General features: G+C 65.0%; 49 protein-coding genes (2 of these 49 cut by a window edge). 16 read left to right on the top strand and 33 right to left on the bottom strand.

Annotated features, from left to right (window positions below):
* The 4 genes from AB4Y35_RS35440 to AB4Y35_RS35425 form a co-directional block, all read right to left on the bottom strand.
* Positions 1–1,030, bottom strand: the 5' end (the start) of a protein-coding gene (locus tag AB4Y35_RS35440) for a molybdopterin oxidoreductase family protein (protein WP_368708071.1). The gene continues 1,910 nt to the left of window position 1, outside the view; 1,030 of the gene's 2,940 nt are visible here — the first part of the coding sequence; its start codon is at positions 1,028–1,030; its stop codon lies beyond the left edge, outside the window.
* Positions 1,031–1,238: 208 nt separating this feature from the next.
* Positions 1,239–1,628 carry an NUDIX hydrolase gene (locus tag AB4Y35_RS35435; protein WP_368708070.1) on the bottom strand — a complete coding sequence of 130 codons (390 nt, stop codon included), beginning with the start codon at positions 1,626–1,628 and terminating at the stop codon, positions 1,239–1,241.
* 120 nt (positions 1,629–1,748) lie between these two features.
* Complete coding sequence (locus tag AB4Y35_RS35430) at positions 1,749–2,612, bottom strand: LysR substrate-binding domain-containing protein (protein WP_368708069.1); 864 nt, start codon at positions 2,610–2,612, stop codon at positions 1,749–1,751.
* Between the two features lie 71 nt (positions 2,613–2,683).
* The gene (locus AB4Y35_RS35425; protein WP_368708068.1) at positions 2,684–5,164 is read right to left on the bottom strand and encodes an FAD-dependent oxidoreductase; all 2,481 of its coding nucleotides are present in this window, start codon (positions 5,162–5,164) and stop codon (positions 2,684–2,686) included.
* A 291-nt stretch (positions 5,165–5,455) separates the two neighbouring features.
* Between AB4Y35_RS35425 and AB4Y35_RS35420 the strand changes: the two genes are divergently transcribed.
* The 10 genes from AB4Y35_RS35420 to AB4Y35_RS35375 all read left to right on the top strand — a co-directional run bounded on the left by AB4Y35_RS35420 (position 5,456) and on the right by AB4Y35_RS35375 (position 17,537).
* Positions 5,456–6,277 carry a DeoR/GlpR family DNA-binding transcription regulator gene (locus tag AB4Y35_RS35420; RefSeq protein WP_368708067.1) on the top strand — a complete coding sequence of 274 codons (822 nt, stop codon included), beginning with the start codon at positions 5,456–5,458 and terminating at the stop codon, positions 6,275–6,277.
* Positions 6,278–6,513: 236 nt separating this feature from the next.
* The gene (locus tag AB4Y35_RS35415) at positions 6,514–7,674 is read left to right on the top strand and encodes a 2-aminoethylphosphonate--pyruvate transaminase (RefSeq protein WP_368708066.1); all 1,161 of its coding nucleotides are present in this window, start codon (positions 6,514–6,516) and stop codon (positions 7,672–7,674) included.
* Positions 7,675–7,685: 11 nt separating this feature from the next.
* Positions 7,686–8,957, top strand: a complete 1,272-nt coding sequence (phnA, locus tag AB4Y35_RS35410) for a phosphonoacetate hydrolase (RefSeq protein WP_368708065.1) — start codon at positions 7,686–7,688, stop codon at positions 8,955–8,957.
* Positions 8,958–9,045: 88 nt separating this feature from the next.
* Entirely contained in the window at positions 9,046–10,494 is a 1,449-nt protein-coding gene (gene phnY / locus AB4Y35_RS35405; RefSeq protein ID WP_368708064.1) for a phosphonoacetaldehyde dehydrogenase, read from the top strand.
* An 89-nt stretch (positions 10,495–10,583) separates the two neighbouring features.
* Entirely contained in the window at positions 10,584–11,615 is a 1,032-nt protein-coding gene (locus AB4Y35_RS35400; protein ID WP_368708063.1) for a 2-aminoethylphosphonate ABC transporter substrate-binding protein, read from the top strand.
* The gene (locus AB4Y35_RS35395) at positions 11,615–12,769 is read left to right on the top strand and encodes an ABC transporter ATP-binding protein (RefSeq protein WP_368708062.1); all 1,155 of its coding nucleotides are present in this window, start codon (positions 11,615–11,617) and stop codon (positions 12,767–12,769) included. The genes AB4Y35_RS35400 and AB4Y35_RS35395 overlap by 1 nt, the downstream gene beginning before the upstream one ends.
* Positions 12,762–13,658 (top strand): 2-aminoethylphosphonate ABC transporter permease subunit, encoded by an 897-nt coding sequence (locus tag AB4Y35_RS35390; protein WP_368708061.1) that lies wholly within the window; start codon positions 12,762–12,764, stop codon positions 13,656–13,658. The genes AB4Y35_RS35395 and AB4Y35_RS35390 overlap by 8 nt, the downstream gene beginning before the upstream one ends.
* The gene (locus AB4Y35_RS35385) at positions 13,642–14,439 is read left to right on the top strand and encodes an ABC transporter permease subunit (RefSeq protein WP_368708060.1); all 798 of its coding nucleotides are present in this window, start codon (positions 13,642–13,644) and stop codon (positions 14,437–14,439) included. The genes AB4Y35_RS35390 and AB4Y35_RS35385 overlap by 17 nt, the downstream gene beginning before the upstream one ends.
* Positions 14,439–15,869, top strand: a complete 1,431-nt coding sequence (locus tag AB4Y35_RS35380; protein ID WP_368708059.1) for an aspartate aminotransferase family protein — start codon at positions 14,439–14,441, stop codon at positions 15,867–15,869. Before AB4Y35_RS35385 ends, AB4Y35_RS35380 begins: the two co-directional genes overlap by 1 nt.
* Positions 15,870–15,896: 27 nt before the next feature.
* Positions 15,897–17,537, top strand: a complete 1,641-nt coding sequence (locus AB4Y35_RS35375) for a Na/Pi cotransporter family protein (protein WP_368708058.1) — start codon at positions 15,897–15,899, stop codon at positions 17,535–17,537.
* Between the two features lie 25 nt (positions 17,538–17,562).
* On the opposite strand, the gene AB4Y35_RS35370 is transcribed toward AB4Y35_RS35375, so the two are convergent.
* The 11 genes from AB4Y35_RS35370 to AB4Y35_RS35320 all read right to left on the bottom strand — a co-directional run bounded on the left by AB4Y35_RS35370 (position 17,563) and on the right by AB4Y35_RS35320 (position 28,908).
* A complete protein-coding gene (locus AB4Y35_RS35370) occupies positions 17,563–18,459 on the bottom strand; it encodes a LysR substrate-binding domain-containing protein (RefSeq protein WP_368708057.1) in 897 nt (298 codons plus the stop codon).
* Between the two features lie 32 nt (positions 18,460–18,491).
* A complete protein-coding gene (locus AB4Y35_RS35365; RefSeq protein ID WP_368708056.1) occupies positions 18,492–19,217 on the bottom strand; it encodes an amino acid ABC transporter ATP-binding protein in 726 nt (241 codons plus the stop codon).
* Between the two features lie 39 nt (positions 19,218–19,256).
* Positions 19,257–19,913 (bottom strand): amino acid ABC transporter permease, encoded by a 657-nt coding sequence (locus tag AB4Y35_RS35360; RefSeq protein ID WP_368708055.1) that lies wholly within the window; start codon positions 19,911–19,913, stop codon positions 19,257–19,259.
* Complete coding sequence (locus AB4Y35_RS35355) at positions 19,913–20,671, bottom strand: amino acid ABC transporter permease (protein WP_368708054.1); 759 nt, start codon at positions 20,669–20,671, stop codon at positions 19,913–19,915. The genes AB4Y35_RS35360 and AB4Y35_RS35355 overlap by 1 nt, the downstream gene beginning before the upstream one ends.
* A 42-nt stretch (positions 20,672–20,713) precedes the next feature.
* Positions 20,714–21,538, bottom strand: coding sequence for a transporter substrate-binding domain-containing protein (locus tag AB4Y35_RS35350; RefSeq protein ID WP_368708053.1), 825 nt, complete (start codon positions 21,536–21,538; stop codon positions 20,714–20,716).
* 55 nt (positions 21,539–21,593) lie between these two features.
* The gene (locus AB4Y35_RS35345; RefSeq protein ID WP_368708052.1) at positions 21,594–22,667 is read right to left on the bottom strand and encodes an ABC transporter ATP-binding protein; all 1,074 of its coding nucleotides are present in this window, start codon (positions 22,665–22,667) and stop codon (positions 21,594–21,596) included.
* A 41-nt stretch (positions 22,668–22,708) separates the two neighbouring features.
* The gene (locus AB4Y35_RS35340) at positions 22,709–23,551 is read right to left on the bottom strand and encodes an ABC transporter permease (RefSeq protein ID WP_368708051.1); all 843 of its coding nucleotides are present in this window, start codon (positions 23,549–23,551) and stop codon (positions 22,709–22,711) included.
* Positions 23,548–24,474, bottom strand: a complete 927-nt coding sequence (locus tag AB4Y35_RS35335) for an ABC transporter permease (RefSeq protein WP_368708050.1) — start codon at positions 24,472–24,474, stop codon at positions 23,548–23,550. Before AB4Y35_RS35335 ends, AB4Y35_RS35340 begins: the two co-directional genes overlap by 4 nt.
* A gap of 5 nt (positions 24,475–24,479) precedes the next feature.
* A complete protein-coding gene (locus AB4Y35_RS35330) occupies positions 24,480–25,577 on the bottom strand; it encodes a PotD/PotF family extracellular solute-binding protein (RefSeq protein ID WP_133184933.1) in 1,098 nt (365 codons plus the stop codon).
* Between the two features lie 146 nt (positions 25,578–25,723).
* Positions 25,724–27,217 carry an aldehyde dehydrogenase family protein gene (locus AB4Y35_RS35325; protein ID WP_368708049.1) on the bottom strand — a complete coding sequence of 498 codons (1,494 nt, stop codon included), beginning with the start codon at positions 27,215–27,217 and terminating at the stop codon, positions 25,724–25,726.
* On the bottom strand, positions 27,214–28,908 hold the full coding sequence (locus AB4Y35_RS35320; RefSeq protein WP_368708048.1) for a 5-guanidino-2-oxopentanoate decarboxylase: 1,695 nt from the start codon (positions 28,906–28,908) through the stop codon (positions 27,214–27,216). The genes AB4Y35_RS35325 and AB4Y35_RS35320 overlap by 4 nt, the downstream gene beginning before the upstream one ends.
* Before the next feature lie 326 nt (positions 28,909–29,234).
* Here AB4Y35_RS35320 and speB point away from each other — a divergent pair, with 326 nt between their 5' ends.
* Complete coding sequence (gene speB / locus AB4Y35_RS35315; protein WP_368708047.1) at positions 29,235–30,188, top strand: agmatinase; 954 nt, start codon at positions 29,235–29,237, stop codon at positions 30,186–30,188.
* A 50-nt stretch (positions 30,189–30,238) separates the two neighbouring features.
* Here speB and AB4Y35_RS35310 read toward each other — a convergent pair whose 3' ends face one another.
* From AB4Y35_RS35310 to AB4Y35_RS35255, 12 genes are all read right to left on the bottom strand, one after another.
* Complete coding sequence (locus tag AB4Y35_RS35310) at positions 30,239–30,694, bottom strand: RpiB/LacA/LacB family sugar-phosphate isomerase (protein ID WP_368708046.1); 456 nt, start codon at positions 30,692–30,694, stop codon at positions 30,239–30,241.
* Positions 30,695–30,737: 43 nt separating this feature from the next.
* Complete coding sequence (locus tag AB4Y35_RS35305; protein ID WP_368708045.1) at positions 30,738–31,499, bottom strand: triose-phosphate isomerase; 762 nt, start codon at positions 31,497–31,499, stop codon at positions 30,738–30,740.
* A gap of 110 nt (positions 31,500–31,609) precedes the next feature.
* On the bottom strand, positions 31,610–32,563 hold the full coding sequence (locus AB4Y35_RS35300; RefSeq protein WP_368708044.1) for a D-ribose ABC transporter substrate-binding protein: 954 nt from the start codon (positions 32,561–32,563) through the stop codon (positions 31,610–31,612).
* 69 nt (positions 32,564–32,632) lie between these two features.
* Positions 32,633–33,727, bottom strand: a complete 1,095-nt coding sequence (locus tag AB4Y35_RS35295; protein ID WP_368708043.1) for an ABC transporter permease — start codon at positions 33,725–33,727, stop codon at positions 32,633–32,635.
* 27 nt (positions 33,728–33,754) lie between these two features.
* Positions 33,755–35,311: a sugar ABC transporter ATP-binding protein gene (locus tag AB4Y35_RS35290; protein WP_368708042.1), complete on the bottom strand. Its 1,557-nt coding sequence runs from the start codon at positions 35,309–35,311 to the stop codon at positions 33,755–33,757.
* Positions 35,308–35,964 carry a DUF2291 family protein gene (locus tag AB4Y35_RS35285; protein WP_368708041.1) on the bottom strand — a complete coding sequence of 219 codons (657 nt, stop codon included), beginning with the start codon at positions 35,962–35,964 and terminating at the stop codon, positions 35,308–35,310. Before AB4Y35_RS35285 ends, AB4Y35_RS35290 begins: the two co-directional genes overlap by 4 nt.
* A gap of 51 nt (positions 35,965–36,015) precedes the next feature.
* A complete protein-coding gene (gene dhaL / locus AB4Y35_RS35280; protein WP_368708040.1) occupies positions 36,016–36,669 on the bottom strand; it encodes a dihydroxyacetone kinase subunit DhaL in 654 nt (217 codons plus the stop codon).
* A complete protein-coding gene (locus tag AB4Y35_RS35275) occupies positions 36,666–37,688 on the bottom strand; it encodes a dihydroxyacetone kinase subunit DhaK (RefSeq protein ID WP_368708039.1) in 1,023 nt (340 codons plus the stop codon). Before AB4Y35_RS35275 ends, dhaL begins: the two co-directional genes overlap by 4 nt.
* Before the next feature lie 12 nt (positions 37,689–37,700).
* Positions 37,701–38,633, bottom strand: a complete 933-nt coding sequence (locus AB4Y35_RS35270) for a sugar phosphate isomerase/epimerase family protein (RefSeq protein WP_368708038.1) — start codon at positions 38,631–38,633, stop codon at positions 37,701–37,703.
* Positions 38,634–38,680: 47 nt separating this feature from the next.
* Positions 38,681–40,189, bottom strand: coding sequence for a glycerol-3-phosphate dehydrogenase (locus AB4Y35_RS35265; RefSeq protein WP_368708037.1), 1,509 nt, complete (start codon positions 40,187–40,189; stop codon positions 38,681–38,683).
* Between the two features lie 20 nt (positions 40,190–40,209).
* Positions 40,210–41,820, bottom strand: a complete 1,611-nt coding sequence (locus tag AB4Y35_RS35260) for an FGGY-family carbohydrate kinase (RefSeq protein ID WP_368708036.1) — start codon at positions 41,818–41,820, stop codon at positions 40,210–40,212.
* Positions 41,821–41,831: 11 nt separating this feature from the next.
* Positions 41,832–42,809 (bottom strand): sugar-binding transcriptional regulator, encoded by a 978-nt coding sequence (locus AB4Y35_RS35255; protein ID WP_368708035.1) that lies wholly within the window; start codon positions 42,807–42,809, stop codon positions 41,832–41,834.
* 179 nt (positions 42,810–42,988) lie between these two features.
* Here AB4Y35_RS35255 and AB4Y35_RS35250 point away from each other — a divergent pair, with 179 nt between their 5' ends.
* Together AB4Y35_RS35250 and AB4Y35_RS35245 are read left to right on the top strand one after the other, a co-directional pair.
* Positions 42,989–44,506, top strand: coding sequence for an FGGY-family carbohydrate kinase (locus AB4Y35_RS35250; protein ID WP_368708034.1), 1,518 nt, complete (start codon positions 42,989–42,991; stop codon positions 44,504–44,506).
* Between the two features lie 15 nt (positions 44,507–44,521).
* A complete protein-coding gene (locus AB4Y35_RS35245; RefSeq protein ID WP_368708033.1) occupies positions 44,522–46,261 on the top strand; it encodes a glycerol-3-phosphate dehydrogenase/oxidase in 1,740 nt (579 codons plus the stop codon).
* A gap of 38 nt (positions 46,262–46,299) precedes the next feature.
* Here the strand turns inward: AB4Y35_RS35245 and AB4Y35_RS35240 are convergent, their stop codons facing one another.
* On the bottom strand, positions 46,300–47,244 hold the full coding sequence (locus AB4Y35_RS35240; RefSeq protein WP_368708032.1) for a LysR family transcriptional regulator: 945 nt from the start codon (positions 47,242–47,244) through the stop codon (positions 46,300–46,302).
* Between the two features lie 108 nt (positions 47,245–47,352).
* On the opposite strand from AB4Y35_RS35240, the gene AB4Y35_RS35235 reads away from it, so the two are divergent.
* From AB4Y35_RS35235 to AB4Y35_RS35225, 3 genes are read left to right on the top strand one after another with little or no spacing between them, the layout of a single operon-like run.
* Positions 47,353–48,720 carry a D-serine ammonia-lyase gene (locus AB4Y35_RS35235; RefSeq protein ID WP_368708031.1) on the top strand — a complete coding sequence of 456 codons (1,368 nt, stop codon included), beginning with the start codon at positions 47,353–47,355 and terminating at the stop codon, positions 48,718–48,720.
* A 42-nt stretch (positions 48,721–48,762) separates the two neighbouring features.
* Complete coding sequence (locus AB4Y35_RS35230; protein ID WP_368708030.1) at positions 48,763–50,082, top strand: MFS transporter; 1,320 nt, start codon at positions 48,763–48,765, stop codon at positions 50,080–50,082.
* A 34-nt stretch (positions 50,083–50,116) separates the two neighbouring features.
* Positions 50,117–51,631 (top strand): M81 family metallopeptidase, encoded by a 1,515-nt coding sequence (locus tag AB4Y35_RS35225; protein WP_368708029.1) that lies wholly within the window; start codon positions 50,117–50,119, stop codon positions 51,629–51,631.
* Positions 51,632–51,718: 87 nt separating this feature from the next.
* On the opposite strand, the gene AB4Y35_RS35220 is transcribed toward AB4Y35_RS35225, so the two are convergent.
* The 5 genes from AB4Y35_RS35220 to AB4Y35_RS35200 form a co-directional block, all read right to left on the bottom strand.
* Positions 51,719–52,963 carry an amidohydrolase family protein gene (locus AB4Y35_RS35220; RefSeq protein WP_368708028.1) on the bottom strand — a complete coding sequence of 415 codons (1,245 nt, stop codon included), beginning with the start codon at positions 52,961–52,963 and terminating at the stop codon, positions 51,719–51,721.
* Complete coding sequence (locus AB4Y35_RS35215) at positions 52,960–54,378, bottom strand: MFS transporter (protein ID WP_368708027.1); 1,419 nt, start codon at positions 54,376–54,378, stop codon at positions 52,960–52,962. Before AB4Y35_RS35215 ends, AB4Y35_RS35220 begins: the two co-directional genes overlap by 4 nt.
* A gap of 163 nt (positions 54,379–54,541) precedes the next feature.
* Positions 54,542–55,507 (bottom strand): alpha/beta hydrolase, encoded by a 966-nt coding sequence (locus tag AB4Y35_RS35210; protein ID WP_368708026.1) that lies wholly within the window; start codon positions 55,505–55,507, stop codon positions 54,542–54,544.
* Between the two features lie 11 nt (positions 55,508–55,518).
* Complete coding sequence (locus AB4Y35_RS35205) at positions 55,519–57,102, bottom strand: BCCT family transporter (protein WP_368708025.1); 1,584 nt, start codon at positions 57,100–57,102, stop codon at positions 55,519–55,521.
* Positions 57,103–57,380: 278 nt separating this feature from the next.
* A protein-coding gene (locus AB4Y35_RS35200) for an NAD(P)/FAD-dependent oxidoreductase (RefSeq protein WP_368708024.1) crosses the window boundary here: on the bottom strand, positions 57,381–57,671 show its 3' end. It continues 978 nt past the right edge of the window; 291 of the gene's 1,269 nt are visible here — the last part of the coding sequence; the start codon falls outside the window, past its right edge; the stop codon is at positions 57,381–57,383.

Here is a 57,671-nt window from a genome sequence, read left to right as displayed (position 1 = left end):
CCGCCCACTCCGGCGTGCAGTCGGCAACCTGCTTACGCAGCAACTCGAACGACGGCGCGACGGGCGTGCCGTCTGCGAGCGTATAGCGCCCTTCCAGCGCGGGACGCACGCCGGGCGCATGATGCGGCACTTCGCGCTGGCTCGCGGCGTCCCACCAGAGGTGATTCTGCGGAAACAGCGGATTGCGCACTTCGACCGTCGGGTCCTGCACGAACAGGCCATATGTATCGCAGTCGGCGCGCATATCGAGCAGTTCACCCGCATTCGTATAGCGCTCGACGAATTCGCGGTCATACGCGTTACTTTCGATCAGCTCACGCATGAGCGCCATGAACAGCGCGCCATCCGTGCCGGGACGGATCGGCACCCACTCATCGGCGATTGCCGCGTAGCCCGTGCGGATCGGATTGATGGCGATGAAGCGGCCGCCCGCGCGCTTGAACTTCGAAATCGCAATCTTCAGCGGATTCGAGTGATGGTCCTCCGCGGTACCGATCATGAAGAACAGCCTCGCGCGGTCGAGGTCCGGTCCGCCGAACTCCCAGAACGAGCCGCCCATCGTATAGATCATGCCGGCCGCCATGTTCGCCGAGCAGAAGCCGCCGTGCGCCGCATAGTTTGGGGTGCCGAACTGTTTGGCGAACAAACCTGTGAGCGCCTGCATCTGGTCGCGGCCCGTGAAGAGCGCGAATTGCCTCGGGTCGGTCGCGCGCAGATGCGCGAGGCGCTTTTCCAGCATGTCGAACGCCACTTCCCAGGAGATGGGCTCGAACTGGGCGGTGCCGCGCAGGGCGTCCGGTTTGCGCAGCAGCGGCTGCGTGAGGCGCGCCGGCGAATACTGCTTCATGATGCCCGACGAGCCTTTGGCGCAGATCACACCCTGATTAAGCGGATGCTCGGGATTGCCGTCGATATAACGAACCTCGCCGTCGCGAAGATGCACGCGTATGCCACAGCGGCACGCGCACATGTAGCACGTCGTGGTCTTGACCTCGAGCTTTTCATTCTGCGTGCGGGGCTGATGTTCCATCGCTCCTCCAGATACGCTTGCGGTGCAGCTGCACAAACTTTGTGCCGATAGTGAATATCGTATAAATGAGCGGCCAATAGAAAAACTCGCAATTTGCGATCTCATTCATCAGCGCGCCCGATAGTTGCGGGCGGCGCGCGTGGAGTGACGTCTGGATTCGAAGCTGGACGGGGCTGCGGGGAACGAGGCCGCGCGGCGGCAGAGCGCGTTACGCGCGCACGAGCGTGGGTTGCTCCACTTCATGACCGAACAGGAGACTGACGATTTCGCGTGTCGGCACGCTGGTAATCAGTGTCGATACCTTCTGGGGACGAAACCAGCGGCACCTTAGGATCTCGTTGCTCGGCGCCGGTCTCGCGTCGTCGTGCAGCACGGAGAAAAAGACGTGGTGCCGCTTGTTGAGCCCGCCGAACTGGAACAGGTATCCCAGCTCGCAGCCCTCGAGCGTCGTTTCTTCGTTGAGTTCGCGCAGGGCAGCGTCCGCTGGCGACTCTGCGCGCCGGATCGTGCCGCCCGGCAGCGACCATCGCGATCGTCCCCGTTCGACGAGGAGAATCCGTCCGCGCTGCCAGCACACGACAGTGGCTCGTTCTTTCATGCTTCGCGTTTCATGACAGATGCCTTCTGCTTCGTATGAGTCGATCGTTGTCCGCCCATCTGCGCCCGTTCGATCGCCTGGCGGACCCGCGGTAGGGGGTAGCAACGATCGAGCCCGAAGTCAGGGCGATACAGGGTCGGTACTAAAAAGTGCATCGAGGAGGTTCGACGCCGGGCGGTCCGCGAGCCGCGCCAGCGACTCGACCATGCGGACCTGGCAGTCGGCGAGCGCAATCGCGCGCACGCCCGGCGAGCCGCCGAACTCCGTGCGCGCGATGACACCCACGCCAACGCCCTGCGTAATCGCGGTTTGCAACGCTTCGCGACCTTCCACGTACAGCACGGGACGCACTTGCAGGCCCTTGCGGACCAGTTCCGCTTCGAGCAGTTGCTGCGTGACGGATTGCGTTTCGCGGAAGATCATCGGTTCGAGCGCGAGCGCTTCATAGCTGAGCACAGCCTGCGTGGCCAGCGCGCTGCTGGCAGGAACGACAGCGACGAGCGGCGCCTCGCACAGCACCCGCGTTTCCAGGCCGGCATGTACGACCCGTGCGGCAGAGATCGCGGCATCGACGACGCCCGCCAGCACGCGCTGCATGCACTCGGTCGCGTTGGCCACCGAGAGTTTCACCACGATCCCCGGATGGCGCATCCGGAACGCGCCGATCAGCCTCATCGCCAGGTCCGGTGCGTCGGCGACGAGGGAAAGCTCGCCCGACTCGAGCTCGCCCGCGGCTTCGAGCAAGCGGCGGGCGTCGCGCTCGCAGGCCACCATCTGGCGTGTCACCGCGTAGAGACGCCGGCCGAGGTCCGTCGGTTCGACACCCCGCGCGGTGCGCTCGAAAAGCTGTACGCCATAGTCCTGTTCGAGGCGCCGCACGTGATCGGAAATCGCCGGCTGGGTAAGCGCAAGCGCGCGGGCCGCCTTCGAAAAGCCGCCCTGCTCCGCCACCGCATGAAATGCCCGCAATTGCGCGTAATGCATGTTGCCACCCTGGGAGGACGATGCCGTTGACCCGCTCGCGAGCAGCCCTTCAGTTACCCGCAATGACTCAGTCAACTCTTCATGCGCAACGAGCGCGGATCGTATGGCGCTTGCAGATGCAGCGTCGCGGGAATCGGCTCTCCCGCCACGTCGATCGTGTAACGCCCCTGGGCGAGCCACGCGGCATCGACAGGCCCATCCGGGCGCGAGAGATAGCCCATGGCAACCGGGCAGCCGAGCGTGTGGCCGAAGGCGGCCGACGTTACCGAGCCAACCGGTTTGCCGTCGCGCAGAATGCCTTCGCCGCCCCATAGCATGCGATCGCTTGCGCCGTCGGCGCTGAACACGGCGAGCCGACGCTGCAATGGCTGGTCGCGCAGACGCAGAAGTGCGTCGCGCCCGCGAAAGGCGATGTCCTTGTCGAGCTTGCACGCAAATGCGAGCCCGGCTTCGAAGGGGTTGTGCTCGGGCGAGAGTTCGCGGCCCCACGCGCGGTAGCCCTTCTCGAGGCGCAATGACTCGATCGCGTAGTAGCCCGCATTCACGAGCCCGAACGCTTCACCCGCCGCGTGAAGCGTCTCGTAGACGCCCACGGCAAATTCAACGGGCACATAGAGCTCCCAGCCCAGTTCGCCGACGTAGGACACGCGCGTTGCGCGCACGGTCGCGTAGCCGATGTCGACCTCGCGGCTTTGGCCAAACGGGAAGGCCGTGGGACTCCAGTCTGCTTTCGAGACACTTTGCAGCAGCGCCCGCGAGTGCGGCCCCATCACGGCGAGCACCGCGTACTGGCTGGTGACGTCGACGAGCACGCAGTGCCGATCGTGGCCAATCGCCTTCTCGAGGTAGTCGAAGTCGCGCGTTGCCTGCGCGGAGCCAGTGACGACGAGATACTGGTCTTGCGCCAGGCGCGTGAGCGTGACGTCCGACTCGTAGGCGCCGCGATCGTTGAGGATGCCGGAATAGATCGTGGTGCCGACCGGCACGGCGACGTCATTGGCGACGATGCCCTGCAGGACGGCTTCCGCGTCACGCCCCTTGACGAGCAGCTTGGCAAACGACGTCATGTCGAACAGCGCAACGCGCTCGCGGCAGGCGCGGTGCTCCGCGCCGCTCCACGCCAGCCAGTTCTGCTGGCCGAACGCGTACTCGATGCGTGCCTCGGCGGGCTTGGGCGCGAAGAAGTTCGCGCGCTCCCAGCCCATCTTGCTGCCGAAGCAGGCGCCATCGGCGGCGAGCAGCGCATGGAGCGGCGAGCGACGGAACGGCCGCGCCGTGTCGAGTTCCCGATTTGGCCAGGGCATCGCATAGTGCAACCCCAGTGTTTCCTTCACGCGGTCGTGCAGCCAGGTGTCGTTGCCGTTGAAGCGCGCAAAGCGGCGGATGTCCACGGGCCACAGATCCATGGTCGGCTCGCCGGCCACGATCCACTCGGCGAGCGCCATGCCGGCCCCGCCTGCCGAGGCGATGCCCATCGAGTTGAAGCCTGCGCCCACGAAGAAGCCGCGCAGCTCGGGCGCCTCGCCGAGAATGAAGTTGTTGTCCGGCGTGAACGATTCCGGCCCGTTATAGAACTGGCGAACCTGCGCGGTTTCGAGCGCCGGCACGCGCTGCAAGGCATTTTCCATCAGCACTTCGAACTGATCCCAGTCGTCGGGTAGCAGCTGGAACTCGAAGTTCTCCGGAATCCCGTTCATGCCCCACGGCTTTGCATTGGGCTCGAAGCCGCCCATCACGAGGCCGCCCACTTCCTCCTTGAAGTAGATAAAGCCGTCGGGATCGCGCATGACGGGCAAATCGGGATGCACGCCCGCGATGCGCTCGGTCACGATGTAGTAGTGCTCCGCCGAATGCAGGGGCACCGTGACGCCAGCCAGCCGGCCGATCGCCTTCGCCCACTGCCCCGCGCAGTTCACGACGAGGTCGGCGTGCAACGTGCCTTCGTCGCCGTCCTTGTTGCGCCACGTCACCCCGGTCACGGCCCGCCGCGCGCGCGTGGCAGCCGTGTGCACAGCCGTGATTCGCGTGTTCTCGATTACGCGGGCGCCGCGCATGCGTGCGCCGCGCGCGAGCGATTGCGTCAGGTCCGTCGGATTCGCCTTGCCGTCACCCGGCAGCCAGACGGCGCCAAGCAGGTCGTCGGTGCGCATCACCGGCCACAACTCGCCCGCCTCGCGCGGCCCGATGACGTCGCAAGTCACGCCATAGGCGCGCGCCGACGCCGCCGTGCGTTTCAACTGGGTCATCCGCTCCGGCGTGCGCGCCACCGAGAGCGACCCACACGGCTTCCAGCCCGTGGCAAGTCCCGTTTCGGCCTCGAGTTCGGCATAAAGGGTCGTGGAGTAGCGAATGAGCTTCGTCATGCTGTGCTGCGCGCGCAACTGGCCGACGAGGCCCGCCGCGTGCCACGTCGTACCGCACGAGAGCACGCCCTGTTCGAGCAGGACGATGTCGCTCCAGCCGAGTTTCGCGACATGGTAAGCCACTGAGCAGCCGACGATACCGCCGCCGACGATCACGACGCGCGCATGCGCAGGGACAGGGGTAGGCATAGGGTGGGCCTCGATGCGAAGTGAAATGCGTTGCGAGGACAGCAACCGTGCCAAATAATGCAACACGACGCCACAAAAAACAACTCCATTTGCCACGAGCCCTGGGCGCTTGCCGTGGGGTCTTTGCCTCGTCTGGGTGGCGTGGCACCGCGCGACCGTCAAGAAACAACGGTGATTTGCCACGTCTTCGAGAGGAACGAACGGCTCGGCAATTTGTGGTATTTTGTGGCTTACCCTTGTGCGTCCAGTTCACGGGCACCGCCGCGCTTTCCTTTCCTGAAAGGCAACACCATGCCAGATGACCGCGCCGCCCCACCCCTTGCTCCACCCGCGCCGCTGAACCGCCGTCTCGCCGTCGGACGCACCGACTACATTCTGCAAAGCCTCGATGCGAGCGGCTCAGTGAGTGTCGCCGACATGAGCATGACGCTAGGCGTCTCGCGCGAAACGATCCGCCGCGACCTGAAGGCGCTCGCAGAACAGGGCCGCCTGAGTCTCGTCCATGGCGGCGCGGCGAAGCGCGCTGTTGACGAACCGTCACTTGCCACGCGCGAAGCGGCGAACGCTGCGGGCAAGGCAGCCATCGGCGCCGCGGCGGCGCGGCTCGTCGCCGACGGCATGGTCGTGCTGCTCGATTCGGGCTCCACCACGCTGGGCCTCGCCGCTGCGCTCACGAACCACAGCGACCTCACGGTCATCACCAACAGCCTGCCGATCGGCCTGCTACTGTGCCGCGCGCCGGGCGTGAAGGTGATCGTGCTCGGCGGCGACATCGAGCCGAACGATGAAGCGGCATTCGGCATCGAGACGATGACCGCGCTCGCCCACTATCGCGTCGATCTCGTTTTTCTCGGCGTGAGCGGTATCTCGCCGGAAGGCGAATTCACCGACTACTCGCGGCTCGCCGCCGAGCAGCGGCATCTGATGATGAACGCCGGCAAAGCGGTCTACGTGCTCGCCGACCACACCAAGTTCGAGCACGGCACGCCCGTGCGAATCACGCCCGTGCCGCACATTGCAGGCGTCGTCGTCGATGCGCCGCCGCCTCCGCGTATCGCTCGTGCGTTCGAACTGCAGCAGTGGCGCGTGATCGTCGCGAGCGGCGAGCGCTGAGCCGCATACACGGGCGTTTGCCCATCCATCTCCATGTCGCTCCCCTGCGCGCACGCAGGGCCGGGCCGCGCTGCGACCTGCCGCGGCGCATCTGACTCAGTCACTACCGATGCATCAGCGTATCCCCTGGTGTTGTGGCAAATAGTGGCGTATTGACTGTTTTTGTTGCACGTCCTAAAGTGACTTCAACACGCAGTCAGACAGTCAGTCAGAACAGACCTTCACGGAGACACCCCATGACGGCATCTTCCACGGCTTCCTCCCCTGCAGCTTCAGAAACCGGCGATCCGCTGCTGCTCACACCCGGCCCACTCACCACCTCGCGCACCGTCAAAGCGGCAATGGTTCACGACTGGGGCTCGCGCGATGCGAACTTCATCGCGATCAACCGCTCAGTGCTCACGCGACTCGTCAGGATAGCGAACGGTTCGGACGACTGGACGACGGTGCCCATGCAAGGCTCGGGCACCTTCGCCGTCGAGGCCATGCTCACGACCTTCGTGCCCGCCGATGGCGAAGTGCTCGTGCTGATCAATGGCGCCTACGGCAAGCGGGCGAAGCGCATTCTCGACATCGCCGGGCGCAGGACGGTGGTGCACGAAACCGCCGAAGACACGCCGCCGGACCTCGCCGCGGTCGAGGCGCTGCTGGCGAGCAACCCTTCCATCACGCACGTGTTCACGGTTCACTGCGAGACGACCTCGGGGATTCTCAACCCCATCGCGCAGATCGGCGCACTGGCGGTCAGATACGGCAAGGGCTATCTCGTCGATTCGATGAGTGCCTTCGGCGCGCTGCCCATCGACGTGCAGGCCATGCACATCGACGCGGTCGCCGCATCGTCCAACAAGTGCATCGAAGGTGTACCGGGCCTGGGCTTCGTGATCTGCCGGGTCGAAGCGCTCAAGCGCAGCCAGGGTAACGCCACCACGCTCGTGCTCGACCTGCACGACCAGTGGCTCAACATGGAGAAGACGAGCCAGTACCGGTTCACGCCGCCCACGCACGTGATCGTAGCCTTCCACCAGGCGCTCGATGAGTTCGATGCCGAAGGTGGCGTAGCCGGTCGCGGGGGACGCTATCGCAACAACTGCCGGATCCTGCTCGACGGCATGCGCGCGCTCGGCTTCCGGCCGCTGCTCGCGGACGCGCTGCAGGCGCCGATCATCGTCACCTTCCACATGCCCGAGGACCCGCGCTTCGTCTTTGCCCGGTTTTACGAGAGTTTGAAGGCGCGCGGCTTCGTGATCTATCCGGGCAAGCTGACCGTGGCCGACTCGTTCCGTATCGGCTGTATTGGCCGGATCGGCGAAAAGGAAATCCGCGCCGCACTCGCCGCAATCGGCGAGGTCCTCGAGGAAATGGGCATGGTCGGCCAGATCGAAAAGACAGCCTGAATGGAGATGCAATGAGCACGCTGAATGACACCGCAGTGGCCGTGAACGGCCGCGAATACCGCTTTCCCGCCGCGCCCGTCGTGGTGATCTGCCTCGACGGCTCCGAGCCGGCGTATATCGAGGAGGCCATCAAGGCAGGCCGCGCGCCGCATCTGGCGAAGCTGCTGCGCACCGGCACGAGCCGCATTGCGCAGTGCGTGATCCCCAGCTTCACCAACCCGAACAATCTCTCGATCCTCACGGGCCGCCCGCCGAAAGTGCATGGTATTGCGGGCAACTACTTCTACGACCGTGCGAGCGGCGAAGAAGTCATGATGAACGACGCGCGGTTCCTGCGCGCACCCACGATCTTCGCGGCGTTCCACGACGCCGGCGCGAAAGTGGCGGTCGTCACCGCGAAGGACAAACTGCGCACGCTGCTCGGCAAGGGGCTCGACTTCGCAAGCGGCCGCGCCATCGCTTTCTCCGCCGAAAAGGCCGATCAGGCGACACGCGAGCAGAACGGTCTCGGCGACCTGCTTGCGTTCGTCGGCAAGCCGCTGCCCGACGTCTACTCGGCCGATCTCTCCGAGTTCGTGTTCGCCGCCGGCGTGAAGCTTCTCGATACGTTCCGCCCCGACCTGATGTATCTCTCGACGACCGATTATGTGCAGCACAAGGCCGCGCCCGGAGCGCCGAAAGCGAACGACTTCTACGCGATGTTCGACCGCTATGTGGGCGAACTCGACGCCGCAGGCTGCGTGCTCGCGATCACGGCGGACCACGGCATGAACGACAAACACCGCGCGAATGGCGAGCCCGACGTGCTCTACCTCCAGGACCTGTTCGACGAGTGGACCGGCAAGGGCCGTGCGCGCGTGATCCTGCCGATCACCGATCCCTACGTCGCGCACCATGGCGCGCTCGGCTCGTTCGCCACCGTCTACCTGCCCGAGGGCACCGACGCGGCCGGCGCCGCGTCGCTGCTCGACAAGCTGCGCAACACCGCGGGCGTGGAACTCGCGCTGACGAGCGAGGCGGCATGCGAGCGCTTCGAGCTGCCGCCCGACCGGATCGGCGACCTCGTCGTGGTCGGCACGCGCGCCAAGGTGTTCGGCACCAGCGCCGCGCGCCACGACTTCTCCGGCCTGACTGAACCGTTGCGCTCGCATGGCGGGATCTCGGAGCAGGACGTGCCGCTCATCGTCAACCGCCAGACCGACTGGCCGCAGGGCCGCGCGCTGCGCAACTTCGACATTTTCGATGTCGCGCTGAACCACGTCGCACAAGCCGCCGCCGCTTGACACGCGTATCAACACGAAGGCCCCCCGCACGCCGCCGCTCGCATTCGCGAGGGGGCGTGCCCAACCGGATTCTAGAACGAGGTATGCGATGAACGTCATGACCAAACCCGCATTCAGGCAGGAGTCCATGCGCATCGCCGGCCGGCAGGTCTCGACCGACGAAGTGATCGAAGTCTTCAACCCCTATACGAACGAAGTGGTCGGCACCGTGCCCGCGGGCCGCCCCGAACACGTCCAGGAAGCGTTCGCCAAGGCCCACGCCGCACGTCCGCACCTCACGCGCTTCGAGCGCCAGCGCATCCTCCAGACCACCGCCGAAGCGCTGCGCGACCGCAAGGAGGACTTCGCGCGCCTCATCACCGCGGAGTCGGGTCTGTGCTGGAAAGATTCGCTCTACGAAGCAAGCCGCGCCTATGACGTCTGGTCGTTTGCCGCGCAGCTCACGATCAAGGACGACGGCGAAGTCTATTCGTGCGACATCAGCCCGAACGGCAAGAACCGCAAGATCTTCACGACGCGTCTGCCGCTGCTCGGCGTAATTTCCGCCATTACGCCGTTCAACCATCCGCTGAACATGGTGAGCCACAAGCTCGCGCCGGCCATCGCGACCAACAACCGGGTGGTGCTCAAGCCCACCGAACTCACGCCGCTCACCGCGCTCGCCCTCGCCGACGTGCTCTACGAAGCGGGCCTGCCGCCCGAGATGCTGAGCGTCGTGACCGGCAATCCGCGCACGATGGGCGACAGCATGATCACGGACCCGCACTGCGACCTGGTCACGTTCACCGGCTCGGTACGTGTGGGCAAGTACATCGCGCAGCACGCGGGCTACCGCCGCACCGTGCTGGAACTGGGCGGCAACGACCCGCTCATCGTCATGGAAGACGCCGACCTCGACCGAGCCGCGCTGCTCGCGGTGACGGGCGCGACCAAGAATTCCGGCCAGCGCTGCACGGCGGTCAAACGCATTCTCGTGGTGGAAAGCGTGGCGGATGCCTTCGTCGAACGTGTGCTCGTGCACGCGAAGAAGCTCAAGTGCGGCGACCCGATGGACCCGAGCGTCGACGTGGGCACGGTCATCAACGAAGCGGCCGCGCAACTGTTCGAGCGCCGCGTGGCCGACGCCGAAGCGCACGGCGCACGCGTGCTCTACGGCGCCCCCCGCCAGGGCGCGCTGTTCGCCCCCACCGTCGTCGATCACGTGCCCTACGACTGCGAACTCGTGCGCGAGGAGACCTTCGGCCCGGTCATCCCGATCATTCGCGTTCCCAACCAGATCGAAGACATCATCCGCATCTCGAACTCGACCGCCTACGGCCTCTCCTCGGGCGTCTGCACGAACCGGCTCGACTACACGACGAAGTTCGTCAACGAACTGGAGGTCGGCACCGTGAACGTCTGGGAAGTGCCGGGTTACCGCACCGAGATGTCGCCGTTCGGCGGCATCAAGGACTCCGGCAACGGCTACAAGGAAGGCATGGTCGAGGCGATGAAGAGCTACACCAACGTCAGGACCTGGTCCATGCCCTGGGAGTAACGGCAGCAACCGGCAGGATTGCGACGCAAGCCGCCAGCGCGCGGCCCTACGAGGTTTTTTTCAGCATCCGAACTCAAGGAAGGTTGAATATGAAAACTCAACTGATCGCCGCGGTGACCTGTGCCTTCGCCTTCGCAGCGGGCTCCGTGCATGCACAATCCGGCGTCGTGACCATCTATAGCGCGGACGGTCTGCACGACGGCACGCCGAGCTGGTTCGGCAACCAGTTCGAAGCCTTCACGAAGGCAACGGGCATCAAGGTGCAATATATCGAGGCCGGGTCGAGCGGCGTGGTGGATCGCCTCGGCAAGGAGAAGTCGAATATTCAGGCCGACGTGCTCGTGACGTTGCCGCCGTTCATGCAAAAGGCCGCGGCCGACGGCCTGCTGCAGCCCTACTCGCCGGCTGGCGCCGACAAGATCGCCGCGCGCGACAAGGACGCCAAGGGGCTGTATGTCGCCATGGTCGACAACTACCCCACGTTCATCTACAACTCCGCGGTGCTCAAGAGCGCGCCCAAGGCCTACACGGATCTGCTCGCGCCGCAGTTCAAGCAGAAGGTGCAGTATTCGACGCCGGGCCAGGCCGGTGACGGCACCGCGCTGATGCTGCAGACCTTCCACGCGTTCGACGGCAAGGATGGCGGCTTCGCGTATCTGCGCAAGCTCCAGGTGAACAACCTTGGGCCGTCCGCCTCCACGGGCAAGCTCACGGCGCTCGTGAACAAGGGCGAACTCTACGTCGCCAACGGCGATCTGCAGATGAACCTCTCGCAGATGCGCGACAACCCGAACATTGCGGTCTTCTTTCCCGCAGGCCCGAGCGGGCGCCGCGCCACCTTCTCGCTGCCCTACTACATCGGTCTCGTCGCCGGCGCGCCGCATACGGACAACGGCAAGAAGCTGATCGACTTCCTGCTGAGCGCCGAGGCCCAGCAGGACGTGAGCAAGTCCGCCTATGGCATGCCCGTGCGCACCGACGTGCATCCCACCGACGCCAACTTCAAGACGCTCAGCGCGATGCTGCAGGGCGTCGAAATCTGGGAGCCCGACTGGAACCAGGTCATGCACGACCTGAAGTCCGACGTGGCAACTTACAACCAGGCGATCTCGAGCAACTAATGGCCAATACCTTCACCATGGAACGCGGGCCTGCGCAGCAGGCCCCCGCGGTGCCGGCGGCGGTTGCGCACGGCGCCAGCGGAATCGGCTTCGAGAATGTCTCGGTGACGTACGGCGGCCAGACCATTCTCGACTCGCTCACGCTCACCGTGAAGCCCGGCGAGATCGTCGCGCTCATCGGCCCCTCGGGCTCCGGCAAGACGACCGCGCTGCGGGCCGTCGCGGGCTTCGTGCAGCCGAGCGCGGGACGCATCGTGATCGGCGAGCGCGACGTGACGCGCTTGCCACCGTATGCACGCAACATCGGCATGGTCGTGCAGAACTACGCGCTTTTTCCGCACATGCGCGTGGAAGACAACGTCGCCTTTGGCCTGCGTGCACGCGGCACCGATGCGGACACGATCCGCTCGCGGGTGCCCGAGTGCCTCGGCCTCGTCGGCATGTCGAAGTATGCGAAGCGCTATCCGCGCGAACTCTCCGGCGGCCAGCAGCAGCGCGTGGCGATCGCGCGTGCGCTCGCCATCCAGCCCCAGGTGCTGCTGCTCGACGAACCGCTCTCCGCGCTCGACGCGCAGATCCGGCGCTCGATGCTCGACGAGCTGGCGAAGCTGCATCGCAGCCTGCCCTCGCTGACCGTGCTCTATGTGACGCACGATCAGACCGAGGCGCTCACGCTCGCGAACCACATCGGCATCATGCGCGACGGCAAGCTGGTGGCCCACGGCGAGACCCAGGGGCTCTACCGGCATCCGCCGAACCGTTTCGCGGCGGAGTTCCTCGGGCGTGCGAACGTGTTGCCGGCGCAACAACTGGAGCCCACGACCGACGGCTTCGCGCGGGTGCGCTGCGGCGACTTCTCGATCGTCGGGCGCAATCATCACGGCCTGCCCGCCGCCAGCGCGTGTTACGTGTGCGTGCGGCCGCACGACCTGCACTTCAGGCCGCGCACGGAAGCGTCCAATCGCGTGACGGGCGTCGTGCAGAGCGTGCAGTGGCTCGGCGAACTACACAGCGTCGTGCTCGATGTCGGCGGCGAGGCGCTGCGTCTCACGCGTGCGCCGCTCGAAAGTCCGCCGGAGCCCGGCACTGCGATGTCCGTTCATTTCGACGCGGCAGATGTCACGCTCGTACCGGAGGTCGAAGGCCATGGCTGATCTCGTCATTGCACCGCCCGCGCCGGCCGGCCGCTCCCCCGCCAGCTGGCGCGGCCTCTGGATCGCGCCGCCGCTCGTGGTGCTGGCGGCGATCTTCTTCTACCCGTTCGGCCTCATCGCGCTGCAGGCGCTGGGCGGCGGGGCCGACTCCAGCACCCACACGCTCACGCTCGCGAACTTCGCCGCCGTGCTGCATACGCGACAGTTCCTGAGCGGGCTTTATCACACGATCGCCATTGCGGTCAGCGCGTCGGCGGGCTGCCTCGTGCTGGGCTTCGTGTTCTCGCTCGTGATCGCGTTCGTGCCGTTTCCCGGCGCGCGCTTCGTCGGTCGCCTGATCGATACGTTCATCGCACTGCCAACCTTTCTCGTCGCGCTCGCCTTCACGTTCGTGTACGGCTCGGCGGGTCTGTTGAACCAGTCGCTGATGACGTTCTTCCACCTGAACCTGCCGCCCGTCGACTTCCTGTACACGCAGTGGGGCGTCGTGCTCTCCGAGGTCACGGTCTATACGCCGTTCATCATGCGCCCGCTGCTTGCCTGCTTCTCGCAGATCGACAACGCGCAGATCGAAGTGGCGAGCAGTCTCGGCGCGAAGCCGCTGCGCATCATCCGGCAGATCATCCTGCCCGCCGCGCTGCCCGCGCTGCTCGCCGGCGGCAGCCTCTGCCTGCTGCTGACCGTCAACGAGTTCGGCATCGTGCTGTTCATCGGTGCGAAAGACGTGATCACCCTGCCGCTGCTCATCTACGGCAAGGCGATTCAGGAGTTCGACTACACCACGGCCTGCGTGATCGCCGTCATCAACATCGCGCTGTCGCTCGGGCTCTACGCCTGCTACCGGACAGTCGTGTCACTTTGCGGAGGTCGCCGTGCTGCTTTGGGCTAAATGGGCAAAGGTGTCGACCTGGAGTGCGACGGCGCTGCTATTCGCCGCGATCTATGGATTGCCGGTCGCGATGATCGCGCTCGCCAGCGTGAGCGGACAGTGGAACGGCATCCTGCCGAGCCACCTCACGCTCGCCCACTACGCGCGGGTGTTCCACACCGATTCGGCCGACCAGTTGCGCGTGAGCGTGCTCACCGGGGCGCTCGCCAGCGCGGCGGCGCTCGTGAGCGGCACATGGGCGGCACTCGCGCTGCGCGGCATGAAGGGCATGCCGAAGCGCGTGCTCGACGTCGTCTTCTTCGTGCCGAGCGCGGTGCCGTCGGTCTCCATCGGGCTCGGGCTGCTCGTCGCGTTCAGCCAGCCGCCCGTGTTGCTCAACGGCACGGCGTCGATCGTGTTTCTCGCCCACTACCTGCTGATTTCGGCGTTCACGTATGGCAACGTGTCGGCGGGGCTCTCGCGGCTCGCGCCGGAGTACGGCGAGGTCGCCGAAAGCCTCGGCGCGCGACCGTTCTACCAGTTGACCCGCGTGACACTGCCACTCATCGCGCCGTATCTGCTGGCGTCGTTCAGCCTGAGCTTCGCGTTGTCGATGGGCGAGCTGGGCGCGACGCTGATGATCTACCCGCCTGGCTGGGTCACGCTGCCCGTCGGCATCTTCGCGCTGTCCGACCGTGGTGCGATCTTCGACGCGTCGACCCTCACGATGGTGCTGGGTGGCGGCACGCTCCTCGTGCTGCTCGCGCTCTCGCGCGTCTCGACCAAAGCGGCGGTGCGCTGATGAGCCCATCGAGCCTCGCATCGATGAACGCCCACAGCGAGCACGTGGACCGGGTGGTCGCCCAGTCGGAGAGCGACACGAACCTCACCGGCCGCCGCCGCGCATGGCAGCGCGAAGCGCTCGATGCGCGCAGCAGCGCGCTGCTCGCGCGCGATGCCGCGGCGTTCCTGCGCCAGTCGGTCTCTACGCCGTGCCTGAACGCCATTGCGAAGGCGGAAGGCATCTGGATCGAGGACGTCGCGGGCCGCCGCTACATGGACTTCCACGGCAACAACGTGCATCACATCGGCTATGGCCATCCGCGCCTCAAAGCCGCTATCGCCGCGCAGATGGATGCGCTGCCGTTCGCGCCACGCCGCTATGCGTGCGAGAGCGCGGTCCTGCTCGCCGAAAAGCTCGCCGCAATCGCGCCGGGCACGCTCTCCAAGGTGCTGCTGACGACTGGCGGATCCGACGCCAACGAAGTGGCGATCAAGCTCGCGCGCACGGCAACGGGGCGCTTCAAGACGCTCTCGTTCTGGGACGCGTTCCACGGTGCGGGGATCGGTGCATCCAGCCTCTCGGGCGAGGCGCTGTTCCGCTCGGGGCCGGCCGCGCCGCTCGTGGCGGGCTCCCAGCACGTGGCGCCGTTCGCCTGCTACCGATGCCCCTACGGGCACGACTGCGACGAGCGCGGCGCGCCGCGGCTCGACCAGTGCCGCATGGCTTGCGCGAACATGGTCGACTACGTGCTCGAGCGCGAAGGCGACGTGGCCGCCGTGATCGCCGAACCCGCGCGCTGCGTGCCTTATCTGCCGCCGCCCGGCTACTGGAAACGGGTGCACGAGGCCTGCCGCCGGCACGGCGCCTTGCTCATCTTCGACGAGATCCCGACCGGCCTCGGCAAGACGGGGCGCATGTTCGCCTGCGACCACGACGGCGTCGTGCCGGACATCCTCGTAATGGGCAAGGCGCTCGGCGGCGGCATCCTGCCGATCGCTGCCTGCATCGCGCGGCCCGAACTCGACGTCGCCGGCGACTGGGCCTTCGGCCACTACACGCACGAGAAGAATCCGGTCACCACGCGCGCGGCGCTCACCACGATCGAGATCATCGAGGACGAGGGGCTCGTCGAGAACGCCATGCGTGTCGGCGCGCTCGCGCTCGAGCGGTTGAACGAGATGAAGCGCCGGCTTCCCGCCATCGGCGACGTACGCGGGCGCGGGCTGATGCTCGGCATCGAACTCGTAAAGAGCCGCACGGACAAGACGCCCGACCCGGACCTGGCCGAGGCGGTGCTGTACCGCGCGCTCGATCGCGGCCTGTCGTTCAAGACCACGATGGGCAACGTCCTCACGCTCACGCCGCCGCTCACCGTCACGGCCACGCAGATGCTCGATGCGCTGACGATACTCGAGGAGGCGATCGAGGCAGGCGTGCAAGCGATGTAACCAAAAACAACACAAAGGAGGCGCCGGATGATCCTGATCGTGCTTCATCTCGCGGGCGGTGTCGCACTGCTCACATGGGGCCTGCACATGGTCGAGTCCGGGCTCATGCGCGCGTTCGGGGCGTCGCTGAGGCGCTTCATGGCGCGCAGCCTCGGCAACCGCTTCAACGCGTTCTGTGCGGGACTCGCGATCACCGGCGCGCTGCAGAGCAGCACGGCAACCGGCATGATCGCGTCGTCGTTCGCGGCGCGCGGCCTGATGGGCTCGGTGACCGGACTCGCCGTGATGCTCGGCGCGAACGTGGGCTCGACGCTGATCGTGCAGGCGTTCTCGCTCGACCTCAGCTGGATCTCGCCCGCGTGCCTGCTGATCGGCATGGCCTTGTTCGAGAGGGGCAAGGGCTCGCGCAACCGCGATATCGGCCGGGCATCGATCGGCCTCGGACTCATGCTGCTCGCGCTCACGCTGCTCGTCTCGACGGTGCAGCCCGCGGAAACCGCGCCCGCGCTGCGTACGGTGCTCGGCGCGCTGTCTGGCGAACCCGTGCTCAACGCCGCGCTGGCGTGCGTGCTCACATGGGCCGCGCATTCGAGCATTCCGGTCGTGTTGTTCGTGATGTCGCTCGCAAAGCTGCATACCGTGCCTCTCGACATCGCGATCGCCATGGTGCTCGGCGCGAACGTCGGCAGCGCGCTCAATCCGTACTTCGAGGCGGCGAAGGGCGACGACCTCAGCCGCCGCAGGCTGCCCGCCGGCAACCTGCTGCTGCGCGGCGGCGTGTGCGTGCTGCTGCTCGCCGTGTGCTCGCCGCTCGCGCGCCTGCTCGACACGCTGCCCGGCGACGCCAGCCGCACGATTGCCGATTTTCACACCGGCCTGAATGTCGCCATCGCGGTCGTGTTCATCGGGCTGCTCGATCCGGTCGCGCGACTGCTGGAGCGCATGATGCCCTCGCCCGCCGCGGGCGACGACGCGGGCTCGCCGCGCTACCTCGATGAAAGCGCCCTGCAGTCTCCGCCGCTGGCGCTGGCGTGCGCGGCGCGCGAAGTGATCAGGATGAGCGAGATCGTCGAGGCCATGCTGCGCGAGAGCGTGCCGGTGCTGCTCGCCAATGACCGCCGCGCGGTGAGCGATATCGCGAGCCGCGACGACACCGTGGACGTACTCCACGACGCGATCAAGCGCTACGTCACCGAACTGACCCGCGAGCCGCTCAGCGAGGAGGACCGGCGCTGGGCGTCGGACATCATGACCGCCGTGATCAATCTCGAGCATATCGGCGACATCATCGACAGGAATCTGCTCGAGATCGCACAGAAGAAGATCAAGATGCAGCTGAGCTTTTCGGCCGAGGGCACCGAAGAGCTGCGCATGCTGCACGACTCGGTGATCGACAGCTTTCGCCGCGCTCAGGCCCTGCTCGTGTCGGGGCGGACGCAGACCGCGGCGCAGCTCATTGCCGACAAGCAGGCCCTGCGGCAACTCGAACGATCGACGCGCGAACGCCACCTCGAGCGGCTGCGCGAAGGCCAGCCGGACAGCCTGGCCTCGAGTTCGCTGCACCTCGACGTGCTGCGCGATCTCGTGCGCATCCAGTCGCATATTTGCGCGCTGGCCTATCCCCTGCTGGAACGCGACAAGGCGGAGGAAGCGGCGGCGCAGACTTGAGCGTGCGCCGCTAGCCTGGCGGTTGCTATAGCGGCGCAAGCGCCGGTTGTGGTTGGTGATTCCGTGCCATCCACTCGCTGAAGAGCTTCACCTTCGGCTGATGTGCCACGCACTCGGGATAGACAAAGTAATAGCGCGCGCCCGTTTCGATCACCGTGTCGAACGGCATGACGAGCCGCTTCGCCACGAGGTCGTCATCGACCAGCGTGCGGTCGCCGATCGCGATGCCGAAGCCTTGCATGGCCGCGTTCGTCGCCAGGTCGAGTGTCTCGAAACTCGGCCCCAGGTTCGCGTCCACCTGGGTCGCGCCGACCTGATCGAGCCACTGTCGCCAGTCGCGATGGTCTCGCGTCGGGTGCAGCAGCGTGAATTGCGAGAGATCGTCGAACTGGGCGAGCGGCTTGCTGTTCAGCAGTTCCGGCGCGCACACCGGCGTAATCTGCTCGTCGAAGAGCGGCACCGCGTGAACATCGGCCCCTGGGGACGAACCGTAGATGATCGCGGCGTCGAACGGCTCGGCCTGGAAGTCGACGTCATGCTGCCAGGTTGCCGTGATCTGCACCAGCAAGTCGGGGTGCTCGCCCTGAAACCGCATGATGCGCGGCAACATCCAGCGCATGATGCAGGTCGGCACCTTCATGGCGAGATCGGTGCGCTGCCGCGTCAAGCGCGCCGACGTCTCCTCGATACGCGCGAGACCTTCCTTCACGACGGGCAGCAGCATCTCGCCTTCGGTCGTGAGGGTGAGCCCCTTCTTTCCCCTGATGAAAAGCGGAAACTTGTAGTAGTCCTCCAGCGAGAGGATCTGCCGGCTCACCGCGCCCTGCGTGAGACACAGATGTTCCGCGGCACAGGTGAAGCTGCGGTGGCGGGCAACCACTTCGAACACCTGCAGTGCGTTGAGGGGAGGAAGGCGTCGCATGGGATTCGCGTTTCCGGTTTGACGGAAGCGGCCTAGTGAAGGATCTTTGAAAGAAAGTCCTTCGCGCGGCTCGACTTCGGCTGCGCAAAGAACGCCTCCTTGAGATCGTCTTCGACGATACACCCCTGATCCATGAAGATCACGCGATTCGCCACCTTCTTCGCGAAGCCCATCTCGTGCGTCACGCACATCATCGTCATGCCTTCCTGGGCGAGTTCGACCATCACGTCCAGCACCTCGTTGATCATCTCCGGGTCGAGTGCCGAGGTTGGCTCGTCGAACAGCATGGCGATCGGGTCCATCGACAACGCGCGGGCGATCGCGACACGCTGCTGCTGACCGCCGGAGAGCTGGCCGGGAAACTTGTCCGCATGCGCGCGCAAGCCGACGCGATGCAGCAGCCCCAGGGCCTTTTGCGCAGCCTCGTCCTTCTGCCGGCCAAGCACCTTCACCTGCGCGAGCGTGAGGTTTTCGGTAATCGACATATGCGGGAAGAGTTCGAAGTGTTGAAAGACCATGCCCACTTTCGAACGCAGTTTCGACAGATTGGTCTTCCTGTCGCCCACCGACTCGCCGTTGATCATGATCTCGCCGTTCTGAAACGGTTCGAGGCCGTTGACCGTCTTGATGAGCGTCGATTTTCCCGAGCCCGACGGCCCGCACACCACGACGACTTCGCCTTTTTTCACTTCCGTCGTGCAGTCGGTGAGCACCTGGAACTGACCGTACCACTTCGATACGTTGCTAATGGTAATCATGTGGAAACCTGCTTCTGAAAAGCGTTGAAGTTCATGCGTTCAGCGGTGACGGGCACGCTGGTAGCGGCCTTCGAGCACGCGCGCATACCACGTGAGCGGAAAACACATCGCGAAGTACAGCAGTGCGACCATTGCGTAGATCGGGAACGGACGAAATACGGCGTTCGTGATCATGGTTCCGGTCTTGGTCAGCTCGGTCAGGCCGATGATCGACGTGAGCGCCGTACTCTTCACCACCTGCACGAGAAAGCCAACCGTGGGCGGCACGGCGATCTTCCATGCCTGCGGCCAGACGACGTAACGCAGTTGCTGAGGCCAAGTCATGCCGAGACTGGCCGCGGCGCTCCACTGCCCTCGTGGCACGGCTTCGACGCAGCCGCGCCAGATGTCGGCCAGGTAGGCGCTCGTGTACAGCGTGAGCGTCACCGTTGCGGCCAGCCACGGCGACACTTCGATTCCCACGAGCGGCAGCCCGAAGAACGCGAGAAAGAGCTGCATCAGCAGTGGCGTGCCTTGAAACAGCTCGACGTACAGCACGGCGATGCGACGCAGCCAGGCCAACGGCGACACGCGCATGGCCAGCAGCACGAGGCCCGCGACGCCGCCCCCAACGAATGCGCAAAGCGAGAGCAGGACGGTCCAGCGCGCGGCGAGCAGCAGATTGCGCGCGATATCCCAGAGAGTGAACTCGACCATTACGGACGCTCCTTCGAAAGGCCGGATGCCGCCATGCGGGCGCGACCGGAAAACCACGCGCGCAGGGTTGTGCGCGAGGCGCCGGCGCCGCGCGCCGTGCGTCCGGCGAAGAGGCCCTTGCCGAGCCGGTTGATGAGCAGCCGCAACACGATCGACAGCAGCAGGTAGATCACCGTGACGATCACGTAGCTCTCGAACGAACGGAAGTTGCGCGACTGGATGAAGTTGGCTGCGTAGGTCAGGTCGGGCACGGAAATCTGCGAGACGACGGCCGAGCCGAGCATCACGATCAGCACCTGGCCCAGCAGTGCCGGGAAGACGTTGGCGAGCGCCTGGGGCAGCACGACATGGCGGAAAACCTGCCGCCCCTGCAAGCCGAGCGCCATGGCCGCCTGGCGCTGGCCGCGAGGGACCGAGTCGATGCCGGCGCGCACGATCTCGGTCGCGTAGGCGCCCAGATTCACGGTCATCGCCAGTACCGCCGCCTGCATTTCGTTGATTTGCACGCCCAACGCCGGCAGCCCGAAAAACACGAAGAACAGCTGCACGAGAAAAGGCGTATTGCGGATCAGCTCGACGTAGGACGCCACCAGCGCGCGCACCCACCTCGGGCCCGCGACGGCAAGGCTCGCGCCGGCAATGCCGAGCACGCCGCCCAGCACGGTCGAGACGGCAGTCAGGCCGAGCGTCACTTCCACGCCGCGCGCGAGCATGCCCGCGTAAAGACCGAAGTCACTAAAGTCGAATGTGTAAGTCATCGCTGCGCCGTCTGTCGTCAGGTAAGCGGGAGCCGGAGCGCATCAAAGACTGGCCGGCAGCGGAGCACGCAGCCACTTGAGCGAGATGGCATTCATCGAGCCGTCCTTCTTTGCGGCCGCGATGGCGTCATCGACCTTCTGTTTCAGGCGCGGCTCGTTCTTGTTCAGGCCCACGTGATCTGGCGAGCTGAACAACGAGAACTTCTGCTCGGGATCGTTGGCGGGATGACGGGCCATGATGGTCGCGCCAACGTCATTGCCAACCACGAGCAGTTGGGCCTGACCGGACAGGAAAGCGGAAATCGCGCCGTTCGGGTCATCGAAGCGCTTGATGACCGCTGAGGGCGGCGCCACCTTGGACACACTCAGATCTTCGAGCGTGCCGCGCGCAACGGCGACCGTCTTGCCGGCCAGATCGCCCGCATTCTTCACCGCCAGCGATTTCGGACCGAATACCGCGAGATAGTAAGGCGCATACGGCTGCGAAAAGTCGATCACCTTCGCGCGCTCGGGCGTCTGGCCGACCGAGAGCAGCATATCCGCCTTGTGATCCGCCAGATAGGCCATGCGGTTGTCGCCCGTCACCTGCACGAGTTCGACCTTTGCATTCAGGGCCTTGCCGATCAGATTGGCCACGTCGATGTCGTAGCCCTGCGGCTTCATGTCGGGCCCGATCGATCCAAACGGCGGATAGTCCTCGAAGACGCCGACACGCACGACACCCGATTTCGCAATCGTGTCGAGGGCATCCGCGTGCGCGAGCGGTGCGAACGCGCTGAGGCCAGCCATGCCGGCCAGCGCGAAGGCTGCGATGGTGCGAGCCGCCAGGCGCTGCACGGGGTTCGTGGTGACGTGAGTGGTGTTCATGACGATGTCTCCTTCCAGCTGCTTCTTTGGGGGTAAAAAATATCAACGCGAATTTTTAGTGCGCGGTATGCGCCGGAATCAGCCTGCACGCGTGGGCCGGCATCTCGGCCAGCACCGGCCGCCCCACTTCGAGGTCCGGCGTCTCGCGGGGTGTGGTGGCGGCGGTGAGCGTGAAGCCGTCGCAATCGATCGTTGCTTCGATCTGCGCGCCCACGTCGCGAACGAACGTCACCTTGCCGGCGACGACGTTCGGGCCGGGATCCGCCGTCATGGGCCGCACACACACGTCCTCCGGGCGAATCAGCAGGCGGATGTCGCCCGAGCGCTCCGGCGCGCGCAGCGCGGCATTGACGGCGATCCGCTGGCCGCCCGGCAGCGCGATGCCGGCATCGGCTTCGAGCGTCACGGGCAAGATGTTGCCGAGGCCGATGAAGTCCGCCACGAATTCGTTCACGGGATCGCGGTAAATGTCGAGCGGCCTGCCGACCTGGGCGATACGCCCTTTCTGCATCACCACGATCTCGTCGGCCATCGTCATCGCTTCGCGCTGGTCATGCGTGACCATGATCGTCGTGATGCCAAGCCGCTGTTGCAGCAGGCGAATCTCGACCTGCATCGCTTCACGCAGCTTCGCGTCGAGCGCCGAGAGCGGCTCGTCGAGCAGCAGCAGTTTCGGCGACGAGGCAATCGCCCGCGCAATCGCCACGCGCTGGCGCTGGCCGCCGGAAAGCTGCGTCACGGGCCGGTTTGCCATGTGCGGAAGCTGGATCAGTTCGAGCAGTTCGGCCACGCGCTTTGCTTGTGCGCTCTTGTCGACGCCGCGCAAACGCAGCGGATAGGCAACATTGGCGGCAACGGTCATATGCGGGAACAGCGCGAGCGACTGAAACACCATGCCGAAGTCGCGCCGGTTGGCCGGCACCTGCGTGAGGTCGCGCCCCGCGAACAGCACCGATCCGGAAGTCGGCGTCTCCAGGCCCGCGATGATACGCAGCAGGGTTGTCTTGCCGCAGCCGGAAGGCCCGAGAAAACACACCAGCTTGCCGTCCGGAACATTGAGATCGATGTGGTCGACCGCGAACGCGTTGTGAAAGCGCTTGGTGATGGCCTGCAAAGACAGATGAGTCATGAGAGTTCCTTTGTGCCCGGGGACCGCGTGAGAGGCGGCGATCAGAGCGCCACGCCTGCGTCGCCGACGAGCTTTTCGAGCAGCCAGATCAAGGCGAAGTCGATCAGCACGATGAAGACCGCGAACGAAAACACGGTTGGATCGAGCGACGAAACGGTGCGGCTGTAGAGCCAGACAGGCAGCGTCATCGTGTTGATGCCATAGAGGAAGAACGTCACCGTGAATTCGTTAAACGAAATGATGAACGCGAACAGCATGCCGGCGAGAATGCCGGGGCGCATGAGCGGCAGCACGACGTCGACGAGCGCGCGCCGCGGGCTTGCGCCCATCACGCAGGCGGCTTCCTCGAACTCCGGTCCGATCGATGCAACCGATGCCGCGCAGTTCTTCACCGTGAACGGCAGCGCCAGGATCACGTGCGCAATGACGAGCCGCCCCACGCCCAACTCCACCGGCAGGACATTGAAGACGAGCAGCAGCGAAAGCCCCAGCATCACGAGCGGATAGACGAGCGGCAGCGCGACCAGTTGCTCGATCACGGCCTTGCCGCGAAAACGGTAGCGCGAGAGTGCGTAGGCAGCGGGCACGGACACGGCGGTGGCGATGAACATCGTCGAGACCGCAACGATGAGGCTCGTCGTGAGCGCGGTGCCCATGGACAGCACGTCGCTCGCGTCGGGCGACACGAAGGTGTGCCAGGCAGCCCGGTACCAGTGCAGGCCGAAGCTCTGCGGCGGAAATTCGAGCGTGTCGGCATTGCCGAACGACATCGTGATCATCGTCAGGATCGGCAGCGCGGCGAGAAAGAGCACGATCGTCGCGCACCATCCCGTCACGCGGCTGAGGCGGCCGGGCATCGTCAGGGGCATACGCAAGGCATTCATGAGCGGGACTCCGCGTGGCGTTGCAGGTTGCGCACCAGCCGTTGCGAGATGGCCATCACCGCAAGCGTCGCGGCCATCAGAACGACACCCGAGGCAGACGCCGCGGGCCAGTTCAGCAACGGCGCGACCTGATCGTGCACGAGCACGGCGAGCATCGGCACGCGGCGGCCGCCCAGCAGCAGCGGCACCGCGAACGCGCTCGCGTTATAGGCGAACACGAGCAACGCGCCTGAGACGATGCCGGGCATCGCCAGCGGCAGCATCACGTGGCGCAGCGTCTGCCAGCGGCTCGCGCCGAGGGTAGCCGCCGCCTCTTCGTACGAGCGCGACACCGCGCGCATCGCGCTCGAGATGGGCAGCACGGCGAGCGGAAAAGCCGTTTGAATCAGTCCGAGCAGCACGCCGTTCTCGCGATACAGCCACATCACGGGACGCCCGATCAGGCCGGTGGCCATGAGCACGTGATTGACGAGGCCCGCCGGCCCCAGCATCACGAGCCATCCGTAGCCCTGCAGCAGCAGGTTGACCAGCAGCGGCAGCAGCACGCCGGCCAGCAGGAGGCGCCGCGCGGTGCGCGATTGCGTACGTGCCATCGCGAGTGCTACGGGAATCGCCAGCACGACGGCGACGATCATGCTCTGGAAGGCCAGCCGCAAGGTCAGCCAGAGCGAGCGCAGGAAGTAGGCGTCTCCGAGGTCGACGTAATTCTGCAGTGTGAAGGCATGCCACTCATTGCCTGGTACACCGAAGCTCATGCGCAGCACGGCGAGCGCCGCCGCGATCAGCACAGCGAGAAACGCGAGGATCGGCGCGAGCAGCAGCAACGGCGGCACGCGCGGCAGCGCCGTTGCGGTGGCGGGCTGGGCCGTCGACTCGCCGGCCTGCGCCGGCGTGCCCGCGCGATGTGAAGAGAGGGCTGACATGGCGCTCACGCGGAAAAGATCTCGGTGAAGCGCTTGATCCACGCAGGCTGCAACGCGGCGAGCGCCTTGTCGTCGTGAAGCACGGCCTTCTCGGCGATCTGCTGGGGCGACGGTACGAAGGCGCGGCTTTCGGCGGGAATGATCGCGCGCGAGTTCACCGGACCGTTGAGCACGTCGGCGGCCATGCGGCCCTGCACGCCGGCATCGAGCGAATGATTGATGAACGCGTGGATGAGATCGATATCGCCGGGATGCGACTTCGGAATCACCGTAAACATCAGCTGGGTTGCGAAGCCCTCTTTCATGCCGTAAGTCACGGCCATCTTGTACTCGGGCTTGCGGATCTGCTCCGGGAAGAATGCCGGTGCATAGATGCCGCCGATGTCGAGCGAGCCGGTGCGGAACAGGTCGGCGACCTGGTTCGGATTTTCGCCGAGCGTCAGCACGCGGTCCTTCAACTGGGCGAGCTTCTTGAAGCCCGGATCGATATTCTGCTGCGAGCCGCCCGCCATCTTCGCGGCGATGATCGCGAGATCGACCGCTTCCGCCCATTCGGGCGGCGGCAGGAACAGGCGTCCCGCATACTTCGGATCCCAAAGGGCTTCGTACGTCGAGGGCGCGGTCTTCACGGTGGACGTGTTGTAGATGAGACCGTCCGACCACAGCAGGTAGCCGACGCCGAATCCATTGGCGCCCGTGCGGTATTGCGGCGCGACGTCTTTGAGGTTCGGCAGCTTGTTCAGGTCCGGCTTCATCAGCAGGCCCGCATCGGCGAGACCGGAGGCGCCGACCCCGGCAAGCGTGATCACGTCGTAGGTGGGCCGGTCGCCTGCCGCCTTGAGTTTCGCGACCATGCCGGAGGTGCCATCGGCGCGGTCGGCGATGACCTGCGCGCCGGTCTTCTGGCTGAACGTGGCGGCGATGTTGCGCAAAGCCGCCGCGCCGGTGTCGTCGGACCAGGTGAGCAGCCGCAGGGTCTTGCCCGCATAGCTCTTCTCCTGTGCCCTGGCAGTACTGATGAATGGCATGGGCAGCGCCGATGCCGCCAGAGCCGTGCCGATTGCCTTAATGGCCTGCCTTCTCCCCAGCTTGATCCCCTGCATGGTCATCTCCTGATTGAACCGTATGGGCGCTGCCCAATGCGCGCTGCCATTACCTGAATTCACGCGAACGTGCTGCGTGAATGGACTCTACGTGCGTCAAAAACCCGCAACAAACGAAATCTCTGCATGCGCGCCATGACAAAAGCTCATGCACCGCGAACGCATTCCGGCGCGCCGGCGGCCCCGGCGGGCATGAGCACCTGTTTGATTTCCTGAAAGGCGGCGAGCCCGAACGGACCCAGCTCGCGCCCGATGCTGCTGCGCTTGTAGCCGCCCCATGAGGTCTGAGGAAAGATGACCTGCGGCGCGTTGATCCACACGACGCCCGCTTCCAGTTCGGCCGCCACTCGCCTGCCCCGCCCGGCGTCGCGCGTGACGACCGTGGCGACCATGCCGAACTCGGTGTCGTTGGCCGCGCCGATGGCCTCGTCCTCGCTATCGAAGCTGCGCAGGCACAGCACGGGGCCGAAGATCTCCTCGCGCCACAGCGGGCTTTCGACCGGAATATCGACGAACAGGGTCGGTTTCACGAAGTAGCCGGGACCGGCCGGCGCCTCGCCTTCGATCACGAGACGCGCGCCGTCGGCCTTGCCGCGCGCAATGTAGCGCTGCACGCGTTCGTATTGCGCGCGGTTGGTGAGCGGCCCCATCTGCACGCCGGGCTGGAATGGATCGCCCACGACCGTGTGCGTTGCGCGGTCGGCGAGACGCGCGGCGAGCGCGTCCGCTATCGGTCGCTCGACCAGCACGCGCGACGTGGCCGAGCACATCTGGCCGCCATTGAAGAACGCGCCGCCAGCCACAAGGTCGGTGGCGAGATCGAGGTCCGCATCGGCGAACACGATGATGGAGGACTTTCCGCCCAGTTCCAGACTCACGCCCTTGATGGTGTCCGCAGCGGTCTTCATGACCTGCGCGCCAACGGCGGTGCTGCCGGTAAAGGAAACCTTCGCGACGAGCGGGTGTGCCGCCAACGGCGCCCCGACTTCGGTGCCCGTGCCCGTCACGACGTTGACCACGCCCCCCGGCACACCGGCGTCCGCAATGATCGCAGCGAGCGCCAGCTCGGGCAGCGGCGTGATTTCGGAGGGCTTGAGAATGACCGTGCAGCCGGCCGCGAGCGCGGGCGCGAGCTTCCACGCCGTGGTGACCATCGGGAAATTCCATGGCACGATCAGCGCGACCACGCCTGCTGGCTCGCGCCGGACGCTCGCCTGATAGTCGTCGCTGGGAATTGCGACCCCGGACTCGCCGATTGCGTCGAGTTGTTCGGCGAGCCCCGCGTAGTACTCGAAGGTGGCGATCACGTCGCTCACGTCGATTCGCGCTTCCTCCAGCGGTTTGCCGTTGTTGAGCGACTGCAGCGCCGCCAGATGCTCGCGCCGGTCGCTCACGCCGCTCGCGATCGCACGAAGCAAGCTGGCACGCTGCGCGCCGGTTGTCTTCTTCCAGGTGCGGAAGGCCCGTGCGGCGGCACGCACCGCGCAATCGACATCGGCGGCGTTGCCGGCCTCGACCTGGGCAATCGTTTCCTCGGTCGATGGGTTGACGACCGGCAGAAGCTTCCCGCCCTCGCCCGCGCACCAGAAGCCGTCGATGTAGAGCTGCGTACGCAGCTCGAACCCTTCATGCTGTTTCATGCCGGCACCCGCGCAAACCAGTCGGCTTCGTTCACTTCGATCACTGTCGGGATGTCGCGCGACACGGCCTGCTGCAGCTCGGCGGCAAGCGCATCGGGCGTATCCACGCGAGCAGCCACGCAGCCGAAGCCACGCGCCAGCGCGAGGAAATCCGGCGTGTGGATATCGACGCCGACCGGCACGATGTCGCGCGCCGTCATGTAGCGGCGTATCTCGCCGTAGCCGAAGTTGTTCCACAAGAGCACCACCACGGGCACCCTGGCTTCCACGGCGCTGGCGAGTTCCGGCAGCGTGAACTGCAGCCCGCCGTCGCCGATCAGGCAAACCACGGGGCGGTCGGGCGCGGCGAGCTTCGCGCCAATCGACGCGGGAAGTCCATAGCCCAGCGTGCCGTAGCCGGTCGACGAGTTGAACCATGAACGCGGCTGCGGTGCGTCGTGCACGAAGTTGCCCGCATACACGGGGCTGGTCGAGTCGCCCGCGATGATGACGTGTGGCAACGCCGCGGTGATCGTCTCGACAAGGCGCTTCTGCGAGCGTGTCGGCGCGTCGTAGCCGGCCTCCACGGCCTGCCGCGCGAGCGCAACCCGCTGCGCGCCCCAGTCGCGCTGACGCGCCGACATGATGCCTTCATGCAGCCGCGTCGACAGGCTGCCAAGCGCTTGCCGCGAATCGGCGGCGATGGCCACGTCGGGACTGAAGTTGCGCATCAGTTGCTGCGCGTCGATGTCGATGCGGATCAGCCGGCCCTCGATCGAAAAGCCGCCGTCGAACACCACGTCGTAGTCGGTTTCGCCCAACTCGGTGCCGACCGCGAGCACGACGTCCGCCTCGCGGGCCAGCGCCCGCGTGGGCGGCAGCGATTGCGTCGAGCCAAGCAGCAGCGGATGCTCCGGCGGCAGCAGGCCCTTGGCATTGATCGTCAGCGCAACCGGCGCCTGCAGCCGCTCGGCGAGTTCCTGCAGTTCGGCCGCGGCGTGCAGCGCGCCACCGCCTGCGAGAATCAGCGGACGTCGCGCCGTGGCAAGCAGGTCTGCGGCCGCAGCGAGGGCCGCCGGGCACCCCGCCGGCCTCGCCGGCAGCGCGGCCGGCAGCAGGTTCATGCCGCGAGCGGGCGCGACGATCACATCCAGCGGAATCTCGATGTGCACGGGCCGCGGCCGCGCACCGCCGAAAACGGCGAATGCCCGGGCCAGCACCTGGGGCAGCTCCGCAGCATCGAGCAGCGTGTGCGAAAACGCGGTGAGCCCGGCGAACACGTCGCGCTGCGACGGCAGTTCGTGCAGGCGTCCGTCTCCGTTACCGAGTTCGCGGCGTGCATTTACACTCGATATCACGAGCATCGGAATGGAGTCGGCATACGCCTGCGCCATCGCGGTCGCGATGTTCGTCATGCCCGGCCCCGTGATGATGAAGCACACGCCAGGTTTTCCGGTCACGCGTGCATAGCCGTCCGCCATGAAGCCCGCACCCTGCTCATGGCGCGGCGTGACGTGGCGAATGGACGAAGCCGCGAGACCCCGATAAAGCTCGACCGTATGCACGCCCGGAATGCCGAACACGTACTGGACGCCGTATCCTTCGAGCAGGGTGACGAGTGCCTCGCCGCAGGTTTGGCCCGTTGTATTGGGCCACTGAATTGGCCGCGCGCCGGCTTCCTCGAAGCTGGCGGTGAATTCCGGATAGTTCATGGATGGTCGCGTTCCTGGTTGGTACCGCCCGATGCCGATGCCGGCCCGGCTGGCCTATGCACATGCATCTGCGTCGTTGTCCAAACCATTCTCAGCGGCGCCGCGCGGCGCGGACAATCGATATGTTTTCATGAGGTGCATGAGCTTCTTGCATGACCTGAGGAAAACCCGCCTATGCATGGCGAGGTGCGAGGGTTTACGCCGATCCATGACGGGAGGACATGCGTCGCATGAAAATATTTCGGTTGTTCGTGTCCCGCCGTCGCGCGGAAAATGCATTCACCGAATGCTTTTAAGCAACTGACTGAATACAACTGGAGCGAATCATGAACACGGAATATTTCCAGCCCCTGGGCGGCAACGCGATGCCGCGCTGCGGCGGGATCGCGACGATGATGCGACTGCCCAACGTGGAGAGTGCCGAAGGGCTCGATGCCTGCTTCGTGGGCGTGCCGTTCGATCTGGGCACATCGAATCGCACCGGCGCGCGCTACGGGCCGCGCCAGATTCGCACCGAATCGGTGTTGCTGCGCCCGTACAACATGGCGACACGCGCCGCGCCGTTCGATTCGCTGCGCGTCGCGGATATCGGCGATGTCGCGATCAATCCGTACAACCTCCCCGATTCGATCGCCCGGATCGAGACGGCCTACGACGCGATCCTGAGCCACGGTGCTACGCCGATCACGCTAGGCGGCGACCATACGATCACGCTGCCGATCCTGCGTGCCATTCATCGCAGGCACGGCAAGGTCGGCCTGATACACGTCGACGCTCACGCTGACGTCAACGACACGATGATGGGCGAGAAGATTGCGCACGGCACGCCGTTTCGCCGCGCGGTCGAGGAAGGTCTGCTCGACTGCCAGCGCGTGGTGCAGATCGGCTTGCGCGGCACCGGCTACGCCGCCGAAGACTTCGACTGGTGCCGCGAACAGGGTTTTCGCGTAGTGCAGGCCGAGGAGTGCTGGAACCGCTCGCTCGAACCGCTGATGGCAGAGGTGCGCGAGCAGGTTGGCGGAGGGCCGGTGTATCTGAGTTTCGATATCGACGGCATCGACCCGGCGTACGCGCCCGGTACCGGCACGCCGGAGATCGCTGGATTGACGGTCCCGCAAGCCCTCGAGATCATTCGTGGCGCATGGGGGCTCGACCTGGTGGGCGCCGATGTGGTCGAAGTCGCGCCGCCGTACGATCCGTTCGGCACCACCGCCCTGCTTGCCGCCAATCTCGCATATGAAGCGCTGTGCGTGCTGCCGCGTGTGAAGCGCCGCGCGTGAGTTGGGTGCGCCGAAACCGTCTTAAAGCATCAATGGCATTTACGGCAGCGTCACCGATGGTGATACTTCGAATCCACCTCATTGATCGCCGCGACGTTCCCCGCGCTACGCCCGTTTTCGTCGAACGTGTTGTCGAGAAACGCATCGGCAATGGCCTTGGCCACTTCCGGCCCGATCACGCGCGAGCCCATTGTGATGATCTGCGCGTTGTTCGAGAGCGCCGCGCGCTCCGCGGAGTAAGTGTCGTGGCACAACGCGGCGCGAATGCCCGGTACCTTGTTCGCCGATATGCTGACACCGATGCCCGTGCCGCATACGAGAATCGCGCGATCGTATGTGCCGCTGATTACGCCGGATGCCACGCGGTCCGAGAGATTGGCGTAAAACTCGTTCGGATTCGCTTCGTTGCTCGACACTTCGAAAACGTCGTAACGATCTTTCAGATAGTCGGCCAGCACCCGGGCCAATCCGACTCCGGCACTGTCGCCTCCAATGGCCACTTTCATGACGATCTCCTTGAGAATAAGGGTTGGCAAGCCCGCATCGAGGTCAGAGCACTGCCCCGACGCGCTTCAATATGTCCAGATACCCGCTCACATCCCACGCCGAACGACCGATGAAGAGCCCGTCGATATTCGGGCAGGCGGTGAGCTCCGCGCAGTTGCCGGGGTTGACCGAGCCGCCGTACAGGCACGGGATGCGGCGGCCGAGAATCGCCTGCGCGACCTGACTGATTTCCGCTTGTCGCGCATCGGCGTACTCGGGGCTGGCGGGAACACCGTGTTCGCCGATGGCCCACACCGGCTCGTACGCGAGCAGAATCGGCGCCGCGCGCTGTTGCGGGCTGAGTCTTGCCAGTGCACCGCGGACCTCGCCAGCCAGCACTTCTGCGGCGCGGCCGCTTTGCTTGTCCTCTAGCGTCTCGCCAATACAGATCAACGGCGTCAGCCCATGGCGCACGGCCGCCTCGACCTTGAGGCCAACGGTGTCGTCGGTTTCGCCGAAATGCTCGCGCCGTTCGGAATGACCGAGTTCGACGAGGTCCATGCCGCAATCGACCAGCATCGGCGGCGCTATCTCACCGGTCCAGGCGCCGTGCTCGGCCCAGTGCATGTTTTGCGCGCCGACCTTGATGTCGGTCTCCGCAAGAATGGATTTGACTTCCCGAATCGCGGTGAAAGGCGGAATCACGAAGCACTGAATTCGCGGGTCGTCGGGGCTGGCAAGCATGCGCTCGGCAAAAGCGATCGCTTCCGCCAGCGTCTTGTTCATCTTCCAGCTCGTGCCGACCCAAAAGAGGGAATCAGTCATGGCTACCTTGTTGCGCCTATGCGCTCACGTCTCACGGCGCATGTCGCGCCGGAACCGGCGGCAGTGACTCGAGCCGCCAGTCCGGCACATCGATCAATACGCCAGTCGACTCACTTCGACAGCACGAACGGTGCGGTGTACTTCGACGCGTTCGCCTTGGTGATCAGCACGCAGTCGAACAGCTGCTTCTCGCTCGATGCGCCCGTCTTGCCAGTTTTCAGGTACTGGTCGGCTTCCTGCACCGCCTTGGCGGAGAACTCGGCGACCGGTTGCAGCACGGTGTACTGCAACTCGCCGGCCTTGACCGCATCGACCGCTGCGGGCGAACCGTCGAAGCCGCCGACCTTCACGCTCTTGAGCTTGCCGGCCTGCTTGAGCGCGGCGATCGCGCCGAGCGCCATTTCGTCGTTGCCGCTGATGACACCGATCACGTCCGGATGCGCCTGCATCAGGCTCTGCGTGGCGTTGAAACCTTGCGTGCGGTCCCAGTTGGCCACTTGCGAGCCCACCATCTTCAGATCCGGATACTGGCTCAGCACCGATTTGTAGCCGTTCGAGCGCGTCGCGGCGTTGTTGTCGGACGGCGCGCCGAGCAGTTCGACGTAGTTGCCTTTCGAGCCGACGTCCTTGACCCATTGCTGGGCACCCAGGGCGGCGCCTTGAGCGTTGTTCGACACCAGCTGCGCCTTGGCGAGGCCCGGCTGATTGATTTCCGCATTGACGAGGAACACTGGAATCTTCGCGGCGATCGCCTTCTTCACGGCGCCAACGGAACCGCTCGCGTTGGCCGGGTCGAGAATGATCGCGACCGACTTGTTGGTGATGGCGGTGTCGATCTGCTGACTCTCGGTATTCGTGTCGCCCTTCGATGCGGAAACATTGGCGGTGTAACCGAGCTTTTTGGCTTCGGCGGAGGCGATGTTGCCCTCGGCAAGCCAATACGGGTTCGCAGGATCGTTGACGATGATGCTGATGAGGCCGCCGGCTGCGTGAGCCTGTCCGGCGAACAAGGGCGCGGCCAGAACCAAGGCAGCAAGGATGGTGGTCTTTGTCTTGAAGGTCATGAGTTGTCTCCTCCTCAGTGGATGATGGTGTAAAGCGTCAATTCACTTCTCGCTTGCCGGCCGTACGGCTCAAGCCTTGCCGCCGCCTTGCGAAGAAGCCAGTTGTCCACCGGTCGGCGCGGGACGCTTGACACGGCGGCGATATTGAATGGCATTGAGCAACACCGCGAGGACGATGACCGCGCCGGTGAATACGGTTTGCCAGTAAGACGAAATGCCGATGATCACGAGACCGTCGGACAGAAAGCCGATCACGAATGCGCCGAGCAGCGTGCCGCGGATATTGCCGGTGCCGCCCATCAGCGACGCGCCTCCGATCACCACGGCCGCGATGGCCGTCAGTTCGTAGCTCGTGCCCGCCGTCGGACCGGCGGAGGTGAGCTGCGAGGACAGAATCAGGCCGGCGATCGACGCGCAGATGCCCGAGAGCATGTACACGCTGATCTGCACGTGCTTCACCGGCACGCCGGAGAGTTCCGCCGCGCGAGCGTTGCCGCCCGAGGCATACAGCCAGCGGCCAAATGCCGAGCGATTGAGCATGAGGCTGCAAAGCACCGCGATCACCACCAGGATCAGCACGCCCACCGGCACGTTGAACAGCCGGTCGAAGCCAAGCCAGTCGAAACCGGTATTGCCCAGATCGGCCTGTCCGCCGAGGTTGTTGTAGGTGAGACCGTTGGTCATCAGCAGCGCGAACCCGCGCACGACATACATGACGCCGAGCGTGGCGACGAAGGCCGGCACCCGGAAGCGCGCGATGAGAATCCCGTTGATGAGGCCAATGAGCGCGCCGAGCGCGCAGCACAGCACGACCACCACCCACACCGGCGGATACACCACGACGCCGAGCATGTTCAGCGTCACGCCCTGCATGAAGAATCCCGCGACGACACCGGAAAGTCCGAGCGTGGAGCCCACCGAGAGGTCGATCCCCCCGTTGATGATCACGAGCAGCATGCCGATCGCAAGGATCCCGTAAATGGCCACGTGCGAGGCCATGGTCAGGAAGTTTTCTAGTGCGAAATAATTAGGTGACAGAAAGGAAAAGATAATGACAATGGCGATCAGCGCGAAAAACGCACGTCCTTCGAGCAGGATCTTGCCGAAGTCAAGCCCTTCTCCGCCGAAGCGACTGGATCTCGGTGTTTTGGCGGCATGGTTCATGTTGAATGTCTCCTGGCATTGCTACGATCAGACAACCACGGCTTCGCCCGAGGCGGCCATGATGTCGTCCTTGTTGGCATCCGGTCCGAATTCGGCGGATATCTTGCCGCGCCGCATGACGATGATGCGATGCGCGACGCTCAGACACTCCCCGACTTCCGAAGTCGAATAGACCACGGCCAGACCTTGCTTCGCGTTTTCCGCGAGCAGACGAAACACTTCCGCTTTCGCGCCGATGTCGATGCCGCGGCTGGGTTCGTCGAGCAGGATGACTTTCGGGCCGGTCGCCAGCATCTTGCCGATCACCACCTTCTGCTGATTACCGCCCGAGAGCGAACGGATCGATGCCCCCGCTCCCGAGGTCTTGACGTGCACGTTGCGGATCGATTCGCCTACGAGTTCGCGTTCGGCGCCAGGCGACATCAGGAATCCCTTCACGAAGGAGCGGATGCTCGCGAGCGACATGTTCGAGCCCACGCTCATGGTCGGCACGAGGCCATCGCGCTGCCGGTCCTCCGGCACCAGCACGAGACCCTTCGCGATGCGCCCGCTAATGCTCAGCGACGCCATGTCCTCGCCTTCGAGCAGGACCTTGCCGCCTGTGACGGGAAGGTGCGTGCGCCCGGCCACCGCTTCGAGCAGTTCCGTGCGGCCTGCGCCCATCAAGCCGTAGATGCAGACGATTTCACCGGCGCGCACCTTGAGCGACAGATGATCGACCACCGAGGTGCCCGTGCCCGATTCGTCGGCGACGCTGATGTCGTCGATATCGAGCGCGACGTCGCCGAACGCGTAACCCGTCGGCGGCGAGCCGAGATCGAAGTTCTCGCCGACCATGTTGCGCACGATCCAGCCTAGATCGATGTCCTTGCGCTGCGCCGTGGCGGTGATCCTGCCGTCGCGCAGGACCACGGCGTAGTCCGTGACCTGCAACGCCTCTTCGAGATGATGCGAGATGTACACGATCGACACGCCGCGGCTCGTCAGGTCGCGAATCACCTTGAAGAGCACCTCGACCTCGGAAGCGCTCAACGCGGACGTCGGCTCGTCCATGATGAGGATGCGCGAGTCGACCGAGAGCGCACGGGCGATCTCGACCACCTGCTGCTGGCCGAGGCGCAGGTCGTGGACCAGCGTCATCGGGTCGATCTCTTCTTCGAGGTCGACCATCAGTGCCTGCGTCTGGCGCGCCTCCTCGGCGAAGTCCACGCCGGTCGGCGTGCGCAGCTCGCGGCCCATGAAGATGTTGTCGCGCACGCTCAGATTGGGCGCGAGGCTCAGCTCCTGGTGAATGATCGAGATGCCGTGATCGCGCGCATCGCTCGACGAGGCGAAGGCGACAGGCTCGCCGTCGAGTTCGATCTCACCCGACGTAGGCTTTTCCACGCCGGACAGGATCTTCATCAGGGTCGACTTGCCTGCGCCGTTCTCGCCGAACAGCGTCGTGACCTTGCCGCGATGGATCTCGAAGTTCACGCCCTTCAGGGCATGCACGCCGCCGTAAGACTTGACGATGTTGCGCGCGGACAGCAGGACGCCGTCCTTCGTTGCGGCAGGTGTCGTGATTGGGGTCGCGGTGCTCATTTGACGTCCAGCTTCACAGGAGTAACGAGCCAGCCGTTCGGATTGATCAGCTGGAATACGCCGACGACCGAGACGGTCTTGCCGGTCAGTTTGGTCGTATCGACCTTCGACAGGACCTGTTTCTTCATTTCCGCATTGATCGCGTAGCCGGCGTTCTGGTAGTCGATCTGGTTGGTGAACTGGCCGAAGCTGATGTCGCCGGTGGCGTCGCGCAGATCCGTGCCGTTGATTGCCGGTCCCGTTTGCACGCGCACGACGAGCGAGTCAGGCAAACCGGGCACCTTCACTTCGTACACGCCCGCATCTTCCTTGCCCGCTACACCGGTGAATTTCACCGACATCTCGGGACCCACGCCGCCGCCGGCCACACCGTACTGCTTGCCCGCCGCGTCCTGATCCTTGGCGATGGCCGCGGCCAGCGTGGCGGCATCGACCGCGCGCTTTTCGATGGCGGCCTGGGTCTTCGGGAACTGCTTCTTGCCGTAGGCGGCCGGTTCGAATTCCTGGGTCTGCGAGTCCGCGCTGGAGCCGATCTTCACGACCTTCGTGCTCATTGCCATCGCAACCAGCAAAATCACCAGCAACACCACTTCGATCACGAGGCGAGCCTTGTGCCCGGAATGACCCTTCGTCGATGGAGCAATGGCGCTCATTGGCTCACCTCCCTTGCGTCGGAATGACGGCTTTGCCGACCGTCTGCCCAATTAATCCGTGCCATGTCTCCTCCAGTTTTCTACGATCACATTCACCACCATCGCAGCAGACGCCGCACCCGGGTCCATGTGTCCGATGCTGCGTTCACCGAGACGCGACGACCGGCCCTTGGTCGCGACCATCGAGATCGTCGACTCGGCGCCCGCCGTTGCCGCTTTGCCCGCGCGCGTCATGATCTCGCGCACCGGCAAGCCCTCCTCCATGCCTTGTTCGATCGCGGCCGCCGCGGGCGCCCAGACATCGACCATGGTCTTTTCGCCGACTTCGGCCCGGCCGCGCGAGCGGATGCCTTCGGCCATCGCAACGATCAGGCCCGGCGCCTCGTTCAGTGGCAGAGCCTGGCGCGCACCGGCAACCTTGGCCGCGCGCATGAATGCGGTGGCATAGAGCGGTCCCGACGACGCGCCCACCGCGTTCAGAAAACCCTTGGCCGCCGCGTTCCACTGATCCGCGAGCGTGGCTTCCGTCGGCAGTGTCTCGATCGCTTTCGAGGCGGCGCTAAAACCCTGCTCCATCGCGATACCGTGGTCCGCGTCGCCGATCTCGCCATCGAGCCGGCACAGCTCGTCGCGCGCCTTCGCGATGGCGTCCGCGAGTTCGCGGAACAGGCGTGCCATATCGGCGGTGGTCAGCGCGGGCATCATGCGGCCCTCTGCTGAAACATCGCGCATTCGCACGGGTGATCGATGAGGCGCTGGAGTTCGTCGTCCAGATGCATCACGGTGATCGACGCGCCCGCCATTTCGAGCGACGTGCAAAGCGGCCCGACCAGCGTGCGATGCACCACGAGCCCCGCATCCTTGAGCCGTTGCGCCACGCGGCGGTTGAGGATGTACAGCTCCATCAGCGGCGTGGAACCGAGCGAGTTCACGAGTACGGCAACGCGATCGCCTTTTGCCGCGTCCATCTCGGCGAGGATCGCGTCCATGATTTCGTCGGTGATGGCGTCGGCCGTGCGCAGCGCCTCGCGACGCATGCCCGGCTCGCCGTGAATGCCCATGCCGATTTCCATTTCACCGGCCGCGATCTCGAAGTTCGGACGTCGCGTTTGCGGCAGCGAGCACGGCGCGAGCGCCACCCCCAATGTGTAGGTGCGCGCGTTGGCATGACGTGCCACGCGCTCCACTTCGTCGAGCGGCATCATCAGATCGGCGGCGGCACCCGCCGCCTTGAAGATGAACACGTTGCCCGCCACGCCGCGGCGCGTTGCGCGCTTCTCGCGCGGCGCCGAGGCGATGTCGTCGGTCGTCAGCACCGTGCGCGCCTCGACGCCCTCGAGTTCGAGCATCTCGGTGGCCATGTCGAAATTCATCACGTCGCCGGCGTAGTTGCCGTACATGAACAGCACGCCCGCGCCGCCATGCGCGGCGAGCGCGGCGTCCACGGCCGGTTGCGGCGGCGGCGAGGCGAAGACGTTGCCGATCACCGCCGCGTCGGCCAGCCCCTTGCCGACGAAGCCCAGAAACGTCGGCTCATGGCCCGATCCGCCGCCGATGACGAGCGCCACCTTGCCGGCCCGCGGCCCGTTGCGCGCGACGATCGCGCGCGGCGCGCTGTCGTTGCGCGTGAGCAGGTCGCCGTGGGCGGCCATGATGCCTTCCAGCATCTCGTCGACGGCAGCGTCGCCGTCGTTGATCAGTTTCTGTGTCCTCGTGCCGTGCATCGTCGGATCTCCTCAGATATTCAGATCGGCAACGCCGGAATCGAAATGCGGGGCCCAGAACGCCACGGATTCGGCGATCTGCTCGACGACTTGCCGGTCGGTCGGCTCGCGCTCCTTGAACGACAGCTCGAGGCAAATCTCGTTGTCGCGTCCGCCGCCTTCGTGCAGCGCCTTGATCAGCGGCTCGGGCTGAATGCGGCCGCGCGCGTTGAACTCGGCGGTGAAAGGACGATGACCACCCTTGTCCATCAGCGACTGCTTGATGTGAATGATCGGCGACACCTTCGGCACGGCGCGCGCCCACGCATAGGGGTCGAAGTCGTCGGGATTGGGGCTCGTGACGTCGCCGTGGTCGATATCGGCCATCATCCACATGGGGATCGCCATGTTCGCGGCGCTCAGCTTGTCCTGCAGCGCCATGCACGCGGCAATGGTCTCGCCGAACTCGCGGCCGATCGACATGGGTTCCCAGAACACGTATTTCAGCCCCGCCGCCTTCGCATGTTCGGCGACTTCGGCCCAGCAATCGATCGCGGTTTGAATCAGCGCGTCGCGGCGCGCCCGGTCGTCGAAGTCCTTGTAGGTGAAGATGGCGAACTGCGTGCCGATCGAATCGCCGCCCAGGTCGGCCGTGATATCCGCGAAGGTCTTGAACCAGTCGACGTAGTAGCGGCGCACCTCGGCGTCCGGATGACCGAAGTGGTTCAGCCGCCCGTAGGGCCCCGTCATGCCGGACGTGATGCGCACGCCGGTACGCGTCATCGCCGCGCGCATCTCGCGCGTCAGCCTGCGCGTCGTTGCTGCCGGCCACGACGGATTGATGAACTCGTGAGTCAACTGCACGTCACGGATCTTCATGTCGTGCGCGATGGCGTCGATCAGGTCGCCCGGCTCCGCGAAGCGGTTCACCAGCGGATTCGTGTTCAGTGCGAGTGTGAATGCCATGTTCGTCTCGTGTCCTATGGGTTGCCTCGGGGTTGCGGCCCGCCCGCTTACGCGGATTTCCTGACGAGGCCGTCGAGCCAGACTCCGAAGGCGGCCTTTTGCGCGGCGCTCATGTGCAAGCCGTGCTTGGTGCGCCGCGTGAGCATGTCGTCGGCCGACTCAGCCCATTCGTTAGCCATCAAATAACGTGCCTCCGCCTCGTAAAAGGTGGGACCGAACTGCTGGCCCAGACCGGCGAGCGAAGTCGCGCCGTTGATCACCCGGGCCGTCAGCGTGCCGTGCGTCTGCGTGTAATAGCGCAACAGGTTGCGCGGCAGCCATTCATACTGCGCCTGGAGCTTCGCCATGAAACGCGGCACGTCGGCGCCTTCGATGTCGCCACCGGGCAGCGTCGCGGCTGCGGTCCAGTCCGCACCCATCTTCGGGAAGGTCGGCTGCAGCTTTTGCAGCGCGTGCTCGGCGAGCTTGCGAAAGGTGGTGATCTTGCCGCCGAAGACATTCAATAGCGGCGCGCCGCCGCTAACGTCCAGGTCGAACACGTAATCGCGCGTGACCGCCGACGGATTGCCCTTGCCGTCGTCGTAGAGCGGGCGCACGCCCGAGAACGTCTCCACGATGTCCTGCTTGCGCAACGGATGCTTGAAATAGCGGTTCACCGCGGAGAGCAGATAGTCGATCTCGTCGTTCGTGATCGCCACCGTTTCCGGGGCGCCGTCCCAGGCGACGTCGGTCGTCCCAATGAGCGCCTTGTCGCCTTCGTACGCGTTGATGAAGATCACGCGCTTGTCGTGGTTCTGCACGAGGTACGAATGCGGACCTTCCCAGAACTTCGGCGTGACGAGATGGCTGCCCTTGACGAGCCGCACCTTGCGCGTCGACTGCGCGCCCGCGCGCCCGATCACTTCGGACACCCAGGGTCCGGCCGCGTTGACCAGCGCCCGCGCGCTCACCACCCGCGTCGCACCGTTGCGCGCGTCGCGCAGTTCCACGCGCCACGCCCCGCCCTCGCGCCGCGCCGAAACGAACGCGGTGCGCGTGAGCACTTCGGCGCCGCGCCGAGCAGCGTCGACGGCGTTGAGCACCACGAGGCGCGCGTCGTCGACCCAGCAGTCGGAATACTCGAAGCCTTTGCGGTACTCGTCCTTGATCGGCGCGCCTTCGGGATTGCGCCACAGATCGAGCGAGCGCGTGCCCGGCAGTTTCTTGCGGCCGCCGAGATGGTCGTACAGGAACAGGCCGGTGCGCACGAGCCAGGCGGGACGATCGCCGGGACTGTGCGGCAGCACGAAACGCAGCGGCCAGATGATATGCGGCGCGGCGTTGAGCAGCACTTCGCGCTCGATCAGCGCCTCGCGCACGAGCCGGAATTCGTAGTACTCCAGATAACGCAGGCCGCCATGAACCAGCTTGCCGGAACGCGACGACGTGCCCTGCGCGAGATCGTCCTTCTCGCACAGCATTACCGACAGCCCGCGGCCCGCCGCATCGCGCGCGATACCCGCGCCATTGATGCCGCCGCCGATGACACACAGGTCCACCATGTCCTTCTCGCTCATCTCACGTTCCATGTTCGACGTTAGTTGAGGCTTGCGGAAACTGGCCGATGCCGCGATTTCAGCAATCGGGCCGTTTCCGCCCACGTCGGCACCAGCGCCTCGCGTGCCTTGCGATACGCGGGAAAAAGTTGCGCGTACAACCGGGTCAGTTCCGCATCGGGCGACTCGGGCTGTCCCAGCAACGGCGTCACCCATTCGGCGATGCACGCATTCATGTTCGGATACACGCCGAGCGCGACCGCCGCCATCATGGCTGCGCCGGCCGCGCCCGCTTCCTCGCGGGTGGAGATCCGCGTGGGCGCGCCGACCACGGCGCCGAGCACGCCGCGCAACGCGCGCGAACGCGTCGCGCCGCCGGTCAGGCGCAGCTCGTCCGGCATGGGTATGCCCATCGACGTGTAGCAGTCGCGTGCGGCCATCCCGAGCCCTTCGACCACGGCGCGGACCAGGTCCGGATAACGGCTCTCGCTCGTCAGTCCAATGAAGTCCGCGCGCGCGTTGGGCTCGACAAACGGCCCGCGTTCGCCTGCATCCGAGATGTAGGGGTGATACAGCAGCGAGCCCGGCCGCCCCTCCTGCAGCCAGCCGTCGATGCATTTGATCCGGTCGCTGCGCGAAAGGCTCGTGCCGAACTGCGTGAGCAGATCGCAGGCGAGATTGAGCACCCAGTCGACGTTCAGCGTGGCCGCCATGTTCGACTGCACCTGCGCCGACATGCCCGGCAACGGCAGCGCGATGACATAGCCCGTGCCTTCCGCGTTCAGATGCACGTTTTCGTTGCGCATGGCCCGCATGTGCATGCCCGTCGAGCCGACGATCGAGCAGCTCGCGCCCGCCGCGCCTTCGGTGTGGATGCCCGCGCCCAGCGCCGTCAGCACAATATCGACGAAGCCGAGAGACACGGGCGTACCGGCCAGCAGGCCCGTCTCGGCTGCGGCCTGCGCAGAGAGCGGATGCGTGAGTTCGGTCCCGTCGATGATCTCGGGCAGCAGGCCGCGCCGCGCGCTCAGGCCGAGTGCGTCGATGACCGCGTCGTCGTAGCGGCGCGTGCGGAAGTTGCCGTAGGTGAAGCTGGCCTCCGACGGATCGGTCGCGCGCACGCCGGTGAGATTGAGATACAGCCAGTCCTTGCAATGCAGTGCGACTTCGGCGCGCGCCAGCACGTCCGGCATCGTCGCGGCCATATGGGCGATCTGCGCGCCCTGGCTGCATGCGGCGAGCCCGGTGCCGGTCGCCTCGAAGCGCGCGCGACTCGCGGGACCTTCCTGCAAGGCACGCACCGTGTTCGCGGCGCGCGCGTCGAGCCACAGCCAGGCGTCGCTTGCGGGCTGGTTGCCCGCACCGACGAGCCACGTGCCATCGCCCTGGCCCGTGACCGCCAGCGCCTGCGTGCGCTGCGCGAGGCCCTCGACCTTGGAGCCGAGATCGCGCAAGGTCTGCGCGCAATCGGCCCAGGTTTGCGCGAGCGACTGGGTCGCCGCGCCATCGGCGCTGGTCGTGTAGCGATTGGGCAGCGAGGCCACGGCAATCTGCCGTCCCGACAAATCGAAGGCCACGGCCTTGATGACCGAGGTGCCCGCGTCGATGCCGACGAGGAGATCTCGTGCCGCGTTGCCCTTGACTGTGCCCATGACCTTGTCCATCACGGCGCTTCCTTCTCGACCGGGTCGCCATTCAGCGCGAGCGCCGTGGCCTCGTCGGTGATCAAGCCGCTAAGGAGGCCGCTCTTCAGGACGGCGCGGATGGCCGCGATCTTCGACGCGCCTCCGGCAATGGCCACGATGCGCCGGCTCGTCAGATCGGCCAACGGAGGCGCCACCGTGCGCGCCGCCAGCGACGTTTCGACGGATTCGCCGGCATCGCTGAAAAAATGGCCGAGCAGTTCGCCCTTGCCGCCCTTGCTGCGCACTTCCTCGATTTCCGCCGGTTCGATCATCTGCGACGCGACGAGCTGCGCGTCCTCATCTACCGAGCCGATGCCGACGACCATCAAATCCGCATGCGCAGCGAGATCGAACACTTCGCGCACGCCACGCTGCGAGAGCAGCACCTCGCGATCCTCCGCCGTATTGGCAAAAAACGGCAGCGGCAGCACGTACGACACCGCGCCCGTCTGGTCGGCGAGCTTGTGGATGACGTCGTACGGATTCGCGGTGTACTTGCGCGTCACGCCGCCGAGCAGCGACACGAAACGCACCGTGCCCGCGTCCATGCGCGGAATGTTCGCGACCACGGCGGCGAGCGTGCGCCCGTGCCCGATGCCGATCACGCCGTCCTGGCGCGCCGCGATCTCGCGTTGCAGGAAGTACGCCCCCGCGACGCCCAGCGCGCGCAACGGCAAGTCGCCTTCGTGCAGATCCGGCACCACTTCGCAATAGCTCAAGCCATAGCGCTGGGCCAGTTCGGCTTCGAGCACGACGCACTCGGCGACATCGCCGTCGATCGTGAACTTGATCGCGCCGCTCTGATTGGCGCGCGTGATCAACCGGTGCGCCTTGACGCTGCTCACGCCGAGTCGCGATGCGACGTCGGCCTGGGTCTGTCCGGCTGCGTAGTGCAGCCAGGCCGCGCGTATCGCAAGACTGTCCTCGGCGTCACGCTTTCCGGCGATTTTCGTCATGTTGTCTCCATGCACCCACGAAAAGTGATATTTTTTTCGTGAGTTGAAATTTATTTCAGTGACTTCAAGGTAAGCATTCCTTTCGCCGGCTGCCATCCGCGATAACCCTGGATGGTCTGCACCTGTTCAAGGGCCGGAAGAAAGTTGCTGCGAAGCACCAAAAACAGCATGGAGACACGATGGAACGCTATCTACTCGGCGTCGACAGCGGTTCGACCGCCACCAAGGCCGTCGTCTTCGACACATCCGGACGCACCGTCGCGGTGGGAAGCCGGCGCGTCGAACAGCGCCAACCGCGAGCGCGGCACGTCGAACGGGACATGCAAGAGGTTTGGGCAGCGGCCTGCGGCGCCATCCGTGATGCGTTGCACAAGATTCCGGCGGACTCGATCGCGGCCGTGGGCGTGACCGGGCACGGCGACGGGCTCTATCTCGTCGACCGCGCCGGCGCGCCGCTCGGACCAGGCATCCTCTCGCTCGACAGTCGCGCATTCGACGTCACCGAACGCTGGCGTGAGGCAGGCGTGCTCGAAAAAGCACTAACGCTAACGGGCCAGCAGCCCTATCCCTACGCCGCGGTGAGCCTGCTCAAGTGGATCCAGCTCAACGAGCCCGAACGCTTTGCGAAGATCGGCCACGTGCTCTTTTGCAAGGACTGGCTGCGTCTATGCCTGACCGGCGTGCCGGCCACCGATCCGACCGAAGCGAGTTCGTCCTTCACCAATGTCGATACGCAGACCTACAGCGACGATGTCCTCGCGCTCTACGGCCTGCCGTCGATCGGTCATGCACTGCCGGAGATCATCGCTTCGGCGTCGGCCGCTGGCCGGATCACCGCGCAGGCCGCCGCACAGACCGGTTTGAAGGAAGGCACGCCGGTTGCCTGCGGGCTGCACGACGTCACGTCAAGCGCGCTCGGCATGGGCAACATCGAACCGGGTGTTATTTCGATTACGGCGGGCACGTTCAGCATCAACGAAATCCTCTCCGATCGACCGCAACGGGATCCGCGCTGGTCGTGCCGCAACGGCACGCGCCCCGGCCAGTGGATGAACATGTCCATCTCGCCTGCTTCATCGAGCAACGTCGACTGGGCGTTGCGCGAACTCTTTCAGCACGAAACGCAGGAAGCCGCGCGGCTTGGTTGCGCGTTGTTCGACCTGATCGGCGACGAAGTGCAAGCGGCCTTCGCGGAGCCGAGTTCGGTCATGTTTCATCCGTTCCTGTTCGGCTCGCCGTTCGAGCACCCGGCGAGTGCGTCGTTCTTCGGCATACGCTCGTGGCATCGTCGCGCGCATCTGGCGCGTGCCGTGCTCGAAGGCATGGTGTTCAATCACCGTTGGCACGTCGAAGCATTGACGAGCGCGTTTCCTGCACGTCGGGCCGGGCTGACTGGCGGAGGCTCGTCGAGTCCTCTGCTTGCCCAGCTATTCGCCGATGTTCTCGGCGTCGCGATCGATATTCCCGGGAGTCCGGAGGCCAGCGCGCTTGGCGCTGCGCTCTGCGCCGGTGTCAGCGTGGGTGTTTTCGCCTCGCTTTCCGATGCGACCGCGCGCGCGTGCCGGGTTGCGCACACATACGTTCCGGACACCGAACGACATGGCCAACTCGACGAGGCATATGCGCTCTGGTCGCGGCTCACGGCAGCGATGCAGCCTCTGTGGCCCGCGCTCGACCGTGCGGCCGTCGCGCACTAAAAGGGGAAACCATCGATGACAGAACGAAACCGCAAATTCTTTCTCGACCGCGCGAGGCAACAGCCAAAGGTCAGCGTGTTGATTATCGGCGGCGGCATCAACGGCGCGGGCCTCTTTCGCGACCTCTCATTGCAAGGCGTCGACTGCCTGCTGATCGACAAGACGGATTTCGCTTCGGGGGCGAGCAGCGCGCCGTCGCGGCTCATTCACGGTGGCGTGAAGTACCTCGAAACCGGCGAGTTTCGCCTCGTGGCCGAATCCACGCTGGAGCGCAACCTGCTGCTGAAAAACGCGCCGCATTATGTGCGGCCGCTCGAAACCGTATTGCCGATTCACTCGTACTTCGGCGGCATGATCGCGTCTGCGCGCCGCTTCTTCGGCATGAAGGCCAAGCTCGCCGATCGCGGCGCGGTCATCTCGAAGATCGGTCTGGCGATGTATGACTTCCTCGGCCGGCACGACCGCACGATGCCGCGGCACCGTTTCGCGCTCAGAAAGCAGTCGCTGCAGAGCTTGCCGCTGCTCGATCCTGCGATCAAGGCGACTGCCACGTATTACGACGCCAAAGTGACGCAAGCCGAACGGCTGAACTTCGAACTCGTCGCCGACGGTCTCGCTGCCTGCGAGCACGCTGCCGCAGCCAATTACGTGAGTGTCGATCACGTGGAGAGCGGCGTCGTGTGGCTGCGTGATCTCGTGAGGCAAGAACGCATTGCCACGGAGCCCGCTATCGTCGTCAATGCGGGTGGCGCGTGGATCGACAGCGTCAATGCAGCGCTCGGGATCGAGCGGAAATATATCGGCGGAGCGAAGGGGTCGCATTTGATCGTCGACCATCCCGAACTCCATGCGCAACTGCGCGGCCGCATGGTCTACTACGGCTCGAAAGACGGCCGCATCTCGCTCATCTATCCGTTTATGGACAAGCTGCTCATCGGCTCGACCGATATCCGCGTCGACGATCCGGACGGCGTGCGCTGCGAGGACGACGAAGTCGCCTATATGCTCGGCGTCTTGCGCGAAGTCTTTCCCGGTGTGAATCTCAAGCAATCGGATATCGCCTTCCGGTATAGCGGCGTGCGGCCACTGCCTTATTCCGACGCTGCGAATCCGGGCGATGTGAGCCGCGATCATGAGGTGCACGTCGATCACCTGCCGGGGACGCAGGTCCCGGTGCTGTCGCTGGTAGGCGGCAAGTGGACGACCTTTCGCGGATTCGCGGAATCGGTCGCCGACGATGCGCTCGGACGCCTCGGACGCTCACGCAAGATCAGCACGCGCCACGAGCCGATCGGCGGGGGCCGTGATTATCCGCACGATGCGGGCACACGGGACGCGTGGATCGGCGCGCTCGCACAACGGCACACTCTTCCGGCCGTGCGGGCCGAGACGCTTTTTTCCCGCTATGGCACAACGGCGGCGGTGGTCGCCGCGTACTGCGCGAATTCACAGGATGGAAGCGCGGATCATCCGCTCGCGGGCGAGTCGGGCTACACAGCGCATGAGATTCGATACCTGTGCGAACACGATATGGTGACGCACCTCGCGGATCTCGTTTTCCGCCGCACGACCATTGCGATCTCAGGGCATTTGACGAACGCATTGTTGCTGGAAGTCTCCGCGATTGCAGCACAGGCGCTAGGATGGGATTCGGCACGCACGCTGCAGGAAATCGATGCGACGCGTGAAATAGCGCGTGAGCGTCATGGAGTTGTGCTTTCCAGCGGCGAGGTTGCAGCCCGGAATGTTCACTAACGATGTCCGCACAAGCGCCAGCCTGTCTGCCAAAGCGGCTAGCGTACCTTGACAAGCGATTGCGCGGAGCGCAGATCATCGAAACGTTCGCACTCCTGCTTGAGCCACGAGGCAAAGATCGCAGCGCGACGGTCATCCGGACTGCGGGAGAGCAGCATGTAGCGAGCGGGCGCGCTCACCGCGCGGTTAAACACGTTGACCAGCCGTCCGGCGCGAATCGCGTCGTAGACGAGCGCAGTGCGCCCCATCGCGACTCCCTGATGGCTGAGCGCAGCCCCAATGGCGAGACTTGACAGATTGAACTGCGGGCCGTCGAGCTGCTCAAGCCACTCCGGATGAAGCTCGTCCATCCAGGTACGCCACTCCACGAACTCCGCTGCGCCGACCCACGGCGACGCGTCGTGCAGCAACACCACGCCATCCAGTGACTCCCCGCGAGCAAAGGCCGGATGGAGAGCCAGATACTCGGGTGTCGCCACGGCCACGAGGTATTCGTCGAGCAATACGTTGGCCTGCAGTTCCGTATAGCTCGCCGGGTCATAGCGAATTGCGACGTCGATTCCCTCTGCGTTCATCGACTGGCGATCCAACGTCTGAAATTCTGCTTTGAGCCGCACGGAGACCTCCGGCTGCTGACGATGAAACTCCGTCAGACGCGGCATCAACCATTCCAACGCGAACGATGGTAGACAGTTCACCTGCAGCGGCGCATTCGACAAGCCGAGCCGGTTCAAGGTGGCCTGAATCTCTCCGAGTGCGCGCGTCGTAGTCTCGAACAGAGGCTCGCCCTTGGCGGTTAGCTTCAGGCCGCGCGCCTCGCGCACAAAAAGCGTGTAACCCAGCCGGTCTTCGAGTTGACGTATCTGCTGACTGACTGCGCTCTGCGTCAAATTGAGCGATTTCGCCGCGCGCGTGAAGCTCAGTAAGCGCCCTGCGGCTTCGAAGCACCGCAAGGCGCCCAGAAGTGAGGCATCGAGTTGCATGGGTATTAGTCCAGCTAATGCGTGCATTAGTAACGAGCGCTATTTTTACACGACACCAAGGACTAGTATCACTGCTCGTTAAGCAAATTGATCGACGCGACGCTCTTCATGACCCATCCCCACCTGTCACCTCCACTATTAGCCAAACTTCAATCGCACGAACCCGTGCTATGGGTAAATCCGGCGTTGGGCCAACCTCTGCCGACCTCTGCCCCTTCTACCGAACTGATCGAGCAAGCCCGCTTGCGCCTCGAGCGCTGCGCGCCGCTGCTAGCGACGCTGTTCCCCGAACTGGCCGAGACCCAAGGCGTGATCGACTCACCGCTCACGCCGGCGACCGCGCTGCGTGACGCTCTGTTCGGCAAGCTGGACGCGCACGAGCAGATGGACGTGGGCGCGTGGTTCATCAAACGCGACGATGCGCTGCCGGTAGCCGGGTCGATCAAGGCGCGCGGCGGATTTCACGAGGTTCTGGCCTTCGCCGAGGCCATCGCTATCGAGCATGGCCTGATCGACGCCGACGCGGACCGCCGTGCACTCGCCACACCGGCCGCACGCGCCCTCTTCTCGCAGTATTCGGTGACGGTCGGCAGCACGGGCAATCTCGGCCTGTCCATCGGCGTGATGGCAGCCGCACTCGGTTTCGACGCTGTCGTACACATGTCAGCCGACGCAAAGGAATGGAAAAAGGCCCGGCTGCGCCATCGCAATGTGCGTGTGGTCGAGCACGCGGGCGACTATGCGCAGGCGGTGGCCGCCGGGCGCGAGCAGGCGCTTGCCGCACTGCGCAGTCATTTCGTCGACGACGAGCGATCGGAATTGCTCTTCTTTGGCTACGCTGCCTGCGCTCAGCAATTGGCCCGGCAGCTCGCCGACGCGGGCCGCCCGGTCGACGCCGCCCATCCGCTGTTCGTCTATTTGCCATGTGGCGTCGGCGGCGCCCCGGGCGGCATCACGTACGGACTCAAGGCTATTTTCGGTGAGCACGTGCATTGCTTCTTCGCCGAGCCGGTGGCCTCGCCCTGCGTACTCGTGCAATTGGCTTCGGGCGGCGACGCTCCCGTCTCTGTCTACGATATCGGCCTCGATAACCGCACCGACGCTGACGGCCTGGCCGTCGGGCAGGCATCGCACCTCGTCAGCCCACTGATGACCTCGCAACTCTCGGGGGTCTTTACTGTGCCGGACGAGCAGCTCTACGTCCATTTACTGTCACTCAAAACCGCACTGGGCATCGAGATCGAGCCCTCGGCCGCGGCCGGCATCGGTGGCCCGTCCTGGCTCACACAGTCGCCCGAAGGCCGGGCCTATGCGCGTGCACACAATGTGGACATGCGCGAAGCGACTCACGTCATATGGTCCACGGGTGGCTCGCTGGTGCCGCCCGAGGAGCTACAGCGTTTTCAAGCGCATGCGCGAGCGCTTGTGAGCCGGAACGCCAATGCATCGACTGCAGATACGGTGAAGATCGCCTGAGGCTATCGTCATCGCCCCATCCTCGCCCCTGGAGACACATTCATGAAACCGCAAGCCGTTTTCCCACCGGAGGTTCAGGCAAGTGCCGGGAGCGCGACGCTCGAAGACGCCACCTATCGCAAGGTGGCACTTCGCTTCATCCCGCTCCTGATGCTGTGCTACGTCGTCGCGTATCTTGACCGGGTCAACATCGGCATCGCCAAGCTCACGATGCTGGCCGATCTGCAATTCAGCGAAGGGGCGTACGGTTTGGGCGCCGGCTTGTTCTTCATCGGCTACATGCTGTTCGAAGTCCCGAGCAACCTGATCATGCACAAGGTCGGCGCACGCCGCTGGATCGCCCGGATCATGGTTTCCTGGGGGCTGCTTTCGGGCCTTATGGCGTTCGTCAGCGCGCCGTGGCAATTCTACGTAGTGCGGTTTTTGCTCGGCGTGGCCGAAGCGGGTTTCTACCCCGGGGTGATTCTGTACCTCACCTACTGGTTTCCGAATCGGCGCCGCGCGAAGGTGACCGCCGTGTTTCAGGCGGGCATTCCCATTGCCGGCCTGCTGGGCAGCCCGCTGTCGGGCTGGATTCTCGAGCGGTTTCATCGGGTCGGCGGCCACGCCGGCTGGCAATGGGTGTTCCTGCTCGAAGCCCTGCCAACGTTGCCGCTGGCCATCGGTGTGCTGTGGGTTCTGACCGACCGTGTGAGCCATGCAAAGTGGCTGACCGATGAAGAACGCGAGATGATCGTGCGCGACATTGCGAATGACGATCACGGCCGCGAGCACCTGCCGCTCTCGGGCATCCTGCGCGATTTGCGCATCGGCAAGATCATTCTGATGACGTTCCCAGCCATGATGGCGCTCTACACGCTCGGCTTCTACCTCCCGACGCTCATCAAGGACGCCGGCGCGCGGAGCGGACTGGAAATCGGTTTTCTAAGCGCCATTCCGTATCTCGTCGCCATCGTGGCGATGGTGCTTGTCGGGCGTAGTTCGGATCGTCGACGCGAGCGCCGCTGGCATCTGGCCGGCATCATGCTGCTGGGGGCGTTCGGCCTGGTGGCGAGCGTCTTCGCCGGCCAGCACCTGGTGTTCGCGATGATCGCGCTCTCGCTCGCTGCAGCCGGCATCATCAGCTTCTCGCCAATCATGTGGACGTTGCCGACGGCATTTCTCGGTGGAGCGACGGCTGCGGCCTGCATCGGTGCGATCAACAGTCTGGCGAATCTGGGCGGCTTCGTAAGCCCGTACCTGATCGGCTGGATCCGCGACACGTATCACAGCACGGCACCGGCAATCTTCATCATCGCGGGTTCGCTCGTCGTCAGCGCGCTACTGGCGCTGAGTTTCGATCCGAAGACGGTCAACCGCTGAGTCAAGCCACCAGACGCCATTGGAGTAAACGACTTTGACTATCGCACGCCACCCCACCCGGCTCGCCGTGGCCGGACTGATTCACGAAACCAATACGTATGCCACCGAGTTTGCGGGCATGACGCCGCTGAGCGCCTTCGAACAGTATTGGGGCGACGAGATTCCCGCCGCCTTCGCGCGCTCGAACCATCAGGTCGGCGGCTTTATCGAGGGCGCACTGCGCACCGGCGTGACGCTCGTGCATACCTACGTCGGACAGGCTACGCCGTCGGGCACCATCGAAGCAGACGCGTATGCGGCAATGAAGCGCAATATTCTCGACGGCATCCACGCGGCACTGCCGCTCGACGGCGTCCTGCTTGCCTTGCATGGCGCCGGCGTTGCCGGCAGCACCGACGACGTCGAGGGCGACCTGGCGCTCGCGGTGCGGGCGCTTGTCGGCAAGGACGTGCCCATCGCCGTCGTCTACGATCTGCACGGCAACATGACCGAGGCGATGCGTTCGGCTTGTGAACTGACGCTACCCTGCAAGCTGTATCCACATACCGACTTCTTCGACCGCGGTATCGAGGCCGTCGAGTGGCTGGTGGAGGTCGTCAATGGCCGCCTGCGACCGGTGACGGTCATGCGTCGCCTGCCGATGCTGCCGTACATCGTCACCACACAGGAGGGATTCATTCCGGCCGCAGTGAACGAAGTGTGTGCGCGACTGGCGGCACAACCTGGCGTGGTCGACTGCTCCTGGTTTCATGGTTTTCCGTACGCCGACATCGCCGCGCCTTGTCCGGCAGTCATATGCACAACGACGGGCGATACAGCGCTTGCGCAGCGCTGCGTCGATGAAGTGGCACAGTTCATCTGGACGCATCGCGACGCGTTTCGACCGCAGTTTCCCACGCCCGTCGACGGCATTGCATTGGCCCTCGCCGAACCCGAAGGACCCGTTGTCGTCAATGAGTACGCCGACAATCCGGGTGGCGGCACGCCCGGTGACGGCACGCATTTGCTGCGGGCGCTGCTCGACGCGCGACCTGCGCCTGGCACGACCTGCTTTGCGTCGATCAACGATACAGAGGTCGTCGCGCAGGCGCAGCGCGCGGGTGTCGGCAGCACGATTCGCGTCTCATTGGGCGGGAAGCTCGGGCGCTATCAGGGCGCACCGGTCGAGGCCGAGGCGTACGTCAAGTCGATCACGGACGGCAAATTCGTCAACCGTCCTGGAGCCATGTTCGCTGGAGTACATTTCGACCTTGGTGCGATGTGCCGACTCGTGATTCAAGGTGTGGACGTGATCGTCGCGTCGCGCGCCGAGCAGATCTATGATGTCGAGCCGTTTGCATTGCACGGCATCGATGTCACCGGCCATCGGATCATCGCGATCAAGGGCGCGAACCACTTCCGGGCGTACTACCGCCATCTCGCCAGACAGATCATTTCCGTCGACAGCGCAGGGTTGAGCACGGCGGCCATCGACTCGTTCGCGCGTCGACGCTTGGTCGGCGATTTCTGGCCGCTGTCTGACACGGCAAATCTGGAGGACTGCCCTTGAATGTGGGTTGCCCCAGGACAACCGGGGGATCGTCATAACCGGATGATCACGTGGTCCCCCCTCCGAAACGCACGCGCTAATCCCGCTTCAACGCAATTCGTTGAACTCGACGCGTCCGCCCTTCATCACCAGCGGAATGTGATCGCCCTGGCCGCCGAGGCAGCGCAGGTCGCGCAGCGGATCGCCATCGACCACCAGCACGTCGGCATAGGCGCCCGGCGCCAGGCGTCCGAGCTTGCCGGTCATGCCGAGGATTTCGGCGCCGATGGTGGTGGCGCTGCTGATGATCTCCCCATGCGTCAGGACTTGCGCGCGAATCGTGAACTCGTCGCTCTGCATGCGATGCGATGGGCCGAGCAGATCGGTGCCGAAGCCCATCTTGACGCCGGCGCGTTTGAATATCTCCAGTGACTGCAAGCCGGCCTCGCGCACGATGTCGATCTTGGCCGCGCTCTCGGGGGGCAAGCCGTAGCGCTCCCCTTCGAGATGCAAGGCTTCATAGGCCACCAGCGTAGGCACCGCGTACGCGCCGTGCTCGGCCATCAGCGCGGCGGTCGGTGCGTCGATCAGATTGCCGTGCTCGATGGTGCGCACCCCGCAGCGCACCGCGCGCTGCATCGATTCGGGCGTATAGGCGTGCGCCATCACGTAGGTGCCGCGCGCCTGGGCTTCGGCGACGACCGCGCGGATCTCGTCCTCCGAGTAACCGAGCGCGCCGACCGGATCGGTCGGCGACGCGACGCCGCCCGAGGCCATGATCTTGATCTGGTCTGCGCCCATCTGCAGCTCTTCCCGCACGGCCCGGCGTAACGCGTCGACGCCGTCGACGACGCGGCTCAAGGCCCCGACGCGCACGCAGCAATTGCACGGCGCGTCGCCGACGATGAAGTCCGAGCGCGCGCGCACGTCGCCGTGCCCGCCGGTCTGGCTGAGCGCACGCCCGGCAACGAACAGGCGCGGCCCCTGCGCGAGGCCCATTTCGATCGATTGCTTCAGCGCGAGGCCCGCACCGCCCGCATCGCGTACGGTCGTGAAGCCGCGCCGCAAGATGCCGCGCATGATCGGCACCGCCTTGAGCGTGACGAAGACGTTGGGCATTCTTGCCTGGGCCGGCAAGTCGAACTGCGTCGCGACCATATGCGCATGCAGGTCGATCAGGCCCGGCATGAGGGTCTTGCCTGCGAGATCGATGACTTGCGCGTCGTGCACGTCAATCGGCCCTGGCGACACGGCCTTGATCGTGTCGCCCTCCACCAGCAGGTTGTGGCCCGGCTGCAATGCGCCTTGCAGCGGATCGAGCAAAGCACCGTTCTTGAACAGGATGCGGTTCATACGTTCCCCCTTTGGTTGCCTCGCGCGAGCGCGTCATGCGCCGACTCCGAGCGTTTCATGCGCATGGCGGCAATTTCTTCGAGCGAGCGGCCGCGCGTGGGTACGCCCATGATCAGAACGGCGAGCGCGCCGACGATCAGCACCAGCGTCGTGGCGCCGAAAACCCCGCCGAAACCGAGGCGCGGGTAGAGATAGCCAACGAGGATAGGCGCGGCGATCGCGCCCAGGCGCCCGATCGCCGAAGCGACGCCCATGCCGGTCGCACGAACTTCGGTGGGGAACACTTCGGGCGTGAAAGCGTAGACGCCGGCATACGTCCCGTTCATGAAGAACGACAGGAGGAAGCCCGCCGTCAGGATTTCGGCATTGCCGTGCGTGAGCGCGAGTCCCAGCGCGGAGAGGCCGCCCAGGGCCATGTAGCTCGCGATGGTGGCCTGGCGGCCGATCTTTTCATTGAGCCACGCACCCGAAAAATAACCGGGGATCTGCGCGAGGTACATGACGAGCGAATACGAAAAGCTGCGCGTGATGGTCATGCCGCTTTGCACCAGCAAGCCGGGAATCCACGTAAAGAACGCGTAGTAGCTGAACGTGATCGACAGCCACATGAGCCAGGCCATCGCGGTAATGCTCGCCAGTTCGCGCGACCAGAGTGCCTTGAGATTGCCGAGCGGCGTGCCGCGTCCCGCGGTCGCCGGTGCGGCCGGCTCGTGCGGCTGCAGCGGCTCGAGCTGCAAGCCGTTGGCGCGCACCTCCGCTTCCATTTTGTCGACGATCGCCACGGCTTCGGCGGTTCTGCCGCGCGTATCGAGCCAGCGCGGAGACTCCGGCAATGCACGCCGCCACCACAGCAGCATGACGACCGGCAGCGCGGTGATCACCGAGACGACGCGCCAGGCATCGGCGGCCAGCGGGATGAACAGATAACCGAGCACCGCGGCGGCGACGAAGCCGAACGAAAAGAACGCCGCCAGACTGCCGGTGAACGTGCCGCGATACTTGCGCGCCACGAACTCGGAGAGAAACGGCGCCACGATGGCGCTTTCGGCACCGGTGCCCACACCGGCGACGATGCGCATCGCCATGAAGAACGGCCAGTCCTGCGCCCCGGCGCTAATGAGCGACGCGATGCAGTAGATGATCAGCGCCCACACCATGACCGTGCGCCGCCCGATCACGTCGCCGAGGATGCCGGCCAGCGCGGCGCCGAAGAAATACCCGATGAAGGTGCCGCTGCCGAGCACGCCGGTCTGTACGCTGCTCAGATGCCACTGCGTGCGCAGCACCGGCAGCATGAAGGCCAGCACGGCGGCATCCATCGCATCGAACACATAGCCCAGTCCTCCCAGCCACAACAATCGCCGATGAAAACTCGAATACGGCATGCGTTCTATGCGTGCTGGAATCGTCGACATGGCTTGCCTCCAGAAGGGGGAGTGGCGTGGCGCCGGGCAATGTCAGGCGAGTATAGGGAGCCGAAATAGACGCGTCTTGACAACAAACCGCACCGAACATGCGGATTCCAGCATAGCGGCACGCCCCGCACGCCTGGCGCGCGGTCGGGCCGACCGAGCGCAACTACGGCTCCTGCGGGCCCAGGAAATGCGCTATCGCCTCGACAAAAGCCTTGTACAGGCGTGCCGTCTCGGAACAACGCTCCAGTGCACGCATGCAGCCATGCAGCAATCCGCGCCCGAGATGAAACTGCGCCGCAACGCCTGCAGCATGCAACCGCTCGACGTACAGATTGCCATCGTCACGCAAGGGATCGAATTCGGCCACGGCCACGAAAGCCGGTGGCACACCTGCAAACGACACGGCCGCCACCGGAGCAAGCCGCGGGTCTCCATGACTTTGCGGATCGGGCGCGTAAACCCTCAGGTAGTACGCCACATCGGCGGCACTCAACAATGGCGCATCGGCGTTGTCGCGGTAGGACGGCAGGCTGTGATCGGTGCCGAGCCCCGGATAGATCAGCGCCTGGCCGAGTGGAACGGGTCCGCCCGTGCACGCGATTTCGAGGCACAGCGCCGCCGCGAGATTGCCGCCGGCGCTATCTCCGGCCACCACGAGTCTGGACGGATCGATCCCGTAGGCGTTGCCATGCGCCTGAAGGTGCCGCCATGCCGCCAGACAGTCGTCGAACGCGGCCGGGAACACATGCTCGGGCGCCAGACGATAATCGACCGCCACCACGACGGCGCGGAGATCTCGCGCCATCGGCGCCGTGATGAACTCGTGCGAGTCGAGCCCGCCCACCACCCAGCCGCCGCCATGCAGGTACAACACGCATGGCCAGCCCTGGGCCGGTGCCTCGCCCGCAGGACGATAAAGGCGGATCGGAATCTGCCGGTCGGCTTCGGCGATGCAACGCTCTTCGATTGCGAGCCTCGCGTCGCGCGCGGGGGTGAAGTGGCGACACAGCGCGTCGTATGCGGCTCTTCCCGCCTGCACGCTGTCGTCCGCGGCACAGAAGGTGGCGCTGGTCTCCACGAATTCGCGCATGGCCTGGCTGAGCGGGTAATGCCTGCTGTGGCTCTGCATGTCGTCCCCGTTCAGCCGACCGGCTGCTTGTTGACCGCCACCGTGGCCACCGAGGCATTACGCTCTTCGATGACGTGTCCCGGAACATGACCATAGTCTTCGCGCAGCCACTTGAGCAGACCATAGACCTTGACCAGCAGCACCAGGAGGAACGGAATCGCCGTGACGATCACGGCCGTCTTCATGGTGTTGAGCGGCGCTCTCGAGAAGATCATCGCCAGCGGCACGAGCGTGAGCATGATGCACCAGAACAGCCGGTCCGCGGGAGCCGGGTCTTCGCCTTCGGCCAGATCGCGGGTGCACGTCGCCGATACGGCATAGCCCACCGCGTCCATGTGCGCCGCGAGGAATACGGCCATCACGATCAGGAAGAACGCCATCACGAGACGCCCGGCTGGCAGATGGCCGAGCAGCATGCCGATCGCCACTTCGCCGCCCTGCTGGTTCAACACGCCCGGCACGTCGACGACGCCCGTGATGAAATTGTGCAGGCTATAGTTTTCCAGCACGCCGAACACGAACCACGCGCCGACACAGCCGCCCAGCATCATGGCCACGATGACTTCGCGAATGGTGCGTCCGCGCGAGACGCGCGTCACAAAGAGCGCGACGCCCGGCGCGTACGAAATCCACCACAACCAGTAGAACACCGTCCACTCACGGGTGAATTTGCCATCGCCCATCGGGTCGGTGAACAGGCTCATGTCGACGAAATTGGTCAACATCAGCCCCATGCTGGCCAGCGAATTGCTCGTGATGAATTGCGTGGGTCCGACCAGATAGATGTAGACGGTCAACGCCAGCACGCCCCAGCACACCATATGGCTAAGGCGCTTCATGCCGCCGTCCATGCCGACCCATGAACTCAGTGTAAACAGCACCGATACCGCGACGATGATGATCACCTGGGTTGCGAACGAGTCGGGAATGCCGGTCAGATTCGCCAGCAGCCGCGAGAACGTCGTGGCGGTGAGCACCAGTGAAATGGTCAGTGCGCCGAACATGCACAGCATGAACAGCAAGTCGATCAGTCTGCCGATCGGACCATTGGCCCGGCAGCCGGTGATCGCCTCGATCATGGCCGCGAGACTCAGTCCCTTGTTCTTGCGGACGTGGAAGTGATAGCACATCGCCACCGCGCCAATCGCGTAGATGGCCCAGGCACTCAACCCCGAATGGAAAAACGAATAGGCCACGCTGAATTTGAGCGCCTGCTGCGACTCCGGCGGCAGATCCAGACCCGGGGTGTGATAGTAGTAAGCCCAGTCCAGGAAGCCCCAATACAGCGCCGACGAACCCAGGCCCGAGAGAATGAACATGAAGATCCAGGAGAGCGTCGAATAGTCAGGCTCGCCTTCGCCCAACCGTATCCTGCCGTACTTGCTGACGGCGAGGCCCACGACGAATATCAACGCCCCGAATGCAAAAAGGAGGACCGGCGAAGCGAAAATCGTCGTACACCAGTAGAGGACTTGCTCCGCCCCGGCAATAGATTGTTTGGGAAAGGCAGCCAGCCCTGCGACCGATAAAAAAATGATCGACAGGCTGATCAGGGAAAGCGGCATATCGCGCCGGCTGGATCGGTTATTGCCCAAGGCGTCTCCTTGATTCGAGGCTATTGCACGTCTCGTGGTCGTGCGGTTATCCGCTTGATTTCAGCGATTAGTATCCCGCAAGATTTTCTGAAAATGGACGTGAAATGCGTGAATCCATGAGCCATGAGTCGTGAAGAATGCCTGATAAAACGGATACTCATTCTTCTTCACGAATCGGTGCATCGGCTCCTGTATTCACTGACGCCGTCAAATACGTGGCACGCACGGGCAACCCGGCCTCGCAGCAGGCATCGGGTTGCGCAGAGCGAATAGAGAGCTTAGTGGCGGTATGCAGCCAGCGCATCGCGCGCCTGGAAGGCACTGTATGTGAGTTGTGCGGCTGCGAGGCCCGCGAGGCCGAAGGTGCGCGTCAGGCTGAATGCGGAAAAGCCTTCGGGCACCGGCACGCCCAGCGCCAACGCGTCGGCGAGCGTCTCGCCCGCGACCGTGGTGGGGGCCATGCCGTGGCCGCCGAATGCGATGGCATGCCAGACGCCGTCGGCGTCTCGACCGATTTGCGGCATCTTGTGCCTTGCGTAGCTCATCAAGCCACCCCAGGCGTGCTCAAT

The organism is Paraburkholderia sp. EG286A (assembly GCF_040965375.1).
GTDB lineage: Bacteria > Pseudomonadota > Gammaproteobacteria > Burkholderiales > Burkholderiaceae > Paraburkholderia.
Note: the sequence above shows the minus strand (reverse complement) of the source record. Positions and strands in the feature narration are given on the sequence as shown.

Excerpts from the sequence above, each read along its gene's own strand:
- AB4Y35_RS35435 (WP_368708070.1), bottom strand. The coding sequence starts at position 1,628 with ATGAAAGAACGAGCCACTGTCGTGTGCTGGCAGCGCGGACGGATTCTC.
- AB4Y35_RS35430 (WP_368708069.1), bottom strand. The coding sequence starts at position 2,612 with ATGCATTACGCGCAATTGCGGGCATTTCATGCGGTGGCGGAGCAGGGC.
- AB4Y35_RS35425 (WP_368708068.1), bottom strand. The coding sequence starts at position 5,164 with ATGCCTACCCCTGTCCCTGCGCATGCGCGCGTCGTGATCGTCGGCGGC.
- AB4Y35_RS35420 (WP_368708067.1), top strand. The coding sequence starts at position 5,456 with ATGCCAGATGACCGCGCCGCCCCACCCCTTGCTCCACCCGCGCCGCTG.
- AB4Y35_RS35415 (WP_368708066.1), top strand. The coding sequence starts at position 6,514 with ATGACGGCATCTTCCACGGCTTCCTCCCCTGCAGCTTCAGAAACCGGC.
- phnA (WP_368708065.1), top strand. The coding sequence starts at position 7,686 with ATGAGCACGCTGAATGACACCGCAGTGGCCGTGAACGGCCGCGAATAC.
- phnY (WP_368708064.1), top strand. The coding sequence starts at position 9,046 with ATGAACGTCATGACCAAACCCGCATTCAGGCAGGAGTCCATGCGCATC.
- AB4Y35_RS35400 (WP_368708063.1), top strand. The coding sequence starts at position 10,584 with ATGAAAACTCAACTGATCGCCGCGGTGACCTGTGCCTTCGCCTTCGCA.
- AB4Y35_RS35395 (WP_368708062.1), top strand. The coding sequence starts at position 11,615 with ATGGCCAATACCTTCACCATGGAACGCGGGCCTGCGCAGCAGGCCCCC.
- AB4Y35_RS35390 (WP_368708061.1), top strand. The coding sequence starts at position 12,762 with ATGGCTGATCTCGTCATTGCACCGCCCGCGCCGGCCGGCCGCTCCCCC.
- AB4Y35_RS35380 (WP_368708059.1), top strand. The coding sequence starts at position 14,439 with ATGAGCCCATCGAGCCTCGCATCGATGAACGCCCACAGCGAGCACGTG.
- AB4Y35_RS35375 (WP_368708058.1), top strand. The coding sequence starts at position 15,897 with ATGATCCTGATCGTGCTTCATCTCGCGGGCGGTGTCGCACTGCTCACA.
- AB4Y35_RS35370 (WP_368708057.1), bottom strand. The coding sequence starts at position 18,459 with ATGCGACGCCTTCCTCCCCTCAACGCACTGCAGGTGTTCGAAGTGGTT.
- AB4Y35_RS35365 (WP_368708056.1), bottom strand. The coding sequence starts at position 19,217 with ATGATTACCATTAGCAACGTATCGAAGTGGTACGGTCAGTTCCAGGTG.
- AB4Y35_RS35360 (WP_368708055.1), bottom strand. The coding sequence starts at position 19,913 with ATGGTCGAGTTCACTCTCTGGGATATCGCGCGCAATCTGCTGCTCGCC.
- AB4Y35_RS35355 (WP_368708054.1), bottom strand. The coding sequence starts at position 20,671 with ATGACTTACACATTCGACTTTAGTGACTTCGGTCTTTACGCGGGCATG.
- AB4Y35_RS35350 (WP_368708053.1), bottom strand. The coding sequence starts at position 21,538 with ATGAACACCACTCACGTCACCACGAACCCCGTGCAGCGCCTGGCGGCT.
- AB4Y35_RS35345 (WP_368708052.1), bottom strand. The coding sequence starts at position 22,667 with ATGACTCATCTGTCTTTGCAGGCCATCACCAAGCGCTTTCACAACGCG.
- AB4Y35_RS35340 (WP_368708051.1), bottom strand. The coding sequence starts at position 23,551 with ATGAATGCCTTGCGTATGCCCCTGACGATGCCCGGCCGCCTCAGCCGC.
- AB4Y35_RS35335 (WP_368708050.1), bottom strand. The coding sequence starts at position 24,474 with ATGTCAGCCCTCTCTTCACATCGCGCGGGCACGCCGGCGCAGGCCGGC.
- AB4Y35_RS35330 (WP_133184933.1), bottom strand. The coding sequence starts at position 25,577 with ATGCAGGGGATCAAGCTGGGGAGAAGGCAGGCCATTAAGGCAATCGGC.
- AB4Y35_RS35325 (WP_368708049.1), bottom strand. The coding sequence starts at position 27,217 with ATGAAACAGCATGAAGGGTTCGAGCTGCGTACGCAGCTCTACATCGAC.
- AB4Y35_RS35320 (WP_368708048.1), bottom strand. The coding sequence starts at position 28,908 with ATGAACTATCCGGAATTCACCGCCAGCTTCGAGGAAGCCGGCGCGCGG.
- speB (WP_368708047.1), top strand. The coding sequence starts at position 29,235 with ATGAACACGGAATATTTCCAGCCCCTGGGCGGCAACGCGATGCCGCGC.
- AB4Y35_RS35310 (WP_368708046.1), bottom strand. The coding sequence starts at position 30,694 with ATGAAAGTGGCCATTGGAGGCGACAGTGCCGGAGTCGGATTGGCCCGG.
- AB4Y35_RS35305 (WP_368708045.1), bottom strand. The coding sequence starts at position 31,499 with ATGACTGATTCCCTCTTTTGGGTCGGCACGAGCTGGAAGATGAACAAG.
- AB4Y35_RS35300 (WP_368708044.1), bottom strand. The coding sequence starts at position 32,563 with ATGACCTTCAAGACAAAGACCACCATCCTTGCTGCCTTGGTTCTGGCC.
- AB4Y35_RS35295 (WP_368708043.1), bottom strand. The coding sequence starts at position 33,727 with ATGAACCATGCCGCCAAAACACCGAGATCCAGTCGCTTCGGCGGAGAA.
- AB4Y35_RS35290 (WP_368708042.1), bottom strand. The coding sequence starts at position 35,311 with ATGAGCACCGCGACCCCAATCACGACACCTGCCGCAACGAAGGACGGC.
- AB4Y35_RS35285 (WP_368708041.1), bottom strand. The coding sequence starts at position 35,964 with ATGAGCGCCATTGCTCCATCGACGAAGGGTCATTCCGGGCACAAGGCT.
- dhaL (WP_368708040.1), bottom strand. The coding sequence starts at position 36,669 with ATGATGCCCGCGCTGACCACCGCCGATATGGCACGCCTGTTCCGCGAA.
- AB4Y35_RS35275 (WP_368708039.1), bottom strand. The coding sequence starts at position 37,688 with ATGCACGGCACGAGGACACAGAAACTGATCAACGACGGCGACGCTGCC.
- AB4Y35_RS35270 (WP_368708038.1), bottom strand. The coding sequence starts at position 38,633 with ATGGCATTCACACTCGCACTGAACACGAATCCGCTGGTGAACCGCTTC.
- AB4Y35_RS35265 (WP_368708037.1), bottom strand. The coding sequence starts at position 40,189 with ATGAGCGAGAAGGACATGGTGGACCTGTGTGTCATCGGCGGCGGCATC.
- AB4Y35_RS35260 (WP_368708036.1), bottom strand. The coding sequence starts at position 41,820 with ATGGGCACAGTCAAGGGCAACGCGGCACGAGATCTCCTCGTCGGCATC.
- AB4Y35_RS35255 (WP_368708035.1), bottom strand. The coding sequence starts at position 42,809 with ATGACGAAAATCGCCGGAAAGCGTGACGCCGAGGACAGTCTTGCGATA.
- AB4Y35_RS35250 (WP_368708034.1), top strand. The coding sequence starts at position 42,989 with ATGGAACGCTATCTACTCGGCGTCGACAGCGGTTCGACCGCCACCAAG.
- AB4Y35_RS35245 (WP_368708033.1), top strand. The coding sequence starts at position 44,522 with ATGACAGAACGAAACCGCAAATTCTTTCTCGACCGCGCGAGGCAACAG.
- AB4Y35_RS35240 (WP_368708032.1), bottom strand. The coding sequence starts at position 47,244 with ATGCAACTCGATGCCTCACTTCTGGGCGCCTTGCGGTGCTTCGAAGCC.
- AB4Y35_RS35235 (WP_368708031.1), top strand. The coding sequence starts at position 47,353 with ATGACCCATCCCCACCTGTCACCTCCACTATTAGCCAAACTTCAATCG.
- AB4Y35_RS35230 (WP_368708030.1), top strand. The coding sequence starts at position 48,763 with ATGAAACCGCAAGCCGTTTTCCCACCGGAGGTTCAGGCAAGTGCCGGG.
- AB4Y35_RS35220 (WP_368708028.1), bottom strand. The coding sequence starts at position 52,963 with ATGAACCGCATCCTGTTCAAGAACGGTGCTTTGCTCGATCCGCTGCAA.
- AB4Y35_RS35215 (WP_368708027.1), bottom strand. The coding sequence starts at position 54,378 with ATGTCGACGATTCCAGCACGCATAGAACGCATGCCGTATTCGAGTTTT.
- AB4Y35_RS35210 (WP_368708026.1), bottom strand. The coding sequence starts at position 55,507 with ATGCAGAGCCACAGCAGGCATTACCCGCTCAGCCAGGCCATGCGCGAA.